General features: G+C 64.6%; 48 protein-coding genes (2 of these 48 cut by a window edge). 24 read left to right on the forward strand and 24 right to left on the reverse strand.

Annotated features, from left to right (window positions below):
- The 3 genes in view from ACNKU3_RS18900 to ACNKU3_RS18910 are tightly spaced (at most 51 nt apart) and all read right to left on the reverse strand, a layout consistent with a single transcriptional unit that may run on beyond the window.
- Positions 1-293: the 5' portion of a cupin domain-containing protein gene (locus tag ACNKU3_RS18900; protein ID WP_418261124.1), read on the reverse strand. It extends 157 nt beyond the left edge of the window; 293 of the gene's 450 nt are visible here — the first part of the coding sequence; its start codon is at positions 291-293; its stop codon lies beyond the left edge, outside the window.
- Positions 294-344: 51 nt separating this feature from the next.
- On the reverse strand, positions 345-1,652 hold the full coding sequence (locus ACNKU3_RS18905; protein WP_418261125.1) for a hypothetical protein: 1,308 nt from the start codon (positions 1,650-1,652) through the stop codon (positions 345-347).
- A 22-nt stretch (positions 1,653-1,674) separates the two neighbouring features.
- Positions 1,675-3,276, reverse strand: coding sequence for an SMP-30/gluconolactonase/LRE family protein (locus ACNKU3_RS18910; protein ID WP_418261126.1), 1,602 nt, complete (start codon positions 3,274-3,276; stop codon positions 1,675-1,677).
- Positions 3,277-3,440: 164 nt separating this feature from the next.
- On the opposite strand from ACNKU3_RS18910, the gene ACNKU3_RS18915 reads away from it, so the two are divergent.
- The 13 genes from ACNKU3_RS18915 to ACNKU3_RS18975 all read left to right on the forward strand — a co-directional run bounded on the left by ACNKU3_RS18915 (position 3,441) and on the right by ACNKU3_RS18975 (position 19,309).
- Positions 3,441-3,860: a PaaI family thioesterase gene (locus ACNKU3_RS18915; RefSeq protein ID WP_418261127.1), complete on the forward strand. Its 420-nt coding sequence runs from the start codon at positions 3,441-3,443 to the stop codon at positions 3,858-3,860.
- Positions 3,861-4,154: 294 nt separating this feature from the next.
- Positions 4,155-4,661, forward strand: a complete 507-nt coding sequence (locus ACNKU3_RS18920) for a nuclear transport factor 2 family protein (protein ID WP_418261128.1) — start codon at positions 4,155-4,157, stop codon at positions 4,659-4,661.
- A gap of 347 nt (positions 4,662-5,008) precedes the next feature.
- Complete coding sequence (locus ACNKU3_RS18925) at positions 5,009-6,412, forward strand: aromatic ring-hydroxylating oxygenase subunit alpha (protein WP_418261129.1); 1,404 nt, start codon at positions 5,009-5,011, stop codon at positions 6,410-6,412.
- A 64-nt stretch (positions 6,413-6,476) separates the two neighbouring features.
- Positions 6,477-8,225 (forward strand): thiamine pyrophosphate-binding protein, encoded by a 1,749-nt coding sequence (locus tag ACNKU3_RS18930; protein ID WP_418261130.1) that lies wholly within the window; start codon positions 6,477-6,479, stop codon positions 8,223-8,225.
- A gap of 64 nt (positions 8,226-8,289) precedes the next feature.
- Positions 8,290-10,068, forward strand: a complete 1,779-nt coding sequence (locus tag ACNKU3_RS18935; protein ID WP_418261131.1) for a thiamine pyrophosphate-binding protein — start codon at positions 8,290-8,292, stop codon at positions 10,066-10,068.
- 137 nt (positions 10,069-10,205) lie between these two features.
- Positions 10,206-11,636 carry an aldehyde dehydrogenase family protein gene (locus tag ACNKU3_RS18940; RefSeq protein ID WP_418261132.1) on the forward strand — a complete coding sequence of 477 codons (1,431 nt, stop codon included), beginning with the start codon at positions 10,206-10,208 and terminating at the stop codon, positions 11,634-11,636.
- 33 nt (positions 11,637-11,669) lie between these two features.
- Entirely contained in the window at positions 11,670-13,367 is a 1,698-nt protein-coding gene (locus tag ACNKU3_RS18945; protein ID WP_418261133.1) for a class I adenylate-forming enzyme family protein, read from the forward strand.
- Between the two features lie 171 nt (positions 13,368-13,538).
- Positions 13,539-14,147, forward strand: a complete 609-nt coding sequence (locus ACNKU3_RS18950) for an alpha-ketoglutarate-dependent dioxygenase AlkB family protein (RefSeq protein ID WP_418261134.1) — start codon at positions 13,539-13,541, stop codon at positions 14,145-14,147.
- A 149-nt stretch (positions 14,148-14,296) separates the two neighbouring features.
- Complete coding sequence (locus ACNKU3_RS18955; protein ID WP_418261135.1) at positions 14,297-15,994, forward strand: FAD-dependent oxidoreductase; 1,698 nt, start codon at positions 14,297-14,299, stop codon at positions 15,992-15,994.
- Between the two features lie 96 nt (positions 15,995-16,090).
- Positions 16,091-16,501, forward strand: coding sequence for a nuclear transport factor 2 family protein (locus ACNKU3_RS18960; protein ID WP_418261136.1), 411 nt, complete (start codon positions 16,091-16,093; stop codon positions 16,499-16,501).
- Between the two features lie 3 nt (positions 16,502-16,504).
- Positions 16,505-16,933: a nuclear transport factor 2 family protein gene (locus ACNKU3_RS18965; protein ID WP_418261137.1), complete on the forward strand. Its 429-nt coding sequence runs from the start codon at positions 16,505-16,507 to the stop codon at positions 16,931-16,933.
- Positions 16,934-17,072: 139 nt separating this feature from the next.
- On the forward strand, positions 17,073-17,924 hold the full coding sequence (locus tag ACNKU3_RS18970) for an SDR family NAD(P)-dependent oxidoreductase (protein WP_418261138.1): 852 nt from the start codon (positions 17,073-17,075) through the stop codon (positions 17,922-17,924).
- A gap of 524 nt (positions 17,925-18,448) precedes the next feature.
- The gene (locus ACNKU3_RS18975; protein ID WP_418261139.1) at positions 18,449-19,309 is read left to right on the forward strand and encodes an alpha/beta fold hydrolase; all 861 of its coding nucleotides are present in this window, start codon (positions 18,449-18,451) and stop codon (positions 19,307-19,309) included.
- Between the two features lie 11 nt (positions 19,310-19,320).
- Here the strand turns inward: ACNKU3_RS18975 and ACNKU3_RS18980 are convergent, their stop codons facing one another.
- From ACNKU3_RS18980 to ACNKU3_RS18990, 3 genes are all read right to left on the reverse strand, one after another.
- The gene (locus tag ACNKU3_RS18980) at positions 19,321-19,779 is read right to left on the reverse strand and encodes a hypothetical protein (RefSeq protein ID WP_418261140.1); all 459 of its coding nucleotides are present in this window, start codon (positions 19,777-19,779) and stop codon (positions 19,321-19,323) included.
- A 20-nt stretch (positions 19,780-19,799) separates the two neighbouring features.
- Complete coding sequence (locus tag ACNKU3_RS18985) at positions 19,800-21,161, reverse strand: SRPBCC family protein (protein ID WP_418261141.1); 1,362 nt, start codon at positions 21,159-21,161, stop codon at positions 19,800-19,802.
- Between the two features lie 189 nt (positions 21,162-21,350).
- Positions 21,351-22,220, reverse strand: a complete 870-nt coding sequence (locus ACNKU3_RS18990; protein WP_418261142.1) for a helix-turn-helix domain-containing protein — start codon at positions 22,218-22,220, stop codon at positions 21,351-21,353.
- Positions 22,221-22,398: 178 nt separating this feature from the next.
- Between ACNKU3_RS18990 and ACNKU3_RS18995 the strand changes: the two genes are divergently transcribed.
- Complete coding sequence (locus tag ACNKU3_RS18995) at positions 22,399-23,079, forward strand: TetR/AcrR family transcriptional regulator (RefSeq protein WP_418261143.1); 681 nt, start codon at positions 22,399-22,401, stop codon at positions 23,077-23,079.
- A gap of 73 nt (positions 23,080-23,152) precedes the next feature.
- Here ACNKU3_RS18995 and ACNKU3_RS19000 read toward each other — a convergent pair whose 3' ends face one another.
- From ACNKU3_RS19000 to ACNKU3_RS19015, 4 genes are all read right to left on the reverse strand, one after another.
- Complete coding sequence (locus ACNKU3_RS19000; protein WP_418261144.1) at positions 23,153-23,920, reverse strand: enoyl-CoA hydratase/isomerase family protein; 768 nt, start codon at positions 23,918-23,920, stop codon at positions 23,153-23,155.
- A gap of 89 nt (positions 23,921-24,009) precedes the next feature.
- Positions 24,010-25,176 carry an acyl-CoA dehydrogenase family protein gene (locus ACNKU3_RS19005; protein ID WP_418261145.1) on the reverse strand — a complete coding sequence of 389 codons (1,167 nt, stop codon included), beginning with the start codon at positions 25,174-25,176 and terminating at the stop codon, positions 24,010-24,012.
- A 21-nt stretch (positions 25,177-25,197) separates the two neighbouring features.
- Entirely contained in the window at positions 25,198-26,391 is a 1,194-nt protein-coding gene (locus tag ACNKU3_RS19010; RefSeq protein WP_418261146.1) for a CaiB/BaiF CoA transferase family protein, read from the reverse strand.
- An 81-nt stretch (positions 26,392-26,472) separates the two neighbouring features.
- The gene (locus ACNKU3_RS19015; RefSeq protein ID WP_418261147.1) at positions 26,473-27,837 is read right to left on the reverse strand and encodes an aromatic ring-hydroxylating oxygenase subunit alpha; all 1,365 of its coding nucleotides are present in this window, start codon (positions 27,835-27,837) and stop codon (positions 26,473-26,475) included.
- Positions 27,838-28,077: 240 nt separating this feature from the next.
- Here ACNKU3_RS19015 and ACNKU3_RS19020 point away from each other — a divergent pair, with 240 nt between their 5' ends.
- Positions 28,078-28,866, forward strand: a complete 789-nt coding sequence (locus ACNKU3_RS19020; RefSeq protein ID WP_418261148.1) for a GntR family transcriptional regulator — start codon at positions 28,078-28,080, stop codon at positions 28,864-28,866.
- Between the two features lie 76 nt (positions 28,867-28,942).
- Here ACNKU3_RS19020 and ACNKU3_RS19025 read toward each other — a convergent pair whose 3' ends face one another.
- Complete coding sequence (locus ACNKU3_RS19025) at positions 28,943-30,583, reverse strand: SulP family inorganic anion transporter (RefSeq protein WP_418261149.1); 1,641 nt, start codon at positions 30,581-30,583, stop codon at positions 28,943-28,945.
- Positions 30,570-31,229, reverse strand: a complete 660-nt coding sequence (locus ACNKU3_RS19030) for a carbonic anhydrase (RefSeq protein ID WP_418261150.1) — start codon at positions 31,227-31,229, stop codon at positions 30,570-30,572. The genes ACNKU3_RS19025 and ACNKU3_RS19030 overlap by 14 nt, the downstream gene beginning before the upstream one ends.
- A 131-nt stretch (positions 31,230-31,360) precedes the next feature.
- On the opposite strand from ACNKU3_RS19030, the gene ACNKU3_RS19035 reads away from it, so the two are divergent.
- The gene (locus ACNKU3_RS19035; RefSeq protein WP_418261151.1) at positions 31,361-32,332 is read left to right on the forward strand and encodes a LysR substrate-binding domain-containing protein; all 972 of its coding nucleotides are present in this window, start codon (positions 31,361-31,363) and stop codon (positions 32,330-32,332) included.
- 474 nt (positions 32,333-32,806) lie between these two features.
- On the forward strand, positions 32,807-34,762 hold the full coding sequence (locus tag ACNKU3_RS19040) for an acetoacetate--CoA ligase (protein WP_418261152.1): 1,956 nt from the start codon (positions 32,807-32,809) through the stop codon (positions 34,760-34,762).
- A 97-nt stretch (positions 34,763-34,859) separates the two neighbouring features.
- Here the strand turns inward: ACNKU3_RS19040 and ACNKU3_RS19045 are convergent, their stop codons facing one another.
- Complete coding sequence (locus ACNKU3_RS19045; RefSeq protein ID WP_418261153.1) at positions 34,860-35,414, reverse strand: hypothetical protein; 555 nt, start codon at positions 35,412-35,414, stop codon at positions 34,860-34,862.
- Between the two features lie 191 nt (positions 35,415-35,605).
- On the opposite strand from ACNKU3_RS19045, the gene ACNKU3_RS19050 reads away from it, so the two are divergent.
- Positions 35,606-35,830 (forward strand): hypothetical protein, encoded by a 225-nt coding sequence (locus ACNKU3_RS19050; protein ID WP_418261154.1) that lies wholly within the window; start codon positions 35,606-35,608, stop codon positions 35,828-35,830.
- Between the two features lie 122 nt (positions 35,831-35,952).
- Here ACNKU3_RS19050 and ACNKU3_RS19055 read toward each other — a convergent pair whose 3' ends face one another.
- From ACNKU3_RS19055 to ACNKU3_RS19065, 3 genes are all read right to left on the reverse strand, one after another.
- Positions 35,953-38,874 (reverse strand): cytochrome c peroxidase, encoded by a 2,922-nt coding sequence (locus ACNKU3_RS19055; protein WP_418261155.1) that lies wholly within the window; start codon positions 38,872-38,874, stop codon positions 35,953-35,955.
- Positions 38,875-39,000: 126 nt separating this feature from the next.
- Positions 39,001-39,729, reverse strand: a complete 729-nt coding sequence (locus ACNKU3_RS19060) for a response regulator (protein WP_418261156.1) — start codon at positions 39,727-39,729, stop codon at positions 39,001-39,003.
- A 368-nt stretch (positions 39,730-40,097) separates the two neighbouring features.
- The gene (locus ACNKU3_RS19065) at positions 40,098-40,961 is read right to left on the reverse strand and encodes a helix-turn-helix transcriptional regulator (protein ID WP_418261157.1); all 864 of its coding nucleotides are present in this window, start codon (positions 40,959-40,961) and stop codon (positions 40,098-40,100) included.
- A gap of 494 nt (positions 40,962-41,455) precedes the next feature.
- Between ACNKU3_RS19065 and ACNKU3_RS19070 the strand changes: the two genes are divergently transcribed.
- From ACNKU3_RS19070 to ACNKU3_RS19085, 4 genes are all read left to right on the forward strand, one after another.
- Positions 41,456-42,265, forward strand: a complete 810-nt coding sequence (locus ACNKU3_RS19070; protein ID WP_418261158.1) for an SDR family NAD(P)-dependent oxidoreductase — start codon at positions 41,456-41,458, stop codon at positions 42,263-42,265.
- A gap of 19 nt (positions 42,266-42,284) precedes the next feature.
- A complete protein-coding gene (locus tag ACNKU3_RS19075) occupies positions 42,285-43,307 on the forward strand; it encodes a zinc-dependent alcohol dehydrogenase (RefSeq protein ID WP_418261159.1) in 1,023 nt (340 codons plus the stop codon).
- A 1-nt stretch (position 43,308) separates the two neighbouring features.
- Positions 43,309-44,550, forward strand: coding sequence for an alkyl sulfatase dimerization domain-containing protein (locus ACNKU3_RS19080; RefSeq protein WP_418261160.1), 1,242 nt, complete (start codon positions 43,309-43,311; stop codon positions 44,548-44,550).
- A gap of 64 nt (positions 44,551-44,614) precedes the next feature.
- Positions 44,615-45,397, forward strand: coding sequence for an esterase/lipase family protein (locus ACNKU3_RS19085; RefSeq protein WP_418261161.1), 783 nt, complete (start codon positions 44,615-44,617; stop codon positions 45,395-45,397).
- On the opposite strand, the gene ACNKU3_RS19090 is transcribed toward ACNKU3_RS19085, so the two are convergent.
- From ACNKU3_RS19090 to ACNKU3_RS19100, 3 genes are read right to left on the reverse strand one after another with little or no spacing between them, the layout of a single operon-like run.
- A complete protein-coding gene (locus tag ACNKU3_RS19090; RefSeq protein ID WP_418261162.1) occupies positions 45,375-46,631 on the reverse strand; it encodes an LssY C-terminal domain-containing protein in 1,257 nt (418 codons plus the stop codon). The genes ACNKU3_RS19085 and ACNKU3_RS19090 overlap by 23 nt on opposite strands.
- Positions 46,631-47,899: a hypothetical protein gene (locus ACNKU3_RS19095; protein ID WP_418261163.1), complete on the reverse strand. Its 1,269-nt coding sequence runs from the start codon at positions 47,897-47,899 to the stop codon at positions 46,631-46,633. Before ACNKU3_RS19095 ends, ACNKU3_RS19090 begins: the two co-directional genes overlap by 1 nt.
- Complete coding sequence (locus ACNKU3_RS19100) at positions 47,886-49,436, reverse strand: phospholipase D-like domain-containing protein (protein WP_418261164.1); 1,551 nt, start codon at positions 49,434-49,436, stop codon at positions 47,886-47,888. The genes ACNKU3_RS19095 and ACNKU3_RS19100 overlap by 14 nt, the downstream gene beginning before the upstream one ends.
- Positions 49,437-49,630: 194 nt before the next feature.
- On the opposite strand from ACNKU3_RS19100, the gene ACNKU3_RS19105 reads away from it, so the two are divergent.
- On the forward strand, positions 49,631-50,551 hold the full coding sequence (locus ACNKU3_RS19105; RefSeq protein WP_418261165.1) for an EamA family transporter: 921 nt from the start codon (positions 49,631-49,633) through the stop codon (positions 50,549-50,551).
- A gap of 39 nt (positions 50,552-50,590) precedes the next feature.
- On the opposite strand, the gene ACNKU3_RS19110 is transcribed toward ACNKU3_RS19105, so the two are convergent.
- Together ACNKU3_RS19110 and ACNKU3_RS19115 are read right to left on the reverse strand one after the other, a co-directional pair.
- Positions 50,591-52,060 carry a sulfatase gene (locus ACNKU3_RS19110; RefSeq protein ID WP_418261166.1) on the reverse strand — a complete coding sequence of 490 codons (1,470 nt, stop codon included), beginning with the start codon at positions 52,058-52,060 and terminating at the stop codon, positions 50,591-50,593.
- Between the two features lie 58 nt (positions 52,061-52,118).
- Entirely contained in the window at positions 52,119-54,104 is a 1,986-nt protein-coding gene (locus ACNKU3_RS19115; RefSeq protein ID WP_418261167.1) for a glycoside hydrolase family 3 C-terminal domain-containing protein, read from the reverse strand.
- Between the two features lie 182 nt (positions 54,105-54,286).
- Between ACNKU3_RS19115 and araC the strand changes: the two genes are divergently transcribed.
- On the forward strand, positions 54,287-55,462 hold the full coding sequence (araC, locus tag ACNKU3_RS19120) for an arabinose operon transcriptional regulator AraC (protein WP_418261168.1): 1,176 nt from the start codon (positions 54,287-54,289) through the stop codon (positions 55,460-55,462).
- 64 nt (positions 55,463-55,526) lie between these two features.
- On the opposite strand, the gene ACNKU3_RS19125 is transcribed toward araC, so the two are convergent.
- The 3 genes in view from ACNKU3_RS19125 to ACNKU3_RS19135 are tightly spaced (at most 28 nt apart) and all read right to left on the reverse strand, a layout consistent with a single transcriptional unit that may run on beyond the window.
- Positions 55,527-56,243, reverse strand: coding sequence for a hypothetical protein (locus ACNKU3_RS19125; RefSeq protein ID WP_418261169.1), 717 nt, complete (start codon positions 56,241-56,243; stop codon positions 55,527-55,529).
- Positions 56,240-57,151: a hypothetical protein gene (locus tag ACNKU3_RS19130; protein ID WP_418261170.1), complete on the reverse strand. Its 912-nt coding sequence runs from the start codon at positions 57,149-57,151 to the stop codon at positions 56,240-56,242. The genes ACNKU3_RS19125 and ACNKU3_RS19130 overlap by 4 nt, the downstream gene beginning before the upstream one ends.
- A gap of 28 nt (positions 57,152-57,179) precedes the next feature.
- Positions 57,180-57,671: the 3' portion of a sulfotransferase domain-containing protein gene (locus tag ACNKU3_RS19135; RefSeq protein ID WP_418261171.1), read on the reverse strand. 438 nt of this gene lie beyond the right edge of the window; 492 of the gene's 930 nt are visible here — the last part of the coding sequence; its start codon lies beyond the right edge, outside the window; it ends in the stop codon at positions 57,180-57,182.

Raw genomic sequence — 57,671 nt, forward strand, 5'->3', positions numbered from 1 at the left:
CCGGCGGTGAAGCCCACGCAATCGCCGGCGCGCAGGACCTCCTCGCCATCGTCGGTGACCAGCACCAGTTCGCCGGAGAGCACGATCACCGCCTCGTCGTTGGTCTTGTGCCAGTGGCGCTGGGTCGACCAGGTGCCCGGGGGCAACTCGACACGGTTGATACCGAACTGGGTGACGCCCAACTGGCGGGTGAGGGGCCAGGTCTTGCGGCCCGCACAGGGTTCGTCGTGAGGTGGCGGGTAACTGGCGCCCAGGCGCGCCGCGTCCGGATCGATCACTACTTTTTTGCCCATCGCTGCCTCCTGATTTCTTATTGCTGTGTTGTCGCGATGTACCTTTGGATATTAAAGCCGGCGCACCAGGTCGCCCAGCTTGCGGGTCTGCCAGACATTGAGCGTTTTGGTCATCATGTGCAACTGGATACGGGCGTTTTCGTGTTCGGCAAATGCGGCATCGCGGTAACTGGCCAGCGCGTCGATATCGTCGATTTCCCGCGCGATCGCCACCGGCGCACCCATCGAATAGGCCACGCCGGACACCACCACGATCAGCAGGCAGTGCAGGCGCAGTTCCTCCAGGCTGATGCGCGGCCCACCCTGGGCCGCGTATTCCTCGATAAATACGCCCAGCAGTTCATCCAGGTGGTCGTTCCAGATTGCCGGTTCGGCACCGCTGATGACCCCGCTCACCGACTGGGCCACGCTCATCGGTCCCGCATTCGCCCAGTCCATGAACCCACTGTGCAACTCGCCCTGCGCATCGCGCCAGAACCAGCAGTTGTCGATATTGGCGTTCCAGTGGGCGAAGGCGACCATGTCCGGGTTACCGAACATTACGTCCCGGATCCGTTCCTGTGCCGCCACCACGTCGGGAATATCGGCGAGGAACTGCTCGCGCAGGCCCGGCTCCCGCACATTGCCAGGAAACAGCCGCGGATAGCGCGCGATGAAGTCGAACATGCGGTTCGCCCACTGCAGCAGTTTTTCCTCGGGCACCGGGATGGCGAACATCGCCGCGGCCCGCTTGCCATCGTAGGGGAACTGCCGGTCGAACTCCGGCGACAGCCTGCCGCCGCGGTGCGCGCCGGATAGCCTGGCCAGGCCTTTCAGGATGGCCCGGTAGTGCTCTGGCTGGTCCGCTATCGTGTAGTCCATGCACTTCGGGTGCAGCGGCTCCACGGCGCCGACGCCATATTGAATGCACTCGGTGATAATCAGCCCGGTCGCCGAAGCCGGCTCGACATCCGCAAACAGGCACAGGGGTACGGCAACGGGAAAGTTCGGTGCGCGGGAGAGCACCGCCACCCGCACCTCAGACACCATCATGAAGCGGCCGCGGTCCCACAGTTCGTTATCGTAGTTGCGGGAAAACTTGATGAACAGGCGCTCGGGCAAGTCCGGCTGCGCTGTGGCGTAGGCCACCGTCAACAGCAGTTTTTTACCGGTGCCGCCGCCGAAGAATTCCTCAGCCTCGACAACCCGGCTGACGCTGTTATCCGCCGCCAGCGCGCCGGAAGCCCGGAAGGCGCGGGTCAGGAATTCCGCGCCGCCGGCCAGCAGCGCCGCCGCGTCGGCGGGAATCTCCAGGCCGTAGGTTTCACCGGTCACCCAGGGTTTTTGTTCGGCGTCGGCCTGTTGCTGCTGGTCAAACATGTTGCGCTCCGCGGGACCCGCCTCAGGCTCCGCTGTGCCGCAGGGCAATCACGCTGCCCTCGGCGTCGCCACAGATATACAGCGTGCCGTCGGCGGCCACATCGATACCGGTAAAGTTGCCCATCGGGCCGCACATGTCACCGACGCCGCCAAGCAGCTTGATTTCCGCGCCAGCGGGCGCGCCCACCGGCAGGCCGGAGGCGATGACCCGGCGGTCGCCGTCCAGCAGGTCGCACTCGACCAGGGTCTTGGCGCCGATATCGAGCACGAACAGCTTGCCCTGGTGCAGGGCGATGCCCTCGGGCTGCTGCAGGCCGTCGAGCAGGGTTTCCGCAACACCGCCGCTCACCCGGCTGACCTTGCCGGCGGCGGATTCCGCCACGTAGCAAGCGCCGTCGGCGGCGACTGCGACACCCTTGGGTGCGGCCAGGTCGGTGGCCAGTACGCTGACCTCGCCACTGGCGTCGATGCCCAGCAAGCGGCCGCGGCCGTATTCCGCGGTGACGATCCCCGCATCCGCCAGGGCGACGCCCATCAGTTGGTCGAAGCCGCTGGCGATCACGCTGCTTTGCTGGTTCACGACATTGAAGCGGCTGACCTCGCCATTGGCGGTGGTGACGATCCACTCGCCCGGTCCGCTGCTGGCCACCCCGCGGCAGTAACCGGGGAAACCGGGGGAAAACAGCATGCCGACCAGTTGCAGCTCACCGCCCGGCTGCAGGGTGTAGGTAAACCCGCCGTCGACCACGAACAGGCTGCCGTCGGCGGCGACCCCGACGTCCAGCGGCCACTGCAGGCCCTTGTCGACCAGCGCTCGAACCTCACCACTCGCAGTGATTTCCACCACCTCGCCGGTGATGCTGGAGACGAACAGGCGGTCGCCGACGAAGGTGCAGTTGTCCAGTCCCGGCGCCAGTTGCGCGAGCACGGTTTTCTCGCCGGTTGCGGGATCGATGCGCAGCACCTGGCCGCTGGCGACCTGGGTGGAGACGATAAATCCCCGGCTGTCGAACTTCACCGAGTCCGGCACGCCGAGATCCTTCGCCACGACTTCCGGTTCGCCGCCGGCGAGATCCACCCGCCAGATTTCGTTGGTCCCCATCACCGGGAAATACAGCTTGCCGTCCGGTCCGACCTCGAAGGCATTGGGCATCGGCACGTTATCGAGGATGATGCGCGGCGGCCCGCCGTCCGCGCTGAGTTCCATGATGCGGCCGCCGATGCGGCACTCGCCGGCAATCAGTTTGCCGTTATACACGGTGATCGGGTTGGCGCAGGGCATGTCGCCCTGTACCACGCGGTATTCGCCGTTGGGTTTGCGCATGCTGACCAGGCCGCGGGTGATTTCCGTGGCAAACAGGTTGCCGGCGGCATCGAAGGCCAGGTCGTCGGGGCCGACGATATCGCCGCCGGTCGGGCTGATGGTTTCAATCTGTCCTGAATTCACATCGATGGCGCTGACCTGGCTGCCGGCAACCTGGGCGACGTAGACACGCCCGTCGGCGCCGGTGCGCATGCCGTTGGCCCCGAACAGGCGACTGGGCCGGGTGAGGCGCTCCGCCTGCCAGCCGTCCGCTGCGTGAAGGGAAGACGCGGCGCTGTAGCGCCCACTCAGGCTTGTCACTGTGGCAACCTCCTCGGGATGCGTGATACTGCTGGCGCCGTCGCCGGATCTATCGCGACACCATTGGAATTATCAACAGGGCTGTTTATTATCTGGTGCCGGAGCCAATCCGGCCAGACCTGTTCGGCAAAACGAAGCGGTACAATGGCCGAATTGAAAATTCAATGCAATATCAGGACGAGTGGATGAGCGGGCAGCAGGAATGGAAGCGGCGGGAAATGAAGGGCATCCCCGCCTCACTGGGCGCGCTGTGGACCCAGCGCGACGACAGCGGCTGGCACTACGCCGTGCAACTGGACGAGAGTCACTGCAACGCCCAGGGTTTCGTCCACGGCGGCGTGCTGATGACTTTCGTGGACCACGCCATGTCGCTGCTGGTCTGGGAAGCGGCCGAGCGCGCTTTCTGCTCCACCGTGCAACTGGACAGCCACTTCCTCAACGCCCTGCGCGCCCCGGCCTTCGTCGAGCTGGAGTTCGAGCTGCTGCGCCGCAGCCGCTCGCTGATCTTCGCCCGCGGCCTGCTGCGCGCAGATGACAATATCGTAATGGAAGCTACCGGGATGTGGAGTGTGGCTGCATCATGATGCCGACCCGCACGGCCGCCGGTTCCGGGGCCCCGACACGAGCCCGCCTTCCACTCAGCCGCCACGGCTCGAAGGCGTTTTGACTCACCGTGGCGGCTGAGTGGAAGACAGGCTCTCGCTATCAGCGGATTCCGCTTCAGGCAGTTCCTCTCGCTGGATCCACCACCGCAAGAGCAGGTACCGGCGTGTTCCGAAGGTACAACCGGGCAATACCCACGACGCCCGGATAAAATTGCCCAACCCACCCCTGATCACTAGAATCAAGCGATAATTAAACCAAGGAGTATCAATAAAATGAACACCGACTTCCTGATCGCAGAGAGCGGCATCCGCCAGCTCTATGCCCGGTTTATCGACGCCGTCTGGCGCCAGGACGCCGACAGCTTCTCCGACTGCTTCACCGAGAACGGCGAGTGGAAGGTTGGCGGCATGCACCTTAAGGGGCGCAGCGAGATCGGCCCGACCTTCGCCAAGCTGCTGGGCCTCAACGAGCGCGTGCTGATCCTGCCGGGCCTGCCGGTACTGGAGATCGACGGCGACCAGGGCAGCGGCCGCATCCACAGCACCGAGATGGCCAAGCTGCCCGACGGCAGCTCGGTAATGACCATCGGCGTCTTCTACGACCGCTACCAGCGCGAGGGCGACACCTGGCGCTTCCGCTGGCGTCATTTCGGCCTGCATTACCGGGGGCCGCTGGACCTGTCCAACCCGATGGTGGAATCGCCGGATTTCGGCCCGCCCCCGGGCATGCCCGAGTGGGACGAGCCCACCCTGACCCGGCGGACCCAGCCGCTGGAATAGGTCTCTGGCCGGCGGGCGGCGCACACCGGCATCTGCCAATCCGCGCTCTGCTGCCATTGGTAAAAAACGCGCTCGGCGGCAGCCGGGACGGCTGCCCGGGCGGCGGATAAGACAGCCAAAAACCGCTGTTCCGGGCCGCCCGAAGCGTTATAGACAACACTGTTGATTTTGTTTAAGATCGATAGCCTCAAAACGCTGGCGCCACAGGGTCCGATACCTGCCGATGTGAAATGCCGCCGCCTGGCCACCGCCCGTCAGCGTGGACTGACGGGGGCATTATTACGGTCTAAAGTGTTCCACACCCTGAACGATAAAAAGCGCATGTCCGGTTTCCGCAGGAGGATGACATGAACAAACCCGAAGACCCCAGAATCCCCAGCATCAGCATCGACGAAGTCGGTGAGCCCCTCAACTATCCGGTGGAAGCGTTCATCTGCCCGGAATACGCGAAGGCGGAAAAAGACCTGCTGTGGCCGAAGATCTGGCAGATGGCCGGCCGCGAGGAAGACATCCCGCAGGTCGGCGACTACTTCACCTACAATATCTGCGACGAATCCATCATCGTCATCCGCACCGCGCCCGACACCATTCGCGCCTACTACAATGTCTGCCCGCACCGCGGCCGCCAGCTGGTCAATTCACCCGACAGCACCAACGGCACCCGCGGCCGCAAGGCCAACTTCGTCTGCGGCTTCCACGGCTGGACCTTCAACCTGGAAGGCGAGAACACCTACATCCTCGACCAGCAGGACTGGCAGGGCACCCTCGACGACCAGGCCAAGACCTGCCTGACCAGCGTGCACTGCGACACCTGGGGCGGCTGGATCTACGTCAATATGGACCCGGACTGCGAGCCCCTGCGCGACTTCCTGGAGCCCGCGGCGCGCATCCTCGACCACTTCCAGTTCGAGAAAATGCGCTACAAGTGGCGCCAGTGGTCGATCTATCCCTGTAACTGGAAGACCGCCATCGAGGCCTTCATGGAGCCCTATCACGTGGCGGGCACCCACACCCAGCTGCTGAAATACGGCGAGTACTACGCTTACAGCAAGCCCTACGGCCCCCACGGCGTCAGCGGCTTCGACGAGCGCGACGCCGCGGCCAAGAACAGCCAGAGCAGTTCGGTAACCCGGGTCGGCCGCAAGGACCAGGACCCGCGTATCTCCACCTATGAACTGATCCGCGAGAACTATGAGACGGTGAACTACGCCGCCGCCACCGAGACCCTGGTGAAAGCCGCCAGCCGCCTGGTGGACGAACTGCCGGAAGGCACCCCCGGCAACGAGGTGATCGCCCACCTGATGCAGTCCGCCCGCGCCGACGACGCCGCGCGCGGTGTCGAGTGGCCGAACATCCCGCCGGAGATCATGGCGGAAGCGGGCCTGGCCTGGAGCCTGTTCCCCAACCAGACCATCCTGCAGGGGCAGACTTTCGCGCTGTGCTACCGCACCCGCCCCTACGGCGACGATCCCAACCAGTGCATCTTCGAGTCCTACGCCCTCGAGCGTTTCCCCGAAGGCGAAGAGCCGAAAACCGAGTGGGTGCAGGCCGAGCCGACCGCGGAGAAATGGGGCTCGGTGCTGGCCCAGGACTTCGCCAACATGGAGTGGGTCCAGCGCGGCATGAAGTCCCGCGGTTTCCGCGGCGCCCAGCCGAACCCGCACCAGGAACAGAAGATCACCAATTTCCACCGCGTGCTGTCCACCTACATGGAAGGGCGCGGCGCACCGAAGCTGGTCGATAAGGACTAGTCAACCACTAACAACAAAACAGACGATTCGCGGCGCCCGCCGCGGACCGCAACTGGAGCCCTATATGTCAGTACCTGTTTACCAACGCATCGTCGACCTGCTGGAAGCGGAAGGCATCGATACCCTGTTCGGCATCCCGGATCCCGGTTTCATGCACATGGCCATGACCTGCGAGGCGCGGGGCTGGAAAGTGGTCGCGCCCCACCACGAACAGAACGGCGCCTTCATGGCCGACGCCTGGTCGCGGATGAGCGGCAAGCCCGGGGTCTGCTTCGGCACCCAGGGTCCGGGCATCTCCAACCTCGCCACCGCGATGATCGTGGCGAAAAAAGAGTGCTCGCCGACCATTTTCTTCGGCGGCAACCGCTCGCGCACCGCCAACCAGCGCGCCCGGGTCGGCCGCATCCAGTTCATGGATCAGCTCGAACACTTCAAGCCGCTGGTGAAATACGCGGCCATTATTGAAGACGCGGACCAGACCGACGAGATCATTCGCGAGGCCATCCGCCAGTGCACCACCGGCAAGCCCGGCCCGGTGTACGTGGAGCTGCCGCTGTCGGTGATCCACGAGACCTTCAACTGGCCGCCGGTACAGGCGCCGGAGCAGTACCGCATGGTCGAACAGGCCGCCAGCGGCACCATGGTCGCCAAGGCCGTCGAACTTATCAAAGGCGCGAAAAACCCGGTCATGCTGGTCGGCCAGGGCATGTTCACCTCGCGCTCCCACGCGCTGGTCGCGCAGCTGGCGGAAAAGCTCGACTGCCCGATCCTGCAGACCTCCGGCTGCGCCATGACCATCAAGGGCCAGGAAGAGCGCACCTTTGCCTACGGCTTTTCGCCTGCCGGCCGCGCCGCCGCCAGTGAATCCGACCTGTGTATCGCCATCGGCACCGAACTGGGCGAGCCCGTGCACATGGGCATCGGCCGCCACTGGGAGAAAGGCGACGCCCAGCGCAAGTGGATCTACCTGGATCGCGACGGCGCCGCCATGGGCGTGAACCGCCCCATCGATGCGCCGCTGGTCGGCTGCATGCGCGACATCATCCCGCAACTGATTGCTGCCCTGGGCGACTACCAGGGCAGCGCCAGCACCGAGTTCGACGGCTGGAAGTCGATGCAGAAAGAGTGGAAAGCCGAACTGCTGGCCGGCGTGCCCAGCGGCGGCGAGCAGATTCACCCGGCGCGGCTGATCGTCGAGGCGACCCGGGCGATCCCGGACAACGCCATCTATGCGGCGGACGGCGGCTCCACCACCATCTTTGGCTGGACCTACACCCAGTACAAGCCGGAGGACCTGGTGTGGAACCAGAACACCGGCCACCTGGGCACCGGCCTGCCCTACGCCATCGGCGCCGCGCTGGCCACCGACGGCAAGCGCCCGGTGGTGTTCATCACCGGCGACGGCTCCTTCCAGTTCTCCCTGAACGAGCTGGAAACCGCCGTGCGCAAGAAACTGCCGATCGTCACCGTGGTCGCCTGCGACTACGCCTGGGGCCTGGAAGTGGGCGTCTGGAACAAGCAGGTGGGCATGGACTCACCGAAGACCGAGGCGCGCTGGAGCAAGACCGTACGCTTCGACAAGATCGCCGAGGGCTACGGCGCTTACGGCGAATACATCGAGGACGAGACCAAAATAGCAGCCGCCGTCGAGCGCGCGGTCGCACGCGCCATGGCCGAGGGTGTGCCCACGGTCATTCACGTTCCGGTCGACCCCCAGGCCAATGCCATGGAGGCGCCGAACTACGAAGAATTCAAGTCCTGGTATACGGACTTCAAGGCCGGATACGGCGCAGAGGCAGAGGACGCCTACTGAGCGAGGCGCCGGAGAGCGCCGCCCTGTTTCCAATATTTGCTCGCACTCTACAAGGTACAAAAATATGTACGCAGATGAAAAAGCCCCGGTCGCAACGCCGGCGTCCAGCGACCGCCGCACGGTCAAGGTCTACGAACGCATCCTCGAACTGTTCGAGGCCGAGGGCGTCAAGACCGTATTCGGCATTCCCGATCCCAACTTCGTGCACCTGTTCGTCGCCGCGGAAGCGCGCGGCTGGGACATTGTCACCCCGCACCACGAACTGGCCACCGGCTTCATGGCCGAGGGCTGGACGCGGATGACCGGCAAACCGGCGCTGGCGATCTGCACCCTGGGCCCGGGCATCGCCCTGTCCTCCGGCGCGATGATGGATTCCCTGGTGGAAAACTGCCCGGTGATCTTCCTCGGCGGCCAGCGCGCCCGCATCACCGAGCGCCGGGTACGCCGCGGCCGCATCCAGTTCATCCAGCAGGAAGACCTGTTCAAGAACTCGGTGAAGTGGAGCGCCAGCATCGAGTACGCGGACCAGACCGACGAGATCATCCGCCACGCCCTGCGCGTGAGCCAGTCCGGCACCCCCGGCCCGGTGTACATCGAGTACCCCTCCCACGTCATCCAGGAAGACCTGGAAGTGCCGCCGGCCCTGCCGCCCTCGGAGTACCGCCTGTTCGAACCCGGCGCCGATGGCGAGATGGTGGCGAAGGCCGTGGAGCTGATCAGGAACGCCGAGTGCCCGATCATCCTCACCGGCCACGCGGTGCAGTGCACCCGCTCCGGTCACAAGGTGAAGGAACTGGCGGAACTGATGGGCTGCCCGGTGCTGCAGACCTCCGGCGGCAACGCCTTTATCGAGGGCATTGAAGACCGCACCTTCCCCTACCTGTTCGCCGAAGTGGCCGACGAGATCGTCGCCAAATCCGACGTGGTCATCGCCATCGGCACCGAGATCGGCGAGCCGGTGCACTACGGCCGCGGCTTCCTGTGGGCCGAGGGCAATGTCGACCGCAAGTGGATCTACGTGGAACTGGACCCGGAAGCGATCGGCCAGAACCGCCCCATCGACGTACCGCTGGTGGGTGACCTGCGCAGCGTGGTACCGCAGATCAGCGCCGGCCTGAAAGACAGCCCGCGCGCCGAACACCCGGACCTGCAGCGCTGGATCGCAGAAGACAAGGCGCGCCTGCAGGCGCTGACCGAGCAGGACTTCAGCACCGACAGCGGCCGCGTACACACCGGCCAGTGGGTGATCGAGGCCACCGGCGCCATGCCCGCGGATGCCATCCACGTGCGCGACGGCGGCTGCACCGTGATCTTCACCTGGACCTACCTGCAGTCCAAGCCCCACGACGTGATCTGGAACCAGAACTTCGGCTGCCTCGGCACCGGCCTGCCCTACGCGGTGGGTGCGTCCATCGCCGACGGCGGCAATCGCCCGGTGCTGTTCACCACCAGCGACTCGGCCTTCCTCTACCACATCGGCGAACTGGAAGTGGTGGAACGCTTCAACCTGCCGATGGTCATCGTGGTGGCGGTGGACAACGCCTGGGGCCTGGAAGTGGGCGTGTACAAGCGCACCTTCGGCCACGGCAACACCAACGAGCCGGGCGTGCACTGGAGCAAGAGCGTGCGCTTCGACCAGATCGCCGAGGGCTTCGGCCTGCGCGGCGTGTACGTTGAGAAAGGCGAGGACATCGGCGCTGCGATCACCGAGGCCTTCGCCAGCGGCAAGCCCACCGTGATCCACGTGCCCATCGACCCGGTCATCAACCACGGCGGCAACCAGAACCTGGACACCCCGAACTACGACCGGTTCCGCACCTGGTACGCGGAAGGCCAGCAGTAATCGGGTGAGCGATTCACCGCAAACGGCCCGTCCCGCGCGACTCCGCGCGGGACGGGCCAGAATTACCGGAACCTTCCCCGGCCCGTGCCGCGGAAGGTTCACTCGTTAATGGAACAAGCCAGAGGGATAACAGAGCCATGCGCGAATACCTGAAGTTCTACATCGACGGCCAGTGGGTCGACCCCATCGAGCACACTGTCGGCACCACCATCAATCCCGCCACCGAGGAACCCTCGGGCAAGATCGCCCTGGGCGGTGTGCAGGACGTGGACCGCGCGGTGCAGGCCGCGCGCAGGGCCTTCAAGAGCTGGTCGAAAACCAGCCGCGAGGAGCGCCTGGCGGTGATGGAGCGCATCCTCGAGGAATACAACAAGCGCAGCGCCGATCTCGCCGCGGCCATCACCGAGGAAATGGGCGCGCCGGCCGGCCTGGCGGGCGGCTTCCACATCCACCTCGGCCTCGGCCACCTGACCACCGCCATCGAGGTGCTGAAGGAATTCGCCTTCGAGGAAAAGATCGGCAACAGCCTGATAGTGAAAGACCCGATCGGGGTCTGCGGCCTGATCACCCCCTGGAACTGGCCGGTCAACCAGATCGCGGTCAAGGTCTTCCCGGCCCTGGCCACCGGCTGCACCATGGTGCTCAAGGCCTCCCAGGAATCCCATTTCTCCGCCCAGATCTTTACCGAGATCCTCGACGCCGCTGGTGTCCCGGCCGGCGTGTTCAACATGATCCAGGGCCGCGGCTCGGTCGTGGGTGAAGCCCTCGCCGTGCACCCGGAAGTGGACCTGGTCTCCATCACCGGTTCCGAGTCTGCCGGCGTGCAGGTGGCGATCAACGCCGCCACTTCGGTCAAGCGCGTGTGCCAGGAACTGGGCGGCAAGAGCGCCCACATCATCCTTGACGACGAGCAGATGGCCGCCAACGTGGCCGGCGCCATCGGTGGGGTGATGATGAACTCCGGCCAGACCTGCAGCGCCTCCACCCGCATGCTGGTACCGAAGGCGCGCATGGAAGAAGCCATCGCCGCGGCGCAGGAAGCCGCCGCCCAGGTCACCGTGGGCGACCCCAACAGTGAAGTCGCCATGGGCCCGGTGGTCTCAGGCAAGCAGTTCGAGTCCATCCAGGGTTACATCGCCAAGGGTATCGACGAGGGCGCCACCCTCATCGCCGGTGGTGTCGGCCGTCCGGAGGGTCTCGACAAGGGCTTCTACGTCAAACCCACCGTGTTCGCCAATGTCACCAATGACATGGTCATCGCCCGCGAGGAAATCTTCGGTCCGGTGCTGTGCATCCTCGGCTACGAGGACCTCGACGACGCCGTCGCCATCGCCAACGACTCCGACTTCGGCCTCGCCGGCAACGTCTCCGGCGTCGACCTGGAGACCGCCCGCAATGTCGCCCGGCAGATGCGTACCGGCGCCATCTACATCAACGGCGGCTTCGACTTCCACGCGCCCTTCGGCGGCATGAAACGCAGCGGCAATGGCCGCGAGTGGGGCGAGTACGGCTTCCACGAGTACGTGGAAATCAAATCACTGGTGGGCTATGAGCCCGCAGCGGGCTGAAAATTAAAGCAGCAGGAACGGGTAGAACAGACAATGAGTGACACACAGGAAAGACTGTCCATCATCCGGGGCATCCCCCTCGCCGAGGAGAAAGGCACGGGCGCCCTCACGCTGGGTGGCTACATCCGCGAGCTTACCGAGCGCTACGGGCCGCGGGAAGCAGCCAACCTGCGCCTCGGCGACAGCATCGAGCGCTGGACCTACGACGAGTTGTGGGCGCGCTCCGTGCAGGTGGCGAAGTCCCTGCTGGCCATGGGCCTGACCCGCGGCACCCGGGTGGGCATCATGATGACCAACCGGCTGGAATTCCTTTCCGCCACCTTCGGCACCGCGCTGGCCGGTGGCGTCGCCACCACCCTCAGCACCTTCTCCACCCAGCCCGAACTGGAAGTCATCCTGGAGAAATCCTGCTGCAGCTACATCCTGTTCGAGCGCAATGTCCTGAAAAAGGACTTCGCCGCGATGCTGGTGGAGGCCGAGCCCGGCCTGGCCACGGCCCGGCCCGGTGAACTGCAGTCTGAAAAATTCCCCTTCCTGCGCTACGCCGCGGCGGTGGACAGCGACGACCTGCCCACGGGCATGGAGACCTGGCAGCAGTTCCTCGCCCGTGGCGCGGACATCAGCGACGCCCTGGTCGACGCCACCGCGGCCACCGTCACCCCGGCGGACCCCGGCGTACTGTTCTTCTCCTCCGGCTCCACCGGCAAGCCCAAGGGCATTCTCAGCGCCCACCGCGGCGTGACCCTGCAGCTGTGGCGCTGGGCCCAGTGGCTGGGCTTCGGCGAGGAAGGCGTGCGCTCCTGGTCCGCCAACGGCTTCTTCTGGTCCGGCAATTTCGCCATGGGTATCGGCGGCGCGCTCTCCGTGGGCGGCACCCTGATCCTGCAGCGCACCTTCGACCCGGAGGACGCGGTGGACCTGATGCACGCCGAGGGCGCCACCTACCTGTTCGCCTGGCCGCACCAGTGGAAGCAGCTGATGGACGCCCCCAACTGGCTGACCACCGACCTCTCCAGCCTGAAATACGTGGACAAGGACTCGCCCATCGCCCAGCACCCGGACATCGAGCCCGGCGACTACACCGAGCCGGCGGCGGCCTACGGCAACACCGAGACCTTCACCCTGAGCACCGTGTTCCCGGCCAATACGCCGAAAGACGTTGTGGGCGGCAGCCACGGCAAGCCGGCGGCGGGCAACATCATCAAGATCGTCGACCCGATGAGCGGTGAAACCGTGCCCCTGGGCGAAACCGGTGAGATCGCGGTCAAGGGCGCCACCCTGATGCTCGGTTACGTCGGCATCCCGCTGGACGAGAGCGTCGACGAACAGGGCTTCTTCCGCACCGGCGACGGCGGCTACGTGGACGAGGAGGGCCGCCTGTTCTGGCACGGCCGCCTCAACGACATCATCAAGACCGGCGGCGCCAACGTGTCGCCGATCGAGGTCGACACCGTGCTTGCCACCTACCCCGGGATCAAGATTCCCCGCTGTGTCGGCGTGCCCGACGAACTGCTGGGTGAAGTCGTGGTGGCCTGCATCGTGCCCCAGACCGGTGTCGAGCTCGACGGGGAGGCAATCCGCGCCTTCCTCAAGGAACGCCTCGCCAGCTTCAAGATCCCGCGCAAGTTCCTGTTCTTCACCGAAGAGGAACTGGAAACCACCGGCAGCTCGAAGATCAAGCTGGAAACCCTGCGCAAGCTGGCGACCGACCGGCTGGCAGCCGAGGGTTGAGGAGGAGAAAAGGGGTCAGAGCCCTTTTTTCATCTGCTGGCGCAGGGGGTCAGGCATACGTGGGGAAAAAAGGGCTCTGACCCCTTTTCTCTCCGCAAGATCCGGGTCGACCCTGCAGCCTGCGGGAGCTACTCTGAGCCCTGCAGAATTGACTGACAGACACTCTCCGCCGTGGACTTATTCGACCAGCAGGAACTGGGGCCTGTCGCCCTGATCGCAAAGGACGGTGACGTCGCCTACCACGGTATCCTGCTGCCTCCCGCAGAGGCGGACCACCACCTCGCCGGCCTGCTGCACGACATCGACTGGCGCCGCGACGAGGCGGTCATCTTCGGCCGGCACATCCTGACCAAACGCAAGATCGCCTGGTACGGCAACAAGCCCTTCAGCTACACCTACTCCAACACCACTCGTGTCGCCCTGCCCTGGACCAGCCAACTCCTGCAGCTGAAACGCCAGGTGGAAACGCACACCGGTGAAACTTTCAATTCCTGCCTGCTGAACCTCTACCACGACGGCTCCGAGGGCATGGCATGGCACTGTGACGAAGAGGTGGACCTGAAGAAGAATGGCGCCATCGCCTCCCTCAGCTTTGGCGCCGAGCGCAAGTTCTGCTTCAAGCACAAGCGCAGCGCGGAAGTGATTTCCGTGGTACTGCAACACGGCAGCCTGCTGGTCATGCAGGGCAGCACCCAGAGCCACTGGCTACACCGCCTGCCGCCGAGCAGGAAAATCCGGGAACCGCGGGTGAACCTGACCTTCCGGACGATTGTCGAATAAAAAGGCTGCCGAGCCCTTTTGTCGCCGATCGGTGAAAAGGGGCTTTGACCCCTTTTCACCTTGATCCCGGTTACTCCCGGTTGCCCAGTAATGAAACGATAGAGTACTATTTGTAAAAGCTCCGTAAAATAATCAGAAAGGGATTGCTCATGCTCAACAACCTTCCCGACCACTGGGACCTGGAAACCGATCTTGTCGCCATCGGTTCCGGCATCGGCGGGCTGTCCGCCGCCATTACCGCGGCACAGCAGGGCGCCAGCGCCATCGTGCTGGAACGCGCCCCGCAACTCGGCGGTGTCACCGCCCTGTCCATGGGCGAGGTCTGGGTGCCCGGCAACCGCCATGCCCGGGCGCTCGGCGTCGAGGACTCGGTGGAAAACGGCTTCCACTACCTGCAGCGGCTCGCCATGGGCTACGGCGACGAGCTGGCGATGCTCAACCTCGCCGCCCATGCCAACCCGGTGTACGAGCACTTCTCCTCGACCATCGGCCTGCAGCTCACCGCCATCGAGGCCTGCCCCGATTACTACTACGGCCACTGCGACTTCGCGGTGGCGCGCGGACGCCTGCTGGAACCCGTGCCCTTCGCCGGCGAAAGCCTCGGCGAGTGGCAGGGCCGGACCCGGGTCTCCCCCCAGGTGCCCTACGGCATGACCCACGCCGACATCGACGCCGGCGGCGGTACCGCCAACATGCTGCACTGGAACTACGAGATCATGGGCGAACGCCTGGGCCGTGACGAACGCTGTCTCGGCCCCGGGCTCGCCGCCTATTTCGTCAAGGGCGCCATCGACCTCGGCATCCCCCTCTACACGGACACCTGTGCCGAGGAACTGATCGCCGATGGCGAGCGGGTGATTGGCGTGCGCGCCGTCAGGGATGGCAAGGACATCTACATCAAGGCCAACCGCGGCGTCGTAGTCGCTGTCTCCAGCTACGAGCGCAACCCGGAACTGAACAAGACCCTGAGCCAGCAACTCGACATCGGCTCCATGGTGTTCTCCAGTGTCGACGGCGCCAACTTCCGCCTCGCCGGCCCGCTGGGCGCGCAGGTAGCCCGGGTGCCGGACATCACCTCCATGTGCTTCCACGTCCCCGGCGAGGAGGACGACGAGGGCCAGCCCCTGTGGCGCCCCACGCTGCCCTTTATCGGCCAGCCCCATGTCATCGTGGTCAATCGCGAAGGCAAGCGCTTCGGCAACGAGGCCTTCTATCGCGATTTCTACTACCAGGTCGACCGCATCAACGGCGGCGACCAGACCCACCCCAATTTCCCCTGCTGGGTGGTGATGGACAGCCAGGCCCGGGAGAAATACCCCTTCGGCTCGGTGATGCCGGGGCAGGAACTGCCGGAAGGCCTCGGCGTGAAAGCGGATAGCATCGCCGAACTGGCGGAGAAAACCGGCGTGAATGCTGCGCAATTACAGGCCACGGTCAGCAGTTTCAACGCCGGCGCAGAACGCGGCGAGGATCCGGAGTTCGGCCGCGGCACCCACCCCTGGAGCGTGTGGATGTGCGGCGATCCCAATCACCAGCCCAACGGCAACCTCGGCCCGCTGGAAAAAGGGCCCTTCTATGCGGTCGAACTGCGCCGTATGGGCGGCTCGGCGATTCCTGCGGCGGGCCTGCTCACCGACCAGCACTGCCGCAGCGTGGGCTGGGACAGGCAGCCCATTCCCGGTCTCTACGCCGCGGGCAACTCGGTGGCGCGCATGGAAACCGGCGCGGTGATGCAAAGCGGGATTTCCAATGTGCGCGGCATGGTGCACGGCTATCTCGCCGCGCTGCACGCACTGGGCAAGCCCAGCGAACTGCTGCCGGAAACCGTCAGGCGGCTCGGGCTCTAGGCCCGCCGACCAGGGCCGGGGCGCGTTGAATCGAGACAGGCCCCGGCACAACAGGCCACCCTCAATCCCTTGGAAAGACACGCCAGGAGAGCTCCCATGAGCGAACAGAACAAACAGGTAGTGCGCGAGTTCATCGAAGCAATGGGCCGCGGCGACCGACCCGCAGCGGACAAACTGATCACCGACGACGCCTTCACCCTGGCGATGGGTTACAGCAAGTTCGCCGGTGTACGCGAGCGGGAGACCATTCTCGCCACCATCGCCGGCTTCCGCGAACTGATGCCCGAGGGCATGCAACCCGAGATTCTCTCGATGACCGCCGAGGAAGACCGCGTGGTCGCGGAGTTCAAGGGCAACGGTACCCTGGTCAATGGCGAAGCTTACTGCAACGAGTACTGCATGGTCTTCATGCTGCGCGACGGCAAGATCGCCCAGGTGCGGGAATACTTCTGCACCGTGCTCGCCGAGCGCGTCCTGCTGCCGCTGTTCGAAGCGGCGGGGCTGTAAGCCATGAACATCGAGGAACTGCTGGCACGGGAGAGTATCCGCCAGACCATGGCCCGCTATTCGATCGCCGGCGACGATTTCGACGCCGACGAGTACATCACCTGCTTCACCGCCGACGCGGTGATGGAATTCGTCAACTTCCCCGGCATCGGCGACCTCAAACTGGAGGGCCGCGAGGCCATCTACGAATTCGTCAGCGGCTGGTTCGGCGCGGTGCAGCGCGGCGAGACGCCAGTCCCCGGGGGATTTATGCGCCACAACCTGACCACCTGCCGGATCGACCTGGACGGCGCCGATGCCGCCCGCTCGCGCACCTACTGCGTGGTATTCAACACCAACGGTGCGGAGAGCAGCGGCGTGTACACCGACCAGTGGCGGCGGGAGGGTGCGCACTGGTTGCTGGAACACCGGCGCTGGAAGCCCGACTGCTGATTCAGCAACTGACGGAGTACCTGCCCGCAACTGGCGAAAACCGTACCGGGCATTCCACTAAAACAGCTGTGGTGTACTGGACGACACCACGACAAGACAATCAGGACTTGCCCATTCTTACAATAAACCTGGAATCCCTATGACTGATATCAACGGAAGAACCGCCGTCGTCACCGGCGGCGGCAGCGGCATCGGGCGCGGCCTGGCGCTGGAACTGGCGGCACAGGGTGCCGCAGTCGCGGTAGCCGACATCATCCTCGACAACGCGCAGAAAGTCGCCGACGAAATCGAGGAAGCCGGGGGCCGGGCCATCGCCGTCCACTGCGATGTCTGTGACCGCGACTCCGTCCTCGCCATGAAGAAACAGGTCGTGGACGCCCTCGGCCGGGTGTCCCTGCTGTTCGCCAATGCCGGTGCCACCTCCTTCGAGCGCATCACCGACATGAGCGAGAACGACATCGACTGGATCATCCAGGTCAACCTGATGGGGGTCACCAATTGCCTGCTGGCCTTCTACCCGGACATGGTAGCGGCGCGCGACGGCCACATCTTCGCCACCGCCTCCACCGCCGGCCTGATGCCAACTTTCGTGCCCTACCACGCCCCCTATTCCGCCGCCAAAATGGGCATCATCGGCATGCTGCTCAACCTGCGCGAGGAAGCCGCGGAAGCCGGCGTCGGCTGCACGGTACTTTGCCCGGGCGGCGTGCAGAGCGGCATGAAGGACAACAACGCCAAATACCGTCCGGAGCGCTTCGGCGGACCCGGCGAGGGCGGTATCAAGGTTCCCGACAACTGGGTAGCCCACGGCGACCTGGTATTCCGCCCCGCGGAGGAAGTCGCCCGGCTCTGCCTGCAGGCGGTCAGGAACAACCGGCCGATGGTGATTACCGACGGCAATATGCGCAAGACCTTCGAGGAGGGCTACCTGAAGATCGTGATGGGCGCCTTCGATGACGTGGATGCGTTTGATCGCAGCGTGGAGGGTTAATCGAGTTCTCGGTAAACAACTGTGGGGCGGTTCTTCTGGCAGTTTCTATCGAGCTTCAACCCACACCCCTTCCGCGGCTCGAAGGCGTTTTGACTCACCACGGAAGGGGTGTGGATTGAAGCTCTTGCTCTGTGTTGATGCGGACATTGTTGCTTTCGATAGTCATCCACGACTGCTGTAGTTGATCCAGATGTTTTGATTGATACAGACACGTAAACGACGTCTGAATGAATCAAAGAAATTCAGGATTGATCCACCTTGAAACTTGCGCCGTGGGTAGAGTGTGAAGCAGCAGCTGCCTGCTGGAACCGTGTGGCGACAAGGATGTCGCCACCCGAGCCTGCACATGGATGTGCGCTTTTTGGCGTGTTCCAGCAGGCAGCTGCTGTTTCACACTCGGCAACGTTGCTACCACCTACCTCACCAAACAAGCAAAACTACTTCCCGAGTCATTCCTGCCAGATAACCCACAGTGCACAATGAATCGCAACCCACCCTCTACAGACCAATAACAGGAAACCACCATGGCCTACACCGACATCAACGGCATTGGCATCGCCTACGACCTGCTCGGCGACCCCGGCGCACCGGCCGTGGTGATCACCCCCGGCGGGCGCTTTCCCCGCGATACCCAGGGCGTTCCGCAACTCGCCGAACAACTGGTGGCGAGCGGCCGTCAGGTGCTGCTCTGGGACCGGCCCAACTGTGGCGGTTCCGATATCTGCTTCGATGCGCCCAGCGAATCCGGTATGCAGTGCGACGCCCTGGTGGGGCTGCTGCGGGAACTGGACCTGGGACCGGTTGCGATGCTCGGCGGCTCCGGGGGCTCGCGAATTGCGCTGCTGGCCGCGGCGGCCGCGCCGGAACTGGTGTCCCATCTGTCCGTGTGGTGGATCAGCGGCGGGCCGATATCACTGGCCCAGCTGGCCGCCTACTACTGCGGTGATTCGGCCATGGCGGCAGCGCGCGGGGGAATGGAGGAAGTCGCCGCCCTGCCCGGCTGGCGCGAACAGATCGAACGCAATCCGAAGAACCGCGAGATTATCCTGGCGCAGGACGCCAATGCCTTTATCGAGCGGATGCAGCAGTGGGCGGCGGCCTACGCGTACTCGGAAACCTCCCCGGTACCCGGCATGGGTCCGGCGGAGTTCGCCCGCCTGGCCATGCCGACGATGATTTTCCGCAGCGGGCAGAGCGACATCAGCCACACCCGCCGCACCAGCGAGTGGGTCCACGAGATGATCGCGGGCTCGCAGCTGGTGGAACCGCCGTGGCCGGACCAGGAGTGGAACAACTGCTCGAAGATACCGCTGGAACCGGGCCGCGGGCGTTTCGAGCGCTGGCCGCTACTGGCTCCGCAACTGCTCGACTTCCTGAACCGCTGACCCGCCCGGGTTCAGGCCTCTGTCGAGGTCTTCGCCGCGTCGATAATCCACTGGCCGCTGTCGCGGGCCTGCTCGTAGATATCGAGGTGGCGAATCCTGCCGGCGGGATCGAAGCGATACACCGCGACCACATTCTTGCGGATGAACTCCTCGCCCCGGTAGTGGCGCTCCTCGATTTCCTGGTACACGCTGTCACCGATTTCCGCGATGCGGAAAATGGTGGTTTCAAAGCGTGTGCCGCCGGCCCACTGGGTGAGGAAGTCTATGTATTCGGCCCAATTCATGGTCTCAAGGTAGGCGCCGACCCGGCAGAATTCCTCGACCGCAACATAGTCGCGCAATACATCCCAATCGGCCGTACTGACGGCGCCGCCACTCACCAGGCCCTCCAGCACGGTACAGTAGTCGATCACGGTTCTGGTCAATGGGCCGGTTTCACCGGTACAGGCGGTCGCAGTAGTAATGATCATGCGGTGATGTCCTTTTGTGGTCAGCTTTCGGGATCGGCCTGCCAGCGGTCGAGCTGGCGGTGGAAATGCGCCAGGCGCACCTCCTGCCGGGAGAGCGCGAGGTGCGTCAGGGCACGGTTGCGCAGGCCCTTTTGCTGGCGCTGCATCTGGTCAAAATCCTGTTCCAGGGCGAGGAAATAATTGAAGTGCTCGCCCTCGGGAACATCGGTCGGCAGCAATTTCTGCGCTTCCCTTTCGGTTTCCGGGAACCACTGGAAATTGCTCACGTGCCAGATGCAGCGGTTGGGGTCGCCATCGGGATGCGGCACCGCGCTGATGAAGGTCGCCTCCCCGGCATGGATCGTCAGGAACAGGTTGGGAAACACCAGGTAGAACTGGTTGTCGCTCATCTGCGTATCGGTCAGGCCGGAAACATCCAGTCCCCGCGCCGACAGGGTCTCGCGCATGGCCTGCTGCAGCAACAGGCGCGGGGTGACGCCTTCCGGCAGATGCCCGGCCTGGCCCTGGCGGTTCTCTTGCAGCAAGCGCTCGAAGGCCGGCAGGGAATCCGCCACACCGGGGAAGGTTGCCGGCAGGCCGCGGATCGCCTCCGCCTGTTGCTCCAGGGTGATATCCGGCGTGTTGGCCGCGCCGAAGGGCGCGGTGGCCACGCTGTGGTCGCCGAGGAAGCGGTAGCGCTCGCGCGACTCGTCCATGGCGTTGACCAGTTCGGGGTGAATGCCCTGGATGTGGTAGCCCTCCTGGAAGGCGTCCATGACCACCTTCCAGTTGCAGTCGAGGCTCTCGCGCACATTGAGGCCGCAGGCGACCATCTCCTGCATCCGGTAGGGCGCCAGCAGGGTTGCAATTTCACCGAGGTAATCCGCCAGCGACGGGGCTTCGCTATCCGGGTTGAGGAAAATAAAGCCTGCAAAGCATTCCACCGGCACGGCAATCAGGCCCAGTTCCTCCCGGCAGCCGACGAATTCCTCCAGCGAGCCATCGAAATCCGGTCGCGGCACCCCGACCAGTTGGCCTTCGAGATCAAAGGACCAGCGGTGGTAGGGGCACACCAGGCGCGCCGAATTGCCGCGCCCTTCACACAGGGCATTGCCGCGGTGGCGACAGGCGTTTACGAAACCCCGGATCAGCCCGTTGCCATCGCGCAGCAGCAGGAAGGACTGGTCAAACAACCGGTATTCCAGCCAGTCGCCCCGTTTCGCCAGCTCCTCTTCGCGGCCTACCACCTGCCAGCAGCGCGACCAGAGCCGGTCGCGCTCCCTGCGGTGGTAGTCCTCGGCGCAGTAACGGGCGGTATCCACCCGCATCGGGAACTCGGTGAAATCCAGTTCCGATAGCAACGGCGCCGTATCCACAGAGGCGCCGGGAAGCTGTGTACCCATACATTGAAACCCCGCTCTTGGCTTTTGGCTCTTGTTTCTTGTTATTGGGGGGCAGGCGCTGCTGCCGCCAGGTCGCGACAGCACTGATAGTAGGAAGCATCGGGCAAGGGGTCAAAGACCGCCGTCCCGGAACCGGGAAACAGGCGCGGGAAAACGAAAATACGTCGGGAAAACGCAAAAAGCCCCGGCTCAAACCACCTCGCCCGCGCGGACGCGGCGGCGGTAACGGGAGGGTGACATACCGACGAAGCGCCGGAACGCGGTCGAGAAATAGGCGCCACCGGCGAAACCCAGGCGCAGTGCGATCTCGCTCACCGCAAGGTCGCTGTCGCGCAGCAGATCCCGGGCCAGCAGGAGGCGCTGCTGGGTAATGGTGTCATGCAGCGAACTCCCCGTGGACACCTTGAAAGCGCGCATCAGGTGCCCCTCGCTGACGCCGCAAAGTGCGGCGATTTCCGCAACCGGGGGGAAGCCCGTTTGCGCCGCCGCGGCGAGGCGCTCGCGAATGCGCCGCAGTTGCCACGCGCAGAGCCCGCCGCGCACCCGCCGCGCCGGGGCCTCGCCGGGCGCGCGCTCGCGTCCCGCAAGGCGCGCCAGTTCGACCAGCAACAGGCGGCTGGCGGCCTCGATGACAATGTCGGCACCAAAACCCGGCTGCACCGTTTCCCAGTGAATCCGCTGCATCAGCGCGGGAATCTGGTCGCCGCTGAGATTGAGGAAATCGGTGGCCCGCTCGTACCAGCGCTCGGCGGTGATCCCGGTAATCTCTTCAAAATAGGCGTCGTCGTAGACACAACTGAGGCCGCGAAAAGCGCTTTCCGGCGGCAAAACGCTGACGGCGAAGGTCGGGGGCAGCAGGCCCACCGAGCGCACGCGGGAGAAATATTCGCCGGCGGAAGGCCCCTCAAAGCGCAGTGGGGAATGGTGTTCCGACAGGCGCTGGGTCAGGTAGTAACCAGGCACCGTGGGGTGGAACGACTGCAGGGTGCTCCACTCGATATTGGCGAGTAACACCGAGACTTTCGGCAATCTGATCTGCTGTTCGATAATCTGTTGCATGCGACTGACCCGCTGGTTGGTCAAGGCCCGGAGTACCCACAGCGCGAGCCCTGTGAGGTTATCACCGGGAACCGGCCACGGCTACAGTCACTCCCTGCACATTGTTGCAGGGCGCGTTCTCGGGTAAGTTTCACGCTGAGCCTCGCCTACCAGCCCCGACAGGGAACCATCGCCGACCATGGAAAATAACAAGCAGCCTCCAGCGACAGCGGGCACAGCGAAAAAAGCCCGCGCGAAACGCCCCTCCCGCCCCGGCCCCGGCAGGCCCACCCGGCAGCAGGCCCGGCAGCGCAACCTCGAACTGCTGGACCTGGCCCTGGACCAGTTCCTGCAGAAAGGCTACGAACGTACCACTATCGAGGGCATCGCCACCTCGGTGGGCATGGCCAAACGGACGGTCTACACACTGTACGGCGACAAGAAAACCCTGTTCAAAGCCGCCCTGGAGCGGGCGATCAACGAATGGATCATGCCGGTCGAGGAACTGCGCGCCCTGGAAACCGATAACCTCGAGGAAACCCTGCTGAGCATCGGCCAGTTGCTGGTGGACAACGTGATGACCCCGGCTGGCCTGAAACTGTTGCGCATCACCAACGCTGAGGCCAACCACATGCCGGAGATCAGCGCCTATACCTACGAACAGGGCACCGGGCCGACACTGGAGTTCCTCTCGGCGATGTTCGCCCGCCGGCTGAAACTGGCCGCCCCGGTGGCGGACGAAGCCGCGCTGTCATTCCTCTACCTGGTGGTGGGCGGCCCGGCCAGCCTCAGCATGTGGGGCGTACCCATGGACAAGCGGCGCATCAGGCAGCACACCGACTATTCGGTTCGCCTGTTCCTGCATGGGATTCTGCCCTAGCTCGAGCCGCGATCAGGGGTCAGAGCCCTTTTTCTTTTCAAAAGAAAAAGGGCTCTGACCCCGGTTTGGGAGGCTACTCACCCTTCCACTGCGGCTTGCGCTTCTCCGCGAAGGCCCGCGGCCCCTCCTGCGCGTCCTCGCTGTTGTAGCAGTGCTCGGAGGCGTGGCGTGCGGCCTGCAGGGCCGCGGCGCGCCCCATCTCGGTGGCCAGCATGACCGTTTCGCGGGCCGCCTTTACCGAAAGCGGGGCGCCTTCGAGAATCTCCCCGGCCAGCTCAAGTGCGCAATCCAGTAACGCTTCCGGCTCCGCCAGGCGATTGACCAGGCCAATCTCGTAGGCGCGCTGGGCCGTGACCGGCTTACCGGTGAGCAGGATCTCCATCATGATGCGCTGGGGAATCATGTGGATCAGCGGCGAGGCCCAGGGCGAGCTGCGGCCGACCTTGACCTCGGTCACGGCGAATTTCGCCGCGGTACTGGCCACGCAGAGGTCGCAGGCCTGGGCGATCATCCAGCCGCCGGCGAAGGCCACGCCGTTGACCGCGGCGATGGTGGGCTTGGACAGTTCGATGGTGTCGTAGGGCAGCGGGAACATGTCCCGCGGCGGCACCTTCATCCCGGTGCTGACCATCTCCTTGAGGTCACCGCCGGCGCAGAAGGCCTTGTCGCCACTGCCGGTGAGGATCGCCACCCGCAGCGCCGGGTCGTTTTCGAAGCGCTCCCAGGCCGCGAACAGGCCCTCGCGCACTTCCCTCAGCAGGGCGTTGCGCGCCTCCGGGCGGTTGATGGTGATGATCGCGATACCGTCAGTGCGGGCATCGAATAAAACAGCGTCGGACATCGGGGTGCCTCCGGAAGGGGTCAGAGCCTTGCCGAACCGGGGTCAGAGCCCTCGGCGGCCGAAAAAGGGCTCTGACCCCGGATAAGTACTCAATACGAACGCGGCAGTTCCAGCACGTGCTCGGCAATAAAATTGAGGATCATGTGCGGGCTGACCGGCGCGGTGCGCGGAATCAGCACTTCGCGCAGGTAGCGTTCCACGTGGTATTCCTGCGCGTAGCCCATGCCCCCCAGGGTCAGCATCGCGGTGTGGCAGGCTTCGAAGCCGGCTTCCGCGGCAAGGTATTTGCCGGCGTTGGCCTCGACCCCGCACTCCTCGCCCTTGTCGAACAGGTTGGCCGCCTTCAGCAACATCAGGCTGGCGGCTTCCAGCTGCGCCCAGCACTTGGCCAGCGGGTGCTGGATGCCCTGGTTCATGCCGATCGGGCGGTCGAAGACGATACGCTCGCGGGCGTAGCGTGCGGCCCGGTCGATAGCTACCTTGCCGAGGCCGATGGCCTCTGCGCCGAGCAGGATGCGCTCCGGATTGAGGCCCTTGAGGATGATCCTGAAGCCTTCGCCCTCCTCGCCGATGCGGTCTTCCTCCGGGATGAACAGGTCGCTGATGAACACCATGTTCGAGCCCACCGCGTGGCGACCCATCTTGGGAATGATGCGGTGCTCGATATTGGCGCGATTGAGGTCGGTGAAGAACAGCGACAGCCCCTGGGTCTTGCGCGTGCACTCTTCCAGCGGCGTGGTGCGCGCCAGCAGCATCATCTTGTCGGCGACGTGGGCGTTGGTAATCCAGATCTTTTCGCCATTCACGCGGTAGCCGCCAGCGACCTTTTCCGCGCGGGTCTTCAGCCTGGTGGTGTCCAGGCCGACGTTGGGCTCGGTGACCGCAAAGCACATTTTCTGTTCGCCGGAGAGAATTGGCGGGATCATCCGCTGCTTCTGTTCCTCGGTGCCGAACAGCTCGATCGGTTCCAGGCTGAACACCGGGCCGTGGACGGCGGAGGCGGCGCTCATGCCGCCGCCGGCCTCGGAAATCGCCTGCATCATGATCGCGGCCTCGGTGATGCCGAGACCGGCGCCGCCAACGGATTCCGGCATGGCAATCCCCAGCCAGCCGGCCTCGGCCAGGGACAGGTGAAAATCGCTCGGGAACTCGCCGCTGCGGTCGTGCTCCAGCCAGTACTCGTCGCTGAACTGGGAGCAGTGCTTGAGTACGGCCTCGCGGATATTGCGCTGGTCGTCAGTAAGGGAAAAATCCAATGTCCTATCCTCGCAGTTTATTCAGAGCACAGTGCCGGTTGCGGAGTCCGGCGCAGCATCCTGTTCTTTCTCTGTATCCAGTCCGAACTCCCGGAACACCTCGTCGGTGTGTGCGCCGAGGGTCGGCGTGGGACCGTGCACCTTGCCCGGGCTCTGTGAGAACCACGTCGGCACACCGGGAAAACGCACTTTACCGCTGGCTGTCTCCACCTGTTCAAAAAACCCCACCGCGTTCAGGTGCTCGTTCTCGAACAACTCGTCCAGGGTGCGGATCGGCGCGCAGGGTACGTGCAGTTCGCGCAGCAGCGCCAGCCACTCGTCCGTGGTGCGCTCACTGAAAGTCTCCGCCAGCAGGCCGTAGACCCGGTTGATCTGCTTCGCCCGCTGTTCCAGCGTCGCCAGCTCCTCGCTGGCCCAGGCCGGTTGTACCGCATCGATAAACGCGTTCCAGTGCTTGTCGTTATAGACCAGTGCCGAGAGATAGCCATCTTTGGTCTTGTAGGGCTGGCGGTTGGGAGCCAGCGCCCGGTGGTAACCGGCGGGGCCCAGCGGCGGGTTGAAGATCGCCCGGTCCGCGTGCTCCACCAGCAGGAAGGAGGCCATGGTCTCGAACATGCCCACCTCCACTTCCTGGCCCTCGCCGGTGCGTTCGCGGTGGAACAGGGCCATCACCGTGGCGTAGAGCACAGTCAGGCCGGCGACCTTGTCAGCCATGATGGTGCCGATGTAGTCCGCATCACCGGTCAGCATCTGCTGGGCCGCGACCAGGCCGCACTCGGCCTGGATGGTGTCATCGTAGGCCGGCAGGTCACCGTCGGGGCCGCGGCGGCTGTAGCCGTAGCAGTTGGTGTAGACAATGCGCGGATTGATGGCGCTGACCGCGACATAGTCGAAGCCCAGCCTGGCGATCGCCTTGCCGCGCATGGAGTGAATGAACACGTCCGCCGACTCGATCAGCTTGCGCAGGCTCTCCTTGCCCTCCTCGCTGCGCAGGTCCAGTACCACGCTGCGCTTGCCGCGGTTGACGTTGAGGAAGACACCGCTCATACCCGGCTCGACGCCGACGGAAACAAAGCGGGTGGGGTCGCCGGCGGGCGGTTCGATCTTGATCACGTCGGCGCCCATGTCGGCCATGATCTGGGTCGAGTAGGGGCCCATGACCATGGAAGTGAGGTCGATGACGCGGACGCCTGTGAGGGGGCCGGATTTTTTCATTTGGAGCTCCGTAGCAGGGGTCAGAGCCCTTTTATGCTTTGCATAAAAGGGCTCTGACCCCGGTTCGCAGGTTGCGGCGGGTTATTGAATTTTGCGCGGCGCGCCCTCGCCCATGTATTTGGCGAGGTTGCGATGCAGGTTTGCGGTGCTGCGCTCCATGTAGGGGTTCGGGCGCGGGCCCATGAAGCCGAGGGATTTCATCCCCTGCTGTACCGCCGCCATGTTGGAGAAATCCTGCGACAGCACGTAACACCAGGCTTCCTCGGTGGCCTCGCTATACTCCCACTCGGTCTGCGGTTCCTCGCCCGCGGGGAACAGTTCATAGACCGCGCCCTCGAAGATGCACTTGTCCGGGTCGCCCTTGTAGGGGCGGGCGCTGTAGCAGAGCATGTTGTTGACCGCGTGGCCGATCTGGAAATTCGGGAACACCTGCCAGGCAGTGCCGGTCTTGCCCACATGGGACGGGTCGACCGTCGGCCAGACCACGCCGCGGGCCTCGTCGGTTTCCCTCGCCGACTTCAGCCAGTGCTGCAAGACCTCGCCGGGGGGCGTGCCCTCGGGCAGTTCGTCCTTGAGCCGGCGGGCGGCGTCCACCAGGGTCTGGGTAGTATTGGTATTGGCCTTTTCCCAGGTGAACTCCTGCATTTCAGCGGTGGAGATGCGCGCGTCGCCGGTGCCCAGGCGCAATTTGCCCTTCTGGTTCTCATCGACGTCCTTGGGCGCCTCATAGCCGATATGGCTGTGCTTGCCCTGGGCCTTCGCCCAGCCGCGGAACTCGCCGAACTTGTTGAACTCTGGGTGGGTGGTGGCCACGTGGTAGGTCTCGTTGAAGGCTTCCAGCGCGACCTTCCAGTTGCAGTCGAAAATGCCCCACTTGCGCCAGCGCACGCGCATGTTCTGCAGTTCGAAGGGGTCGAGCATCTCCGGAATCGGCGCCAGGAATTCCTGCAGGGACTCGCTGTCCGGGTCCATGTTGATCCACACCCAGCCGCCCCAGGTATCGGTCTTCACCTTGACCAGGCCATCGCAGCCGGAGAGCGCGCCCTGCCAGTCCTCCTGGTGAGGGATATGGGTGTTCTCGCCATCGAGGTCAAAACGCCAGCCGTGGTAGGCGCAGACGAACCCGGGCTTGCGCCCGGCGGCGTTGCGCTTGCCGGCGGGGGTGTCGACCAGCTTGCGACCGCGGTGGGGGCAGACATTATGGTAGGCCTGCAGGGTGTTGGCGTCGGTCCGCACGACCAGGATCGAATCGTCCATCACGTCGAAGGTAATAAAACTGCCGACCTCGGGCAGGTCTTCCACGCGGCCTGCCTGCAGCCAGACCTTGCGCCACAGCAGGTCCTGTTCTGCCCGGGCGTACTCCGGCGAAATATAGGCCTCCACGGGAATGCAGACGGCTTCGGTGAGTTCCTCGACGGATTCGATAATGTTGCCACGGTCATTCATTGCTTGGCGCTCCCGGGTTGGTATTGCGGAAATTTATAAGCGTGGTGCTGGCTGCGGCCGGGGGGCCACGCCCGTCCGGACGGTGGACTCCCGGCACAGGGAAGCATTATTGTCCAGATGATAATCTCGAATGGTATTGCACAAAACTGGCCATAACCAGTGCAAATACAGACAATTTGCTTTAATGTCCGTATGTAATTTCCGACTTGTAGCTCTAACCCCGGAACCCATACCATCCCCATGGACAGCGACAAGAACAGTGACGCGGGCAGAACCAGCGCGCTCACCCAGGTAGACAGCGCCAGCCGGCGCCCGCTCTACCTGCAGGTAGCGGGCATATTACGCGATGAAATTGTTACCGGGGTGTATCCCGTGGGCGCCAAGCTGCCCACCGAAGACGGCCTGTGCGAACGCTTTGCCGTGAGCCGCTACACCGTCCGCGAGGCGCTGCGCCTGCTGCGGGAGGACGGGCTGGTGACCTCGCGCAAGCGCGCGGGCACCATTGTCATCCCGCCGCGGGTGTCGGGAAGCGATATCCAGCAGGTCATGTCGATCAATGACCTGCTGGCCTTCGGCAGCGGCACGCGCTTCGACATCGAAACCATGCACACGGTGACCGCGGACGAAAGCCTGGCCCGGCACGCAGGGGTACCTGCCGGCGAACAGTGGCTGGCGGTGCTCGGCTACCGCTACACCGACGACAGCGGGCCGCCCGCCTGCCGCACCGAGTACTACATCAATCGCGCCTTCGCCGCCGTGGGGCGCCTGTTGCAGCGCCACGAGGGGCCTATCTTCCCGCTGATCGAGGACCTGTTCGGTATCAATATCGTGAAAGTGGAGCAGCAGATCGCCGCGACCACCCTCGACGAAACACTGGCGACGCCGCTGGGGGTCGACATCGCCTCTGCCGCGCTGCAAATCCGCCGCACCTATACCACGGCCGACGCCACGGTAGCCCAGATCACCATCAACACCCACCCCGCCTCGCGTTTCCAGCACTCCATGAGCATGCGCCGGGTGCGTACCTGAGCGGAGCCGGGCCCGGGCCGGCGCCAGCGTAAGCAAAAAAAACGCCCCGCACTGGGCGGGGCGCTCAGGCGGGGATTCAGGCGGGCGCCACGTCCATGCCAGACGGCAACCGGGATTGCCTGCGGGGCAATTTGAGCTGTGCCGCCTGCAGGGCTTCCAGCCGGGTGCCGTAGTTGCCGTTACCGGGAATACCGTTGTTCAGGCCGCGCAGGACAGCGGCGACCTCGGTACACATGCCCGCCAGGAACAGCGTCTTGCCGCTGGTGCGGGCATCGGTGGCAATGGTCTCGATGGCCAGCGCCGCGGACAGGTCGAGGAAGGGAACCCGGCTGAAATCGAGGATCATCACCTGGGTCCCCGGCTCGTTGAACGCCCGCACATGGTGGCCGAGGTCCGCCGCCGCACCGAAGCTCAGCGGGCCGCCGAAGTCGAACAGGGATACCCGCTCGCCCAGCTCTTCCAGGATGGCTTTTTCCTGCGGCGAATCGAGATGCTCCGGCAGGTTCTTCAGGCTCTCGATCTGGGACCTGGCCACCTGGCGCACAAACGCCAGGGCCGCCAGCACCACGCCGACACCCACCGCAGTAATCAGGTCGACGAACACCGTCAGCCCGAGCACCAGCACCATCAGGGCGAGATCCCAGCGCGGGCCGCGGTGGGCGCGCTTGAGGTAGCTCCAGTCGATGATGTCGAGGCCGACCTTGACCAGGATGCCGGCCAGCACCGCGTGGGGAATGTTCGAAGCCAGCGAGCCGAGCCCCAGCACCACCGCCAGCAGCACCAGCGCGTGGGTCATACCGGAAATCCGGGTGGCGCCGCCGCTGCGGATATTGACCACCGTGCGCATGGTCGCGCCGGCGCCGGCAATGCCGCCGATAAAGCCGGCCACGGTGTTGCCGATGCCCTGGCCGATCAGCTCCCGGTTGGAGTTGTGCCGGGTGCGGGTCATATTGTCGGCCACCAGCGAGGTCAGCAGGCTGTCGATGCTGCCGAGCAGGGCGAGGATTGCCGCCGCCTCGATCACCAGCATCAGGCTGTCGCGCTCGAACACCGGCATGTGCAGGTCGGGCAGTCCAGTGGGAATCTGGCCCAGCACCGGCACATCCAGCGCCACCGTCGCCAACACGGTACCCGCGATCAGCGCCGCCAGCGGCGAGGGCACGAAACGCCCCCATTTCGCCGGCCACAGGAAGGTCATGGCCAGGGTGCCGATACCCAGCGCCAATGCGGTGAAGTTGATATCCGAGAGCGCCGTCGGCAGGTAGACCAGCGCCTCCACCGGCTCACCCGGGGGCGCGTGACCCAGCAGCCGGCCCAGCTGGAGAATGATGATGATGGCGCCGATGCCCGACATGAAGCCGGAGATCACCGGGTAGGGCACCAGGCGGATGTACTGCCCGAGGCCCAGCATGCCGAACACGATCTGCAGCAGCCCGGCGAGAATCACCGCGGTCAGCACCAGCTCGACACTGCCCGAGAGACTGGCGAACAGCCCCGCCAGCACCACCACCATGGGGCCGGTGGGACCGGAGATCTGGGAGGGTGTGCCGCCGGCGAGGGCGGCAAAGAAGCCGACGGCAATCGCGCCGTAGAGGCCGGCCACCGGGCCGAGCCCGGAGGCGACACCGAGGGCGATGGCCAGCGGCAGGGCGACCACGCCGGCGGTGATACCGCCGGTGATGTCGCCGCGCAGGTGGCTCAGGTCAAGCCCGCGCATGGCCCTTCTCCACACCGGACACGCCGATCGCCGCTCGGTTCAGGGGGACCAGCTGGCGGGTCTGCTCGTCAAACTGCAGCACTTCGCCGGTCTCGATGTTGTAGAGCCAGCCGTGCAGGTGCAGGCGCCCGCTGGCCAGCTTCGCCGCCACCGCCGGGTGGGTGCGCAGGTGCTGCATCTGCAGCGCGATGTTCTCCGCAGTGACGCAGTCCAGGTGCTCACTGCACAGCTCGCCCTTCTGCTCGCGGACCACTTCCACCGCCGCGCGGCAGTGGCCGAGCCACTCCTTGACGTGGGGCAGCGAGGCCAGCGATTCGGGATTCAGGGCGCCTTTCATGGCCCCGCAATCAGTGTGGCCGCAGACCACGATGTGCTCGACGCCGAGCGCGGCGACCGCGTACTCGATGGAGGCCGTCATGCCGCCGGTCTGGTTGCTGTGCGGCGGTACCACGTTGCCCGCGTTGCGGCAGATGAACAGTTCGCCGGGCTCGGTCTGGGTGATCAGGTTGGGGTCGATGCGCGAATCCGCACAGGTGATGAACAGCACTTCGGGCTGCTGGCCGCCGGCCAGCTCGCGGAAGCTGTCGGCTTTCTCGGGGTAGATTTCGCGCTGGAATTTGGCGACGCCGGACAGGACTCGGTCCATGGTTACTCCTCGTTACAGTCTGGTGAGGTACTTCAAATACGTGGCACAGAAAAATTATCCTGATAACTTCATAGGTGTATATCACTATCGCTGATAGTATTTAGTTATCATAGAAATGAGGGAGTCCCCGGGTGAGCCAGAGCAAACGCCCCACCCTGCGCCAGCTCGAGTACTTTGAAACTGTGGCCCGCCTGCTGAATTACCGCATGGCGGCGGCCGCGCTCGGGATCAGCCAGCCGGCGCTCACCACCCAGATCCACGCCCTGGAAGCCAGCCTCAATACCAGCCTGCTGGAGCGCTCGCGCAGCGGCACTCACCTCACCCCCGAGGGCCGCGAACTGCTGCCCCACGCCCGGGAGGTGCTCTCTGCCATGCGCAGCCTGCAGGATCACGCCACGGTGGTGAGCGAGGGCGCACTGACGACCTACCGGCTGGGCGTGCCGCCGACCCTGGGCCCCTACCTGCTGCCGCACGTCATGCCGGAACTGCACAAGCGTTTCGGCCAGCTGAAAATCTACGTGCGCGAACAGCCGCACCAGACCCTGGTGGAGGAATTGCGCCACGGCACCCTCGACCTCGCCATCCTGCCGCTGCCGCTGATGGCCCGGGACCTGGTGATCGAGCGCCTGTTCTCGGAACCCCTGCGCTACGTGGTACCGGCGGAACACCGCTTTGCCGGCACGCCGGTGGTGCGCCCGCGCCAGCTGCGCGGCGAACGGGTGCTGACGCTGGAGGCGCACCACCACATCCACGCCCTGGTCCGGGAGGCCTGCGACCGCTTCGGCGCCAGCATCGAGCGCGACTACGAGGGCACCAGCCTGGACACGCTGCGGCAGATGGTGGTGATGGGGCTGGGTACGGCGTTCCTGCCGGCGCTCTACATCCACTCGGAAATGCACATCCCGGAGGCGCTGTATGTCTGTGAGCTGGAGGGGATTCCGCTGGTGCGCGACCACGGCCTGGCCTGGCGGGCGGCGGCGCCGGGGCGGCACTTCTACCGCGAGTTCACGGCCAATTTGCGGGAGATTATCGACGGGCGGCTGGGGGATGTGGTGGAGATCAGTGGCGGGGCCGGGGGGCGGCAACGGCGCGGGGGACCCTGAGCGGCGGTGCTCTGATCGCCCGTCGAATTGTCCGGATGAATATTCTCTGCCGCTTCGCAGTGGCGCTCCGGACGCCGGGCGCGAGGCTGTATTGGCCCGCTGGAACACGCCAAACAGCGCACATCCCTGTGCAGGCTCGGGTGGCGACGTCCTGTCGCCACACGGTTCCAGCGGGCCAATACAGCCTCGCCCCCTACCGGCACTGCGAGATTCCCGCTAAACCTGTCTCTCTGACGGGTATTTTTTGATCGCAAGGGCAAAAGTGCTATCATCCCGCAGCTTTGCCGCCCTGCAGCACACCCTGCCTGGCAGCGATCGAAGTCATTTGAAACTTCTGTAAATCAAGTACTACCAGGGCCACCCGGGGAGCAGCGCCGCAGCCCCACAGCCCACAATTCGGCCACCATGGGAATATGTCCGGACTAAAAACCAGATCCATGTACGTCGCCATAGCATACTGGAGCCACCTGAACCATGTCTGACCTTCTCTGGACCCCCTCCGCGGAGCATATCGAGGCAACCCTGCTCAAGCAGTTCATGCGCCGCCTGGAACAGGACCTCGGCGTCGCCTGTGCGGATTACGACGCACTGTGGCAGTGGTCGGTGGAGAACCCCGGCGATTTCTGGCGCGAACTGTGGCAGTTCTGCGGGGTTAAGGGCGAGCTCAAGGGCCCCGCACTGCGCACCACTGGCAAGATGATCGAGGCCGAGTTTTTCCCCGAAGCGCAACTCAACTTTGCGGAAAACATGCTCTGCGGCCCGCGCGGCGACGGACCGGCGCTGGTGTTCTACCGCGAGTCCGGGGAGCGCCGGGAAGTGTCCTGGCAGCAACTGGAGGAACAGGTCTCGCGCCTGCAGCAGGCGCTGCGGGCCGCGGGTGTCGGCCCCGGCGACCGGGTGGCGGGCTTCGTACCGAATACCCCGGAAACCGTGATCGCCATGCTCGCCACTACCTCGCTGGGGGCGATCTGGTCCTCCTGCTCGCCGGACTTCGGGGTGAAAGGGGTGCGCGACCGTTTCGGCCAGATCGAACCGAAGGTGCTGTTCACCGCCGACGGCTACAACTACAACGGCAAGACTTTCGATTCCCGGCCGGTTGCCGCGGAACTCGCCGCCGACATTCCCAGCATCGAGAAAGTGGTGGTGATGCCGCTGATCGCCACCGAACCCGACGCGACCAGTGCCGGCGCGAAGGCCGTGGCGCTGGCGGACTTCGTGGCGGCGTTCAGCCCCGCCGCGCTGGAATTCACGCCCATGGGCTTCCGCGACCCGCTGGTAATCCTGTTCTCCTCCGGCACCACCGGCCTGCCCAAGTGCATCGTCCACGGGGTCGGCGGCTCGCTGCTGCAGAACCTCAAGGAACACCAGTTGCAGAGCGACATCCGCCCCGGCGATCGCCTCATCTACTTCACCACCTGCGGCTGGATGATGTGGAACTGGCTGGTGGCGGGCCTGGGTTCGGGCGCGACGGTGGTGCTCTATGAGGGCTCGCCGACCTTCCCCAACGCCTACCACCTGGCGGACATCGTCGAGAAAGAGAAAATCACCCACTTCGGCACCTCGGCCAAGTTCCTCGACGCCTGCGCCAAGGCGGAGGTGAAGCCCATCGACAGCCACGATTTTTCCCGGTTGCGCTGCGTGCTGTCCACCGGCTCGCCCCTGTCCGCGGAAGGGTTCCACTACGTCTACGACGCCTGGAAGAGAGACGTGTGCCTGTCCTCCATCGCCGGCGGCACGGATATCTTCGGCTGCTTCGTCGGCGGCAGCCCGATCAGCCCGGTCTACGCCGGGCAGTGCCAGAAGCGCCAGCTGGCGATGGACGTGCAGGTGTTCAACGACGCCGGCCAGCCGGTGCAGGGCGAACACGGCGAACTGGTCTGCGTGACCCCCTTCCCCTCCATGCCCGTCGGCTTCTGGAACGACCCGGACAACAGCCGCTACCGCAACGCCTATTTCGAGGGTTTCGATAACGTCTGGACCCACGGCGACTGGGTGGAGCTGACCCCCGAGGGCGGCATGGTGTTCTTCGGCCGCTCCGACGCCACCCTCAACCCCGGCGGCGTGCGCATCGGCACCGCGGAAATCTACCGCCAGGTGGAGACTATCGGGGAAGTGCTGGAGGGCCTGGTGATCGGCCAGCAGTGGGACAACGACGTGCGCGTGGTGCTCTTCGTGCGCCTGCGCGAGGGTGTCGAACTCACTGACGAACTGGCCCAGCGCATCCGCAGCGAAATCCGCAGCAACGCCACCCCGCGCCACGTACCGGCGAAGATTATCGCGGTGGACGACATTCCCCGCACCCGCTCCGGCAAGATCACCGAACTGGCGGTGCGCGACGTGGTGCACGGCCGGCCGGTGAAAAACGTGGAAGCGCTGGCCAACCCGGAAGCGCTGGAACTGTACCGGGACCTGGAAGCGCTGCGCAGTTGAAGCTTCGCTGCCCGCACACGAACGCCGGGTTTCAGTGAAATCCTGCGCAGCACCCCCGCGGCTTCGCGCGGCCGGTTTTCAGGTGCAAGACTCCCGGCTATGGCACAGGCTGCTGGGCGTCACAGGACACGTTGGGATTAAAGTCTGCAAACGTGCCGCTGGGGTTTTGCTTCCATGCCCAGACATGCAGTTCCAGAAATGGCGATGGAATGCCATAGCGATTGGGTGCCCCCGCCAGGTTCAGCAAGTGTCCCTCGAGTGCCAGGGGAGGATCGGCAAAGGCGATGTATTCTGCTGCCACAAGGCGGTGCTTGCCACTGGGTAACGGCTCATAAACCAGCACTTCCGGTGTGTTTACATCTACCGTGTCATCGAGGAGACCCGCATTGACGAAGTGTATCCCCATGCCGCCCCCGGTACTGCCACTGACACAAAATGGATCGGCGACATAACCGTCGGCAATGGCGGCCGCCGGATTCCGGTATCGAGCGGTCGCATCGCGCACCGCGGACACTATCGGGGCAGAGGTCCAGCTGTTTCCCTGCGCCACAGCGTGCGGTGCAGCAAGCGCAAGCAGGGCAGCAAGACCGCTGGTGACAATTGCGCTGGCAAGCGCATTTCGTTGAACGGGTGACTGGGATTCGGCAATCATGAGGATTCCTCCATCTGAAGAACATCTATGCCCCAGAGTGAGAAACGCCCCCCTACCAACTGTTATGTCTACCGCGAGAGTAGCCCTTCATTGAGCCGGAAGCGGATCGGCGGCCTTTTCTCCATCGTCACGACGACTCCGCTGAAAAAACCGGTTATGCGGAAACCCCACAGGGAATTACGGAGAAGGACATGAAACCGCCCTGTGCTGCTGGCAGGACTACAGCAGTAGGGATAGTCCACCGCCGCCGAACTGTCAAACGGCCCGTCGACGACGTGGACGTGTATGTAGTGCTATTCGCGCGTATGCGCGAGGGCGTCGAACTCACTGACGAACTGGCTATGCGCGACGTGGTGCATGGCCGGCCGGTGAAAAACGTGGAGGCGCTGGCCAGGCCCGAAGCGGGTGAACTTTAGCGGATTCTGGAAGCCCTGCGAAGCTGAAACAAACAGGGCCAGCCATAACGAAAAAGGCGCCGCCCCCGGGGAGACGGCGCCGTATTGATCACACCACCGTTACAACTTTATACCTGCTCCGGTCAGGGCGCAGGCACCGGTGCCGGCGGCAGTTCGATGGTCGAGAGACCAGCGGCCGAGATGTCGGGCACAGTGCAAGGTTGAGCCAGGTTGTGCGCATGCGCCAGATCCCCATTGAGCTGCTCCTCGAAGGTCTGCAGGGGAGCTGCGTTGCCGCCACTGCCCACGGCGGGAATGCCCACCAGGATGGTGTCGCCGCTGGTAGCGTCGTGGCCGTGGGGCACACAGATTTCCGGGTGGTCGAACTTGCCCTGCTCGTGCGCCAACCGCCAGTCGGTCAAACCCGTTTCCATCATCTCGACCAGCGCCGCGGTATCGGTCGGGCCCAGGTTGAAGATACGCAAGCCGGCGTCGAGGTTGTTGAGGTTCAGGGTGGTGAAGCTGCCCGCGGTCTCATAGAAATGCACGGCCTGCATCAGGTCCATCTTCGAACCATTGTGGAAATACGGGCCGGTGTACTTCACGTTGCGCAGGCCCTGTGCCTTGAAGGCGCCGTTGCGCAGCAGCCGCTCGCCGGGAACCACTGTGGGTACGCACTGGGCATTGGGGTTGTTGTTGCCGTTCCCGTTGCCAATGCCTACCAGGCCCGGGCCACAGGCCAGCGCCAGGTTCCAGGGGATCGGGGTAAGGTCCGTGGCGGAGGTCGGAATCATCAGGGTGGTGCCGAGATCCGCACTGATCGCAGCGATCTTGGTTGCGTCGTAAGGTGCAGCTACTCCCGGTCCCGCCAGCAGCTGAATCTGCTCCGCCAGCTTGCTGAAAGCCAGCGGTACGCCACCGATCGCATCGCCCAGCGAAATATCCTCAGGCGTGGGACGCACCCCCAGGTTGTAGAAGCCGGCGTCATACACTGCGGGCGCTCCATTGAAGGCGATCATCCGTTCCATCGGCACCTCGAGAGGCACGCGGCGCACCTGGCCCGGGGGCAGCGGCGGCGGCGGTGCGGCGCCGAATCCGGTGAGCGCCGCCACCGTGGCCCCGGTGAACTCCGGGTTGAAGTGACAGATGGCGCAACCGGTGGCACCGGCGAAGAAGCGGCCGATACCCCGGTCGATGGCGGTGAGTGCCGCTATCACGCTGTTGACGTCGCTGGTGCCACACCACGCGGTTTGCACCACCCCATTCTCTGCCACCGTATTCAGCACCGGGGTGTTACAACCGCCGATCGGGGTACTGGCGGGGATCGGGGTAGCGGTAGCTGCGGACTGGGAACCCGAGGTTGCCAGCGGGTGGATGAACTGCCCGTAGTGCTGCATGCACAGCTGGGTGGCCACCGCCGCCTGGGCCGCATTGTTGTTCAGGGCCGCGGCGGCGATACACCCCGCCAGCGGCAACCCGGTCACCGGCACTACCACCTGCGCGCGAATCCTGCCGCGGTTATCGCGGGTGATGTTGGTGACAGTGCCAGTGGCAATGCCGCCAACCTGCAGGTCGACGATGGTTTGCTCGGTGGTCAGCAGGGCTTCATAGGCCTGCACCGCGAGGCCGAAGAACAGGGAGAAGTTCCACTCCATCAGGGTGTAGGCTTCGCTGCCGTCGCAAAGGGCCCCTGCGCCACTGGCGTCCAGGCAGACATCACCGCCCGCGCCATCACCCCAGAAGCGCTCGTCGAAAACGGCCTTGATCCAGTCCTCGTAGTGCTGGTCGAGGCCACGGCCACCCGGCAGAACCAGGCCACCCAGCAGGGAGTCGGTTGTGCTGACCGCCTGACCGGCCAGCGGTACCACGCCGGGTGCCAGCAGTTTCCTGCCCAGTTCGCGATGCGGGCGACCATCGAACACCATCTCGAAATTGCTCTCGATGGGGCCGACAGCCTGGGAGGCGAGGGAGGAGAAGGGAATGCGAAGTTTGGTGTCCACCACCGCACTACCGTTATAGGTTTTTACCATCGCATCGGGGTCGCGGAAACCGAGGGGGTTTATACCGTTGAAGAACATGTCTGCGCGGCCGTCCCAGAAATTGCGCATGTGGTAAACGCTGTTGAGAACAGTCGGAGAATTGCGCGGCTCGACCCGCCGCACGGTGCCGAAATTTGTGAAGGCATGGGTGAAGCCCTCATCCGATAGGGCCAGTTCCGCGGTATCGACCCTGCCGGAGGTAAAATACGAGGACAGCACCGCCGTGTTGGCAACAGTTTCAAAAACGCCCGAGCCTTCGAATGTCTCCTCTTCTACCGTACAAGGGATAATAGCTCCACCGAAGTCGTCGGCGTCGAAGCACACCTCGATCTGGGTGATGCTGTCGAAGGTGCCAAACCTAACCCCCTGGGAGGAAACGCCGTCGTTGACGTCATCGGTGGCCAGGGGCTTGTTCCCCGGTTCACCGGTCGTGCCATCGAGGTCATCGGCCGTGCTGCCCCCGGCGATCAGGGCCAGTTCGTCGACCGGCAGTCCCACCGGGTTGCCGTTGACATTGGTATCGGCGTACTGCGCCGGACTCAGTGTCGCGTTGGGTGCGCCGAACAGGTCGTGGAGGTAATCCGCATCCCCCGCCGGAATGTCGGGACCGCCCCCCGTCATCTTGACGCCCGGGGTGACCTGGTGGGTTTTGCGGTTGTCGGCGCCGGCGTGGTAGTGACAGGAAGCGCAGGCCTGGACGCCGTCGCCCCCCACCTGCATATCCCAGAACCAGGATTTGCCCAGCATCTGCAGGTTGCTGCGCTGGCCCGGCTTGGTAATCGCCCCGCCAAATTCGACGGCCCACAGGCCCGCGTTCAAAATCGGCCCCTGCCCATCGAGAATACCGAGCGCGTTGACGTCCGGCACCGTGATCGCGTTGAGCGGCACCACCGGCGCCGCCAGGTCCAGCCCCACGGCCACCCCTCCGCCGCCGCGCTGGGCGAATGCGAGTGAAGGCACCAGAGTCAGTGCGGCGAGAATACCCGTGGTTCCAAGTAATTGCAGTTTCTTTCCAGACGTCGCCATGTCCAATCCCCCTTGACTGAGTCGAGCGGTTATTTCCTGGTTTGAGACTTAAGGACTATTGGGTATAGCTGGCGTTTACCGATTTGGGGTATAGGAAGTTTTCCTAAAAAAGGCCGGGAATGCGGACTAAATCAGGCTGGCGATCGGCAGCAGTTCCGTACAGAGGGGCTCAAGCAGGTAGAGGGCCGCGGGCAGCGCCGGCATGGCGAGGTGGGAGAAGCGCCGGCAGGGAATCATCCGGCGGGTGAAGGCATAGCGGGCCAGGTCCATGTCGCTATCCAGGGACATTTTCTTGAAGATATTGGCGCGGTGGGCATAGATGGTTTTCGGCGCCAGGCAGAAGGCCGTGGCGATCCGGTTGACGGAATGCCCCTGGGCCAACTGGAGGAATATCTCGCGCTCGCGATCGCTCAGTTTCAGGTGCGGGTCGGCGCAGTCCTGGCCAAAACAGCCCTGCGCTAGGCACTCGGTCGCCGCCTCGTCGATAAAGCGGCGCCCTGCAGCTACCGTGCACAAGGCCAGGCGCAGTTTGTCCGCGGGAGAGGATTTGTGCAGGATGCCGTGGGCGCCGGCGCGCATGGTGGGCACACAATAGGCATCGATGTCCTGGCCGGTGAACACCAGGATGGGCAGGGTCTTGTTCTCCTGCCGGACACGCCGGATGATCTCCAGGCCGTCGCGATTTTCCAGCGAGATCTCAGTAATCAGGAGATCCCAGGTCTTCGCAGTCAGGCACCGCAGGGCGGAACTGCCGTTATCGACCTGGGTCAGCTCGTGACCGGGAAACAGTTCGGACAGATGTGCCTCAAGTCCGGAACGGACTATGGGGTGGGAATCGGCAAGTAGTATCCGCATTGCAGCAATCTGTATTACGACAACACTTGTTCCGGACAAATTTCCGGGAACCATAGCGACCGGGTTCGTTCCATCGATGACCGGTTGATTGGGATCTCAACGTTCCGTTATTTTGTTCGTTCGCCGGTAATTCTGGCCGCTGGGCAAGGCCGCCGTTAGTTCAGCTCCTGAGCTTAAACACCGGTGAAGTTAAGTACAGGGGATATTAGAAATCCATATTTGGTATGAGGATTTATCCGGGATTTATCTAGGAATTATTCCTAGACGATCAGAAACGTGACGCGCTTAACATTTTTTGGCGCCAGACCCATACCCGGGGTTTAACTGGCGGAGTTGGCACTCACTGCCCCCCCTTTTTGACGCCGGGTTCAGTGCAGGCTGAGCAGGCGCTCCCGGTACTGCCCCGGGGTCTGCCCGGTATCGCGGCGGAAGGCGTAACAGAAGCCCGAGGGGGAGGCAAAACCCAGGGTGTGGGCGGTGGCCTTGATGCTGAGCCCGCTCGCCAGCAGCTGCCGCGCCCGCTCCAGCCGTACGGCGGCCATGTAGTCCCCCAGGGAGGTGCCGCGGGAGCTGCGGAAACCGCGGGTGAGCTGGCGCACGGAAATCCGGCACAGGGTCGCGAGCTCGGCCAGGCTGGGCTGGATATCGTCGTCGCGCAGGCGCTCATCGATCAGGCGCAGGCGCCAGGGAGCGAGCCCCCCGGCGGGGGACGGATCGTCGACGCTGGCGCTGTAGCGGCGCAGCTCCAGCGACAGCTGTGCGGTGATCAACTCGACCATGGTGTCGCTGGCAAAGCCCGGGTGGCGCAGTTCCTCCGCCAGCCGCAACATCAGGCCGTGGACGTTGCCGTCGGCGATGTCGAGGTTGGCCTTGAGGTGGCGATCGGTCCAGCACATCTCGCCCTCGAACCACTCCCGCAGGCCCTCGGCGTTGAGGTGGCAGAGCACCGAACTCTGCCGGTTGTTGCCGTCGCTGCGGGTCTGCAGGGCCTCACCGGCGGGCAGCAGGAAGGCCTTGCCGAGGCGCTCGAAATGGCGCGCGCTCCAGCGCTCGCAGTAGCGGGCGCGGGCGTTGTTGGGGCGCGGGGTCAGGCAGAAATCCAGCCAGCAGGCGTCCTGGCGCTGCAAGACGTTGTCCACCGGGCCGTCGATATCGAAACGGACCAGTTGGGCGGTCGCCGCCGGCACACTGACCTCGGCCTCGACCTGCATGTTATAGGATGCCTGGGCCATGGCCGGCACCTCCTGGAGCAATTTGCGCTGCTTGCGGGGTGGGCCAGTATACCTTCTTTAGGTACCGGGGGTTCATTACCAGAAATTAGGGTTGTCGTTCGAGGTGCATGCACGATGCTGGAGGTGATTCGCCCTGTCGCCGAGCGTGAAACGGAAGCTGCCTGCTGGAACACGCCAAAAAGCGCACATCCCTGTGCAGGCTCGGGTGGCGACGTCCTGTCGCCACACGGTTCCAGCAGGCAGCTTCCGTTCCACACTCTACCTTCGGCACGGGATTCAAAATCGCCGCTTGAGCAACCGGGGCCACCCTCTTCCGGCTACTGATAACCATCACATCGTCCTTGCCGTCCCCAAATGTCCTGATATCGCCACCGCGGCCAGCCCTCGACATCGACACCGGTTGAACCGACACCCCGCCCAGAACAAACTAGGGTGTTGAATACCAATTGCAGAAACACGCCGGTCGCAGAGCCGGCCGTAACGGAGGAAATAACATGAGCAAGGGTTTATTCGATCTCAGCGGCAAGGTTGCGCTGGTCACCGGCGGTAACAGCGGCCTCGGCCTCGGCTTCGCCCGCGGCATCGCCAAGCAGGGCGGCGACGTGGTCATCTGGGGCCGCAACGCGGAGAAGAACGCCGCAGCGGTGGAGGAACTGCAGTCCTATGGCGTACGCGCTGCCGCTCGTTCGGTCGATGTCTCCTCGCAGGAAGCCGTCATCGAAGGCTTTGACGCGGTTCTGGCAGAGTTCGGCCGCATCGACACGGTGATCGCCAACGCCGGCATGCCGCCCAATACCCGCTCGGTATTGACCGCCACCAAAGAGGAAATGGATACCCTGCTGGCGACCAACATGCACGGTGCATTCTATACCCTGCAGGAAGGCGCCAAACGCATGGTGGCGCGCTCGCAGGCGGGCGAACCCGGCGGCTCGCTGATTTTCTGCGGCAGCCTGTCGATGATGCAGGGTGTACCGGGCATCGTGTCCTACGCTGCCGCCAAGGGCGGCATCGGAGCGGTGATCCGTTGCATGGCGGTGGAACTCGGGCCCCACGGCATCCGCGCCAACACTATCGCGCCCGGCTACATCAAGACCGGTTTCTCCGGCGGCCGCGACGACGGTGCCGTGCAGCCCGAGGAAGAGTGGTCGGACCTCGACAAGTATTTCGTGACCAAGAATGCCATCCCCCGCCCCGGTTTCCCGGCGGACTTCGAGGGCATCGCGGCCTACCTGGCCAGCGACGCCTCGGCCTGGCACACCGGCGACACCATCGTTATCGATGGCGCTTCGCTGATCAAACTCTAAGGCCCGGGAGGACGCTCGCATGAGACAGGTACTGAATATTCACGAGGTCGACGACGTGCGCCTCGACCAGATCGAATCGCCCACCCCCGGCAGCAGGGACGTACTGGTCGATGTAAAGGCCTGCGGCATCTGCGGCTCGGACCTCAGCTACATCAAGTGGGGCGGCATCATGCGCCAGCCCGGCGGGGTCACCCCCATCGGCCACGAGGCGGCCGGTGAAATCACCTATGTCGGCGCCGAGGTGGAAGGCGTCAGCGTGGGCCAGCGGGTGGTGATCAACCCCATGATGACCCCCAGCATGATCGGCAGCGGCGGCCCGGAAGGCGCCTTCACCGACAAGCTGCTGGTGGCGGACGCGCGGGTCGGCGACAGCCTGCTGCCGATCCCCGACGACCTGCCCTACGCCATCGCCGCGCTGGCGGAACCGCTGGCGGTGGCCCTGCACGGGGTCAACCGCGCCGAGGTCAAGCCCGGCGACAAGGTGGTGGTCTTCGGCTGCGGCCCGATCGGCCTGGGCATGGTGTTCTGGCTGAAGGAGCGCGGCATCAACGATGTGGTGGCGCTGGACCTCGCCGAGGAGCGCCTGGAGCGCGCCCGCGCCATCGGCGTGCAGGCGGCCTTCAATCCCACCGAGGTCAACCTGACGGAAAAGCTCTACGAACTGCACGGGCGCACCCGTATCCTCAACCGCGAGGCCGTGGGCACCGACGCCTTCATCGACGCGGCGGGCGCGCCGAACATCGTTCCCGACGTCATCGGCATGGCCAAGTTCCACGCCCGCATGGTGATCACCGCCGCCTACATGCGGCCGGTGGAAGTGCCGCTGGGCGCCATGCTGACCACCGAGATGACCATTACCACGGCCATGGGTTACCCCGACGAGATGCCCGAGGTGGTTGCCGCGCTGCCCCGGGTACAGGACAAGCTGGGGCCGATGATCAGCCACCACTTCCCGCTGGAACAGGTGGTGGAAGCGCTGGAAGTCGCCCGCAACCCGGCCTCCGCCAAGGTGATGATCGATATCAACGGGGGCGATGCCTGAGATGAGCGAGCAGAATAAGGAAGATAAACCACTACTCGCCTCCCTGGTCCAGGCCGGTGAACAGCAGACCGAAGCCGTCGCGATCACCGACTACATCCACATGGCGAAGGACATCTCCAACGCCTACCTGGTCAACACCGCGGACGGCGATGTGCTGGTCAACACCGGCTTCATGGGCAGCACCGAGCGCAATCGGGCACTGTTCGCACCGGTGCGCAGCGGGCCCCTGCGTAAGATCGTGCTGACCCAGGCCCACGCCGACCACTACGGCGGCGTTCCCGCGTTTGTCGAAGACGGCACGCAGATCGTCGCCGGCGAGGGTTTCACCGCAACCTTCGACTACTTCCAGATGCTGGACGACTACCTGCGGCGGCGCTCCGGGGTGCTCTGGTCCGGTACCGTTTCCGGCCGCAACCTGGAAGTGCCCAGGGTGGTACCGGATCTGGAAGTGGCCGGCCGGCAGGCTTTCGAGGTGGGCGGTCGCCACTTCGAGGTCATCCATACCCCGGGCGGCGAATCACTGGATTCCGTGGTGCTCTGGCTACCGGATGACGGGGTCGTGTTCACCGGCAACCTGTTCGGCCCGGTATTCCTGTCCATGCCCAACCTGAGCACCGTGCGCGGCGACAAGCTGCGCTCGGCGCAGCGCTACCTGCGCTCGCTGGAAGCCGTGCGCGACCTCGGCGCGCAGACGCTGGTCACAGGCCACGGCGAGCCGATTGTCGGCGCCGACAACGTACGCGCCGGCCTCGACAAGATGCACGCGGCGGTTTCCTGGGTCCACGACGAGACCGTGAAAGGCATGAACGCCGGCAAGACGGTGTCCGCCCTGATGCAGGAAATCCAGTTGCCCGAAGACCTGAAGATCGGCGAGTTTCACGGCAAGGTCTCCTGGGCCGTGCGCAGCGTGTGGGAGGAATACACCGGCTGGTTCAAACTGGAAACCCCCGCGGAGATGTACCCGGTACCGCGGGACAGCGTGGATGTCGACCTGGTGGAACTCGCCGGCGGCCCCGGCGCCCTCGCCAGCCGGGCGCAGCAAAAGCTGGAGGCCGGCGAAGTTGTGCAGGCCCTCCATCTCACCGATATCGCGCTGGCCGCCGCGCCGGGCTCCGCCGCCGTGCTGGCGGTGCGGGCGCAGGTCCTGCAAAGCCTGTTGCAGCAGTCCGGGGGCAGCAACCTCAGCGAGGTGATGTGGCTGAAAACCGAGCTGGGCAAGACCGAGGCCGGCCTGGCGGGCTAGGCACCCGCGCACTGCTATACTCTGCCCCCAGCGCCGCTGGCGACGAGGAGGCAGAGTAGGCTACATGTGGAAAGTGATCCTGCTGGCGCTGCTGGCGCTGGCCCCCGCCGCGGCCGGCGCAGCCACGTCGGCCGCGCCCGCACAGTGCGTGATACTGCTGCACGGCCTGCTGCGCAGCGAGCTGTCGATGCTGGCGGTGGCCTGGAAGCTGCAGGACGCGGGCTACGCCGTCGCCAATGTCACCTACCCCTCCCTCACCCGGCCGATTCCCGAACTCGCGCAGATCGCGGTCAACGCAGGGCTCGCCGAGTGCCGCGAACAGGGCCTGTCGCGCTTTCACTTCGTCACCCACTCCCTCGGCGGCATCCTGCTCCGCGAGTACCTCAGCCACACGGACATCGAGGGGCTGGAGCGGGTGGTGATGCTCGGCCCGCCCAACCAGGGCAGCGCGCTGGCGGACTACGTCCAGGGCATCGACTTCATCCAGCCCCTGGCGCCCCAGGCCATCGCCCAGCTCGGCACCGGGGAGGCATCGGTGCCGCGGCAGCTGGGACCGGTGGACTTCGAGCTCGGGGTGATCGCCGGTACCATGGCCGGGCTCTCGCCACTGCCCTGGGTGCTGCAGGGCCCGAGCGACGGCACCGTCACCGTCGAGGAGACCAGGGTGGCGGGCATGGTCGACTTTATCGAACTCGACGCCAGCCACTCGTTCATCATGTGGAACGCCGATGCGCTGCAGCAGGTGCTGTATTTCCTGCAGCAGGGGCATTTCGATCACCAACCAAAAGACGCACCGGCCGCCGCTGCGCACCGCGCACCGGACTTCAGTCCCCGATCCGGCCCGTAGCGTAGGGCGACAGGTCGAGTGGCACGATCTCGTCCAGCGCGGTGGGCGATCCGGACAGCCACATCACCATGCGCCTGCCGTCGGTAAAATAGGGATCGCCCGTGAGGTTGCCGCGGGGCTCGTCATAGGCGGCAGCGCCGACACCACCCACGTAACCGAACTGCACCAGGGACTGGGAGTAGCCCATGTCCTCGAGCAGGAACTCGCGGGTCTCGTCCACGTCCGGGTCGATCTTGTGGGTAGTGATGGTGCGCCAGGTGAAGTGCACGCCGATATCCCGGCTGATCTGGCCGATCCACACCGGTTTGCCCTCATGGACCAGCGGGGTGAGCCAGATCCGCAGGTGGTTGCGCTCGTTGATGCTGCTGCGGGCGCGCTGCAAGGCGACATCCTGCGGGCGCCCGAAAACGTACAGCGCGCTGACCGGCGAGTAGCGGTAGCGCTCCCCACCGATTGCCGAGGCCGCGGTTTTCAGCAGGCTGCTGCCGTAGATGGTCTCGGTCTCGTCCCAGCCGGCGCGCATGAAGGCGTAGTAGAGGTCGGAGATCTCGCCGACCAGCACCAGGTTGAGGGGGTCACCGCGGTCCTCGCCGCTGGCGTCGCGGACGCAGCAGGGGAATTGTTCCAGCGCCGCCACCAGCGCCGGCAGCTCCAGTTCACGGCGCTGGTCGGCGGGGTAAAGGCCCTGCAGGTCGACCTCGTAGTGATCCAGTTTGAGGCCCGGCACCGGCACGAAAAAGCTCATCCGGTAGGGCTCGCTGCCACCCACCACGTCGACGTTGAAGGACTTGGTACCCTCGTCCACCCGGGTAAAGATATAGCCCGAGCGGGTGCTCTGGGGCGGCACCACCACGCGGTTGATGGAGCGCCGCTCCAGTTGCTCATCCGCGGACTCCCCCCCCGACTCCCGGGAGCGGGACATCGCCTCGCGCGCGGAATAGTAGCCGGGATCCATGCCCATGGGCGTGAGAAAACGGAATTCATCACTCCCGTTGACCACCTCCACCCAGACCGGCTGTACGTTGTCGGCGTAGAGGTCGACGCCGAATATCTGCCGGGTCTCCTCGGCGCTGGGCACTGCGACGCTGACCTTCAGCGAGCCCCTTTGCTTTTCCTGCAGGCGGTCGTTCGGCGGATCAACCTGGGTGCCGGGCAGCGGCTGGCCCCACCCCGCGGCGGCCAGCAACAGGCCCGCCAACAGGCAGGACAGGGAGCGAGCGCGGCGCAGGGCCATCAGTAGTCCACTCCCGACGGGAGTTCGAGGCGGTAGAGAACGCGGGTTTCATCCAGCGCCACGGGGGCTTCGGAGAGCAGGAAGACATTGCGGTCGCCGTCGGTGAAGTAACCGACACCGTCGAAGGTCAGCAGCGGTTGTTCCTCGGTGGAGCGGCCGACCCCGGCCACCAGGCCAAAGCCGGCGAGCGACTGGTTGTACCAGAGGTTCTGCAGCAGGAAGCGCCGCGCGCTGTCGATATCCGCGGCGACACTCTCGCGCATGAAGCGGGAGAGCAGCGCGGAATCGCGAATGGAGCGATCGCCCGCCAGGGTCTTGAGGAGACTGTCCTCGAATTCCCGGTAGTAGACCTGGCCGACCCACACCGGCTGGCCCTCGACCCGCCAGGGCGCCAGCCACAGGTGCAGGTTGATCTGTTCGTTGCCGTCGGGGCGATTGAGATAGAAAATCCCGTCCGGCCCACGCCCGCGGAATTGATGCTGGCGAGCCTGCAGCGTCTTCTCGCTATCCAGCCGGGTTTCCCGCCAGTCGCCGCGCAGCAGGGCGCGGCGCAGCGCCAGCGGCGTCGCGATCATCACCACGTTGAGCGGGCCACCATCAGTGGCCTGGTCGGGTCCATTGGCGCAGCAGGGCAACTGTTGCTCCACTACGTCCTTCAACCCGGCATAGTCGAGATCGACGATCTCGCCCGGCGGGTAGAGTCCGGCAAAATCCACCGAGCGGTAGTCCGCCTCGAAACCGGGCATCGGGACGAAAAAGGTAAAACTGTGGTTCTCCCCGGCGCTGAAGATATCCAGGTTGAAACCCTTGGTGCCCGGCTTCAGGTGGGTGAACACCAGGCCGGAGTTCACCGCACCGGGCAGCACCACCCGCCGCAGGCCGTTGTCGTGAAACCAGCGCTCCATATCCGCGTAGCCGCTGGCGCTGAACCCCGAGCGGTTCATGTAGGCAACCTCGATCGGGGAGAAGTAGTCCTTGTCCACGCTGCGCAGGACCACCCGGGCGTTCTTGTCCCCGCTGTTTTCCACCCGCAGCCATACCGGCTGGATGCCTTGGGCGTAGAGGTCGAGGCCGGTCAGGGCCTCGGTTTCGGCCGCGTCGGGCACCGCGGCGGTAACCGTCACCGTCCCGTCTGACTGGCTGATGCTGCGGGAGAGAAAACCGGAACCGGCCACCGCCTGGCCGCGGAAAGGATGAATCCCGCAGCCCGCCAGTGCGGCCACCAGCAGGAGCGTGCAGAGAAGTCCGCGTGCGCTAGTACTGGTCACGGGGCCCCAGTTTCATCAGCAGGTTCATGACCCGCTGCATGCCGTCGCGGGCCGGCTGGCTGTCGCGGATCTCGCTGTCGTTCTGCCAGCGCAGCTCCCCCTCATCGTTGAGGAACACGTGCCAGGCATTGGCGCCGGACATGTCGCGCTCGATCACCGCCGCCATGTCCGCGGCGAGGGCGGGCGAGTCGACGATCGCCCCCATTTCGGTGTTGATTTTCGCCGAGCGGGGATCGAGGTTCATGGAACCGACGAAGACATAGCGGCGGTCCACCACCGCGGTCTTGCTGTGCAGGCCGGTAAACTTCGCCTGCACCGGGGCCACGTCCACCACCGTCGACTGGATCGCCGGGTCGGAGCGGAATTCGTAGAGGTCCACCCCGGCGCGGATGAAGTCGTCGCGCCAGGGTTCGTAGTGGCTGTTCACCGCCGGGACGTCGTGTGAGGCGAGTGAATTGGTCAGTATTTTCACGTCCACCCCGCGCTCGCCAAGCTCGCGCAGGAAGTCGACGCCCGCCTGGCCCGGAATCACATAGGCGTTCATGATCAGCAACTCGCTCTGGGCGAGGCCGAAGAAATTGAACATGGTGGAGACCAGGTTCTGTTCGATCTGCTCCGCGGCTGTCTCGTCGAAGATGATCCGGCTGGTGCCGATACGAAGGTCACTGGCGTGGTCGCGGATCTCCGCCGACCAGTCCTGCGGCTGGCGCGGGAAGCGCTCCAGTTGCGGCGCGGTGGCATTGCTGCGGGTAATCGACTCCCACTGGGCTGCGGCGATTTCCGGGTCCGGTTTAGTCGTCAGGTGCTGCGCCGATACCACCCAGTCGCTGTTCCAGAAACTGTCGAACATGGCATTGGCCTGGGCGGCGATGTGCCCGACACCCAGCAGGTCGGTATCGTGGAAGTTGTAGGTCTCATTGAGGCCGAAGTAGTGGTCGCCGAGGTTGCGACCGCCGATCACCACCGCCCGGCCGTCGGCGATCATCAGCTTGTCGTGCATCCGCGTGTTGAGGCGCTCCATCTCGGCCAGCATCTGGCCCGCCCGCTCCACCAGGCTGGAGCGCTCCGACCAGGGATTGAAAATACGGAATTCGATATTCGGCTGCGCCTCGAGGTTGGCGATGACCTGGTCGTGGCCCTGCAACAGCAGGTCGTCGACAATCAGGCGCACCTTGACCCCGCGCTGTGCCGCCAGCACCGCGCGCTCGAGGATCAGCTTGCCGCTGTTGTCCGGGTACCAGAGGTAGGTCTGGATATCCAGCGAGGAGACCGCCGAGTCGATCAGGGCGAGGCGCCAGTGGAGGCTGGAGTAGCTGCTGTCGAGGAGGCGGAACCCCGAACTGTCGGCGCCGTGCTGCGCCTCGATGTCGCGGGCCACTTCCGCCAGCAGGCCAGCCTGCGCCGGCGGCAGGGCGTCGTCCTGGGGAGGCTGTACCGCGGACTTTTCCAGACCCCGGGTAGAGCACCCGCCCAGCAGGACCAGCCCCGCTAACGTCATGACCAGGCCAATCCGGCGGCAGTATCCCGTCACTGGCATTCCCGCATTTCCCATCGGCGCCCTCCGCGAGGCTGTTGAATTCTTTTTCCAGGCCCATTAGTAAATAGCAAACGCAGCGCCAGCCTGCCAGCAGGACTTTTTTTCCAGCGCCAACCTGTGTACTGTGCCCGGCCACACACCGCGGCCAGGCGATGCCGGGCGCGGGTGAACCTTCGCACACGGTTGCTCGCGCCATGGCTCCTCGAGACTTGCTCACCGCCCTGCTGGTCATCCTGCTCTGGGGCATCAACTTCGTACCCACCAAGGTCGCGCTGGAGGACTTCAGCCCCCTGCAACTGGGTGCCCTGCGCTTCCTGCTGGTGGGTGTTTCGCTGGTCCTCTGGATACCCCGGCCACAGGTTCCCCTGCGCTGGCTGCTGCTGTTCGCGCTGAGCCAGGGGGTGGGCCAGTTCGGCCTGCTGTTCTATGCGCTGCAGGCGGGAATGACTGCAGCCATGGCCTCGGTACTGATGCAGACCCAGATATTCTTTACCGCCCTGCTCGGCGTCAGCCTGCTGGGGGAGTCGATCTCCCGGGCCCTGATGCTCGGCATGGCCGTGGCCGGCGCCGGGCTGCTGTTCTTCGCCGCCGATGTCGCCGCCGGGGAACAGTTTCCGCTGGATGCCGCCCTCGGTTTCCTGCTCACCCTGTGCGCGGCTGCGATGTGGTCCGTGTCGAATATCGTGGTGAAGAAAATCCACGGCATGAACCCCGGTTGCCCGCCCGCCCTCCTGCTGGTGTGGGGCAGCCTGGTGTCGGGGCTGGTATTCGCCGCCCTGTCCCTGTTGACCGAGGACTACAGCGGCGGCTGGCGCTGGCTGGCCGACGTCGGCCCGCGCAGCTGGCTGTCGGTACTCTACGCCGGCTGGCTGGCCGGCGGCCTGGCCTTCTGGCTGTGGACCGTACTGCTGACCCGCTATCCCGCCAGCCAGGTGGCGCCGTTCTCACTGGGGGTGCCGGTGGTCGGCATGTTTGCCGGCATCGTGGTGCTGGGCGAGGAGGTCTCGCGGTTGCAGTGGATCGGCTCCGCGCTGGTGATGGCGGCGCTGGTGATCGTGGTCGCCAGTTCGCGCCTCACCTTACTCAGGTTGCGGCGGCGCTACAAAGCTGATTGATCTCCACTGGGGCCGAATCGACCGGCAGTGACTTAAAGGTCACCGCCAGCCACGGGGGTTGGTACGCATTTCCTCCCGTTTATCGCCGTAGGCATTCCGCAGGCGATGCAGCGCTTCCGGGTAGCGGTCGCTGGTGTCATAGCTCTCCCCGGGATTGCCTTGCAGGTCGAACAGCCACGCTTTCTGCGGCACCGGAAAGCCGAAGCCCAGTTCATCGGTACTGTAGGCGACCGGCAGTTCCGCGCGGTACTTGAAGCGCTGGTCGCGCGCGGCGAACAGCGTCACGCCATCGTAAAAGTAAAGAAACTCATGGGGCGATGGGGCGCCATCCACCAATAGCGGGAGAATACTGCGGCCATCCAGCTCACGGTCTTCGGGCGGCGGCAGGTCGAGCATATCGAGGATAGTCGGCAGGAGGTCAGTGCCCATAGCCATTGCCGGCTCAACCCGTCCGCCGGCAATGCCCGCCGGCCACTGTACGATCATGGGCACCCGCATGCCCCCCTCGAAAGTGCTGCCCTTGCGTCCACGGCGACTCCCGGTATCGCCGAGGAACCAGGGGCCATTGTCCGAGCTGATGACGATCAGCGTGTTTTCCAGCTGGCCGCGTTGTTCGAGCGTCGAGACCAGGTCGCCGACACCCTCGTCGAGTTCCTCCAATACGTCACCATACAGGCCCGCAGCGGACTTTCCACGGCGCTCGTCCGCGACCGAAAGAGGGTCATGGGGAAAATTGTGGGCCAGGTAGAGGAAAAATGGCCGGTCGTCCTCGCGCTGTAAAAATGCTTTCACTTCCTCCTGGTAGTAGCGGGAAAGATTGCGCTGATCGACCGGCGCGGGTATCGCCTCCTCGCGATTCCGGTACAGCGCGAAAGGCCGCATGTCGTTGCTGTAGAGCGAGCCGAAGAAATACTCGAAACCGAAATCGTTGGGCAGGGAGGGGCTCCTGTCGCCGAGATGCCACTTGCCTACCATCGCGGTCCGGTAGCCACTGGCGAGCAGCACATCAGCCAGGGTGATTTCCTCCGCCGGCAGGCGCTCGGGATTGCCGGGGTTCATCACTTTGTGGCCCGCCAGGTCCTCCAGGCTCCCGGAGGGAAACACCACATAGGGCAGGCCCGCCCGCGGCGCCAGGCGCCCGGTCAGGAAGCCGGCTCGCGAGGGCGTACACACAGGCGACGGCGAGTAGAACTGGGACAGCGTTACACCCCGCTGCGCAATCGCATCTATATTGGGAGTGCGAATCAGGTCGGGATTACTGACCCCGGCGCCGATATCGCCATAACCCATATCGTCGTAGAGGATAAACACGATATTCGGTCGCGGCCCCGCTGGCTGCAAGCCTTCCAGCCGTTCCAGGTACTGGCGCTTCAGGGCCAGGTGCGCTTCGCTGTCTTCCTGCTTGTAGCTGAGGACGCGATACGCGACAAATAACGCGAACACCAGTAGCGCCAGTACCGCCGTCACCAGCAGCGATTTCAGAACAGCGCGTATCCACCTGGCAATCATGATTAAACTCCGCTTCTGTTATTGGACCAAGGTCATCTTGGCTGGGTAATCGGGTCTATCAGCCGTAGAGGACTGACGAGGACAACCGGGTATCACGGGAGGACGCGCCGAGCCGCAGGGCGTACTGTCCCGGGTCGCAACGCCAGGCGTTTGTCTGCTCGCACCAGTAGGCCAGCGCTTTTTCCTCCAGCCGGAATTCGACCTCACGAATCTCGCCGGGCTGCAAAAACACCTTCTGGAACGCTTTCAGTTCCTGTGGCGGGCGCGGCACCCGCGGCGCCTGCGGTGCAAGGTATAACTGCACCACCTCTGCACCGGCCACCGCACCGGTGTTTTCCAGTTTCAGTGCAACGGTTAGCGTCTCCCCCGGTTGCCAGTGAGCGTTCACTGCAAGGTCCCGGCAGGTAAAGCTGGTGTAGGACAAGCCGTGGCCGAAAGGGAACAGGACATCCAGGTGTTCGCGGTCGAAATGACGGTAGCCGACAAAAACGCCCTCGTCGTAATGAACAGTAGCGCTATCACCAGGATACTGACGTTCACTGCCATGGGCGGGGCTGTCGCCGAGCGAGCGGGGAAAGGTCACCGGCAGCTTGCCCGACGGGTTTACCTTGCCGAACACAATATCGGCAATGGCCCTGCCGCCCTCCATCCCCGGGTACCACGCCATCAATATCGCGGCCACATCCTCTGCCCAGTCCATTTCCAGCGGGCTGCCGCTCACCAGGACCACGATAGTCCTCGGGTTGGCCGCAGCAGTCTCCCGGATCAACTGTTCCTGCTCTGCCGGCAGCCTCATGGTCTGGCGGTCCCTGCCCTCACAGTCACCGTGAACCCGGTGCCCGAGCCCGGCGAAGACAATCGCCGCATCGGCCCGGCTGGGGTCCTCCACTACCCGGCATCCCGGCCCCAGGGCGTCCCTGATGCCCTGCAGGGGCGTGATTTCATAGGGCGACCAGACACCCGCGCTACCGCCGTAAAGCGGGCGGCAATTGCGCTTACTGGCGCGCGGCCCGAGTACCGCAATGCGCTGACAGGTGTCATCCAGGGGCAGGGCCTGATTCGCATTCTGCAGCAGGGTGATGCTCTCCGCCGCCATGCGGTAGGCCAGTTCCTGGTGTGCCGGCGTGTTGCGCTGCCCGGCGGCCCGGCTGACCGTGGCAGTGCGTGACCAGACGCGCAACAGGGGCGCCAGCGCGGCATCCACCTCCTGCGCGGTGAAGTCGCCCTGCTTGAACTCGCGCAGCAGGCTGGCACGGCGATACCGCAAACCGCCGAGGGGCATTTCCAGGTTCAGGCCGGCCTTCAGGCAACTTGCCCCGGAGCGGGTGCGCCGGGCGGCAAACCAGTCAGACACCACGAACCCGCGAAAACCGTATTCGCGGCGCAGCCGCTGCTGGAGAAGATCCCCATTCTCACAGCAGGCATCGCCGTTGACCCCGTTGTAGGCTGCCATTACCGACCACACATCCGCCTCGCGCACCGCTGCTTCGAACACCGGCAGGTAGATTTCGCGCAGCGCCCGTTCGCTGACCTGCACCGTGATCCTGCTGCGCTGCGCCTCCTGGTTGTTGACGGCAAAGTGCTTGATACAGGCAGCGATACCCTGGGACTGAATTCCGCGAACCAGCGGTACCGCGAGCCGGCAATTGAGCAGGGGATCCTCGGTAAGATATTCAAAGGTGCGACCGTTCAGCGGGGTGCGGCAGATATTGACCGCCGGCCCCAACAGCACGTGGGCACCGACAGCGATCGCCTCCCGTGCCATCGCAACGCCGAACTCACCTGCCAGGTCGGGGTTCCAGGAAGCGCCGAGGGCAATTCCGGTGGGGAAGGCCGTGCAGCGTCTGAGCGACGAATGCCAGCCGATTCCACGCGGGCCGTCCACCAGTTTCATGGCCGGCAGACCCAGTTGGGCAAGCGACCGGGTCCTGAACAGGCCCTTGCCCGCCAGCAGTGACAGCTTGTCATCGAGGGTAAGCCGAGACAGCATCTCCTCCACAATCTGTTCGCGGTCGCCGTGCTCGCTGGAATTTTCGCCGTCCAAGAATCGCCTCCCCCTGTGGTTGTTGGATCTGCTGCGCGCCTCCGGGACCCGGATCGGGTCCTGAGGCGCTCACGGGCACAAGGATAACGGCAGGCAGCACATGACTAAAAGATCGAACCCTGTCCTTGAATTGATCATTCCTGCTATATTTTCAGAATATAGCAGGATAAATTAACCAAAAAATGGCAAAAACGTCTGACACATCCCCTGTGCGGCTGGCAGCCGGGAGCCTGTACCGCTGGTATCTCGACCGCGAGACCACAGAACAGGCCGCAGCACGGCTTCACCGCTGGCTCAGCTCCGGCGCCGGCGACAATCCCCTGACCGCCGTTGACATCGACCTGCTGCTGGCCCGTGTGCGCGCGGACGCCAGTTTCTCCCAGCGCCGCAGTTCGCTGCTGGCTCGCTGGAAAGACGCCATGGCAGCCTGCGGCGGCAGGCCCGACGGGGAACTCGCCCGGCAGTTCCTGCACGCCTGGCTCGAGGAGCAGGACCACGGCCTCCTGTTCAACCAGAGCCTTCTTGCGGGCGTCACCCGGGCAGTCGCCGGGGAACTCGGCGATATCACCACCTTTCTCTACGACCGCCGCAGTTTCTGGACCCTGCATTTGACACTGCAGGGCGGCGCTACCTATACCTCGGATTGTGAACTGGAGGTGTCCGCGGGTAATCTGGTCCTGATCGCGCCAGACGCCCGCTGCCATTACCAGCGGGCCGCGGATTGCGACGAATGGGTACACGCATGGGTTATTTTCCAGCCCCGCGAAGACTGGCTGGAGTGGTTGCAGTGGCCCTCGCCCACCGCGGGATTGCACGCCTGCCCCCTCGACGATACGGCGTTATTCACATTGACTGAACAATTGATGGCCGATATCCGCGCGGCCTCGCAGGAGGGAGGCCGGTTCAGCGCCGCCCTCGGGACCAACCTGCTCGAGCAGCTTCTGCTGCGCGTCGCCACTGTTCATTTGGCCGATCTGGGCTACCAGGGTGATCCGCGCGTTGGCCGCGCCTGTGACATTCTGCGTGAACGACTGGACGATCCCCCGACAGTGGAAGCGGTGGCCCGGCATTGCCACCTGTCTCCGTCGCGAATGGCGCACTTGTTCAAGCAGGAAATGGGGATCAGCATGCAGCAGTTTCGCATCCGCCTGCAGATGCAACTGGCGAGGGAACTGCTGGTGACCACCCGCATGCCAGTGGAGCGGATAGCAATGCAGGCCGGTTATGGGGATCGTGCCCGTTTCAGCCGCGCATTCCGCAAATTCAACGGCTGCAGTCCGCGGCGTTTCCGCCAGCAATACATTCCCCCCGGGGAGACACTGCGGAACGGGACGAACAGGATCCGGCGACAAGCCTGACCCGGGAAGTGCAGGGTGCCCCGCAATCCCGGCCCGGTTTCCACGGCCGGGCGGCCCCGCCCTGCTAGAAACGCTGGACCTGTTTACCGACGACGCGATCGCGTACTTTCCAGAACAGGCTGTCGGGATTGATCACCACGATGAATACCCGGCGCAGGCGTCCCTCGGGGCACTCGATCGGGCGCACCGCGTGCCAGGAGCGGTCGCTGCGCAGCATCAGGGCGCTGTAGTTGCCGATGGACGCGACTTCGTGGATGGCGGCGAAATCCTCGAGGGCCGGGGCGGAGTTGAATTCGATCCTGCCGCCATCATCGAGCACCAGGGTCGAACCACCCCAGGCCGGGTCCCAGTCCTCTTCGGAGTTGAAATAGAACAGGTGGGAACCGTGCTCCCGGCGGGCATCGCAGTGCGGCGAAACGTCGCAGCCGGCGGGCGTGTAGTGCCAGTGGAAGCGGAATTCCACCTTGTTCGCCCCGAGCAGTCGGGCGACCTGGTTGCGGTAGGCGTCGCTGCACAGTTCGCCGATGAATTCCTGCCAGGGCTGCGGCACCGGCATCCCCGGCTCATATTCGAGCGAATAGCGATCATGGGGCGCCTGCCCGGCGCGGCGTTCGTAGCCGAACTTCTTCTCGAACAGCTCCAGCGGCGGCATGTTGTCCAGCAGGGCCTGGAAGCCCGCGTCCGTGAGCAGGCCGCGCGGGTTGAAGTAGGGATAGGGTTTGACCGCGAGAAAATCGTCGCGGCCGAGCTTTTCCAGCACCCCGATGTCGAGGTAGTTCATGCGGCGTGCGCCTCCAGCGGAGCAGTTCTCTCGAGGACCTCGAAAGCATCGTGACGGATATGGTTCTTGCCGATTTCCTCGCGTACCAGGGCTTCGCTGACCTGCCCGGAGTCCAGGCATTCGCGCAGCAGGCCGAAGAACAGCTGTTCCTGCTGGCGATCGGGGTGCTCGCGATAGGCGCCGAGCAGGCCGTACTCGCCGAACACTTTCGCCCGCAGGCGGTTCAGCGAGGCCAGCAGCGGCTTGTCCCTGAATTTGTCCGCCGGGGTGTAATCCACCGGCAGCCCGGTTTTCCAGGGCTGGGTACGGCGCTTGGTATTGTGCAGCAGGCGGGTATTGGCGTCGAGGTGGTCGAAGTCGTTCCAGCAGGGCTCGAGGAAGCCGATATTGGCCGGGTCTTCATAGGCCAGCACCATCCACTCCTTGTAGTCCTTCCTGAACTCGAACAGTTCGGCGAACTCGGCCTCCGCGTCCCAGTGGCGCAGCCGCGCGCAGTCCATCAGCATCACGGAAGTGGCGACCTGGCGCGACTTGCCCTCCTTGTCCGAGCGATGCCGTCCCATCACCGCCGCGCCGCCCATGTCGCGATTGAACAGCTCACAGACATCGCCGACCGCGAACACATCCGGGTCGGTGAGCAGCGCCCTGCCCTGCCAGTTCATCAGCTTCGGCGGCAGGAAGCGCATCGGGGTGAAGGACTGCAGGTCGTCCATGCGCCAGACGCGGGAGGTGCCGCCGCGCAGGAAGCTCTGCCCCTCGCGCGCCGCCAGCCAGGGCTGGTCGCGGGTATGGATGAACCGGATATCGAAGCTGTCCGGGTCGCTCGCGTTGCGGCGAAACGAATGGGCGGCCACCAGCGCACCCAGCCACTGGCGTTCGTTGGTGTGGATGAAAACGCACTGCTCCACGCTCGATCCTCCTGTGTCGCTATTGCGATCAGACCGCGAGTTTATCCTGTTCGGCACTGGTGTAGCCAAAGCCGGGCAGCAGGCTGGCATCTACCATGGCGTCCAGCTCGGCCACCTGGGCGTCGTCGAAATAATCCTTGTAGCCGCCCACCTTGGCCTTGCGCACCTTGAAGGTGTTGGGGTCGTTGACGTCCTTGGCCTGCACCCGGCTGCCGCTGCGCCAGAAGTAGTTCTCCTGCTCTTTCTTGCGCAGGTTCTCCACCGAGGCGAACTCCGCGGTATCACGCAGGAACTCGTCCTTCGCCTCCATGCCAAGGAACTCGACAATACGCGCCATCTGCGCTTCCGGATCGCTGCGCAGGTCTTCGTAGCGTACCACCAGCAGTTGCCTGATTTTCGGCAGCTCGCGCGCCCAGGCGTTCATGAAGTCGATGATGTGCGACAGCCCCTGGTTGGGGTCCTTGACGAAGTCGTACACCGAGATATCCGCCTCGTGGGCCGGGTACTTGTTCATCGCCTT

This window comes from Haliea sp. E17 (assembly GCF_048323675.1).
In the GTDB taxonomy this organism is placed as follows: domain Bacteria; phylum Pseudomonadota; class Gammaproteobacteria; order Pseudomonadales; family Halieaceae; genus Mangrovimicrobium.

What these genes read in the sequence shown, in the direction of transcription:
- ACNKU3_RS18905 (WP_418261125.1), bottom strand. Translation starts at nt 1,652, where the DNA reads ATGTTTGACCAGCAGCAACAGGCCGACGCCGAACAAAAACCCTGGGTG.
- ACNKU3_RS18915 (WP_418261127.1), top strand. Translation starts at nt 3,441, where the DNA reads ATGCAATATCAGGACGAGTGGATGAGCGGGCAGCAGGAATGGAAGCGG.
- ACNKU3_RS18920 (WP_418261128.1), top strand. Translation starts at nt 4,155, where the DNA reads ATGAACACCGACTTCCTGATCGCAGAGAGCGGCATCCGCCAGCTCTAT.
- ACNKU3_RS18925 (WP_418261129.1), top strand. Translation starts at nt 5,009, where the DNA reads ATGAACAAACCCGAAGACCCCAGAATCCCCAGCATCAGCATCGACGAA.
- ACNKU3_RS18930 (WP_418261130.1), top strand. Translation starts at nt 6,477, where the DNA reads ATGTCAGTACCTGTTTACCAACGCATCGTCGACCTGCTGGAAGCGGAA.
- ACNKU3_RS18935 (WP_418261131.1), top strand. Translation starts at nt 8,290, where the DNA reads ATGTACGCAGATGAAAAAGCCCCGGTCGCAACGCCGGCGTCCAGCGAC.
- ACNKU3_RS18940 (WP_418261132.1), top strand. Translation starts at nt 10,206, where the DNA reads ATGCGCGAATACCTGAAGTTCTACATCGACGGCCAGTGGGTCGACCCC.
- ACNKU3_RS18945 (WP_418261133.1), top strand. Translation starts at nt 11,670, where the DNA reads ATGAGTGACACACAGGAAAGACTGTCCATCATCCGGGGCATCCCCCTC.
- ACNKU3_RS18955 (WP_418261135.1), top strand. Translation starts at nt 14,297, where the DNA reads ATGCTCAACAACCTTCCCGACCACTGGGACCTGGAAACCGATCTTGTC.
- ACNKU3_RS18960 (WP_418261136.1), top strand. Translation starts at nt 16,091, where the DNA reads ATGAGCGAACAGAACAAACAGGTAGTGCGCGAGTTCATCGAAGCAATG.
- ACNKU3_RS18965 (WP_418261137.1), top strand. Translation starts at nt 16,505, where the DNA reads ATGAACATCGAGGAACTGCTGGCACGGGAGAGTATCCGCCAGACCATG.
- ACNKU3_RS18970 (WP_418261138.1), top strand. Translation starts at nt 17,073, where the DNA reads ATGACTGATATCAACGGAAGAACCGCCGTCGTCACCGGCGGCGGCAGC.
- ACNKU3_RS18975 (WP_418261139.1), top strand. Translation starts at nt 18,449, where the DNA reads ATGGCCTACACCGACATCAACGGCATTGGCATCGCCTACGACCTGCTC.
- ACNKU3_RS18980 (WP_418261140.1), bottom strand. Translation starts at nt 19,779, where the DNA reads ATGATCATTACTACTGCGACCGCCTGTACCGGTGAAACCGGCCCATTG.
- ACNKU3_RS18985 (WP_418261141.1), bottom strand. Translation starts at nt 21,161, where the DNA reads ATGGGTACACAGCTTCCCGGCGCCTCTGTGGATACGGCGCCGTTGCTA.
- ACNKU3_RS18990 (WP_418261142.1), bottom strand. Translation starts at nt 22,220, where the DNA reads ATGCAACAGATTATCGAACAGCAGATCAGATTGCCGAAAGTCTCGGTG.
- ACNKU3_RS18995 (WP_418261143.1), top strand. Translation starts at nt 22,399, where the DNA reads ATGGAAAATAACAAGCAGCCTCCAGCGACAGCGGGCACAGCGAAAAAA.
- ACNKU3_RS19000 (WP_418261144.1), bottom strand. Translation starts at nt 23,920, where the DNA reads ATGTCCGACGCTGTTTTATTCGATGCCCGCACTGACGGTATCGCGATC.
- ACNKU3_RS19010 (WP_418261146.1), bottom strand. Translation starts at nt 26,391, where the DNA reads ATGAAAAAATCCGGCCCCCTCACAGGCGTCCGCGTCATCGACCTCACT.
- ACNKU3_RS19015 (WP_418261147.1), bottom strand. Translation starts at nt 27,837, where the DNA reads ATGAATGACCGTGGCAACATTATCGAATCCGTCGAGGAACTCACCGAA.
- ACNKU3_RS19020 (WP_418261148.1), top strand. Translation starts at nt 28,078, where the DNA reads ATGGACAGCGACAAGAACAGTGACGCGGGCAGAACCAGCGCGCTCACC.
- ACNKU3_RS19025 (WP_418261149.1), bottom strand. Translation starts at nt 30,583, where the DNA reads ATGCGCGGGCTTGACCTGAGCCACCTGCGCGGCGACATCACCGGCGGT.
- ACNKU3_RS19030 (WP_418261150.1), bottom strand. Translation starts at nt 31,229, where the DNA reads ATGGACCGAGTCCTGTCCGGCGTCGCCAAATTCCAGCGCGAAATCTAC.
- ACNKU3_RS19040 (WP_418261152.1), top strand. Translation starts at nt 32,807, where the DNA reads ATGTCTGACCTTCTCTGGACCCCCTCCGCGGAGCATATCGAGGCAACC.
- ACNKU3_RS19045 (WP_418261153.1), bottom strand. Translation starts at nt 35,414, where the DNA reads ATGATTGCCGAATCCCAGTCACCCGTTCAACGAAATGCGCTTGCCAGC.
- ACNKU3_RS19050 (WP_418261154.1), top strand. Translation starts at nt 35,606, where the DNA reads ATGAAACCGCCCTGTGCTGCTGGCAGGACTACAGCAGTAGGGATAGTC.
- ACNKU3_RS19055 (WP_418261155.1), bottom strand. Translation starts at nt 38,874, where the DNA reads ATGGCGACGTCTGGAAAGAAACTGCAATTACTTGGAACCACGGGTATT.
- ACNKU3_RS19060 (WP_418261156.1), bottom strand. Translation starts at nt 39,729, where the DNA reads ATGCGGATACTACTTGCCGATTCCCACCCCATAGTCCGTTCCGGACTT.
- ACNKU3_RS19065 (WP_418261157.1), bottom strand. Translation starts at nt 40,961, where the DNA reads ATGGCCCAGGCATCCTATAACATGCAGGTCGAGGCCGAGGTCAGTGTG.
- ACNKU3_RS19070 (WP_418261158.1), top strand. Translation starts at nt 41,456, where the DNA reads ATGAGCAAGGGTTTATTCGATCTCAGCGGCAAGGTTGCGCTGGTCACC.
- ACNKU3_RS19075 (WP_418261159.1), top strand. Translation starts at nt 42,285, where the DNA reads ATGAGACAGGTACTGAATATTCACGAGGTCGACGACGTGCGCCTCGAC.
- ACNKU3_RS19080 (WP_418261160.1), top strand. Translation starts at nt 43,309, where the DNA reads ATGAGCGAGCAGAATAAGGAAGATAAACCACTACTCGCCTCCCTGGTC.
- ACNKU3_RS19085 (WP_418261161.1), top strand. Translation starts at nt 44,615, where the DNA reads ATGTGGAAAGTGATCCTGCTGGCGCTGCTGGCGCTGGCCCCCGCCGCG.
- ACNKU3_RS19090 (WP_418261162.1), bottom strand. Translation starts at nt 46,631, where the DNA reads ATGGCCCTGCGCCGCGCTCGCTCCCTGTCCTGCCTGTTGGCGGGCCTG.
- ACNKU3_RS19100 (WP_418261164.1), bottom strand. Translation starts at nt 49,436, where the DNA reads ATGCCAGTGACGGGATACTGCCGCCGGATTGGCCTGGTCATGACGTTA.
- ACNKU3_RS19105 (WP_418261165.1), top strand. Translation starts at nt 49,631, where the DNA reads ATGGCTCCTCGAGACTTGCTCACCGCCCTGCTGGTCATCCTGCTCTGG.
- ACNKU3_RS19110 (WP_418261166.1), bottom strand. Translation starts at nt 52,060, where the DNA reads ATGATTGCCAGGTGGATACGCGCTGTTCTGAAATCGCTGCTGGTGACG.
- araC (WP_418261168.1), top strand. Translation starts at nt 54,287, where the DNA reads ATGGCAAAAACGTCTGACACATCCCCTGTGCGGCTGGCAGCCGGGAGC.
- ACNKU3_RS19125 (WP_418261169.1), bottom strand. Translation starts at nt 56,243, where the DNA reads ATGAACTACCTCGACATCGGGGTGCTGGAAAAGCTCGGCCGCGACGAT.